Here is a 57,671-nt window from a genome sequence, read left to right as displayed (position 1 = left end):
TTGAAGCCCACCTCAAACAGGTCGGCCGCCGATGCATAACTGGCGATATGGCCGCCCAGCTCGCCGTGAGCCTGGTTGGCGCGCACGACCATGGCCAGCGCGTTCCACCGGTTGATGCGGGCAATGCGCTCTTCCACCGCCAGGTTGCCGGGAAAAGGCGGTTCCTGGTCGGCGGGTATCGTGTTCAGATAGGCAGTGCGAGTCTGGCTATTGGCGCGCAGGCCCAGCGACGCGGCATGCCCCAGCAGATTGTCCAGCACATATCCTGCGCGGCCCGCGCCTTCGCTTACTACCAGCGACTGCAGGGCGTCGCGCCATTCGGCGGTTTCAGCGGGATCGGCGTCATGCCGGAGGTCTTGCCCATCGGTCGGGGGGCTGGCGTCACACATAATGAATTTGTCTCCTGTTATCGCTCCATGCTAGACCTGTGCGGATGGCATGAGTAATCAAATTCCGGGGGCGATAAGCCTGGTTTCAGCATAATCTTTTGAGAATTTTTGGGTTGGCAGCAGCTTCTGCTGCCCAGCGGCGCTTACGCGTGGTGACCACCCTGTGGACGGTGTCGCGCTAGAATTCGCCGTTTCTTCAAAATCACAACGGGAGACTTCAATGACTCAACCCGTCAGCGTCCCTGCCAATGTCACGTTGCCGGAACTTACGTTCCGCGGCGTTTTGTTGGGCGCTCTGATCACGGTCATCTTCACGGCCTCCAACGTTTTCCTGGGGCTGAAGGTCGGCCTGACGTTCTCATCGGCGATTCCCGCAGCGGTGATTTCAATGTCGGTGCTGCGTCTGTTCAAGGACGCCAATATTCTTGAAAACAACATGGTGCAGACGCAGGCCTCGGCGGCCGGCACGCTGTCATCCATCATCTTCATCCTGCCGGCACTGGTCATGATGGGCCACTGGCAGGGCTTTCCGTTCTGGCAGACGCTGGGCATTTGCGCGGCGGGCGGCATGCTGGGCGTGATGTTCACGATTCCGCTGCGCCATGTGATGGTGGTGCAAAGCGATCTGCCTTATCCGGAAGGCGTGGCGGCGGCGGAAATTCTGCGCGTGGGCAGTGCAGAGCGCGCGCAAGACGCGGCTGAGGATGCAGGGGCAGCGGGCGCCAAGCCGGCAGCCAAACCCGCTGCGACCGGCATGGGCGATATCGTGACTGGCGGCGTTGCAGCCGCCGTCGTCAGCTTTGCCGCCAGCGGTCTGCGCGTGCTGGGTGATGGCGTCAGCGGCTGGTTCGCCTTGGGCGGGGCGGTGTTTCGCCTGCCGATGGGTTTTTCGCTGGCGCTGTTGGGCGCCGGCTACCTGATTGGCATTGTGGCAGGCCTTGCGATGCTGACAGGCCTGATCATTTCGTGGGGCATCGCGGTGCCCATCTTGACCGCCATGGGAGACATGCCGGCGGGCCAGACTCTTGCTCAATACGCCTCGGGTTTGTGGTCCTCGCAGGTGCGCTTCATCGGCGCGGGCGTGATTGGCGTGGGCGCTATCTGGACGCTGGCCACTTTGTTCATGCCGATGGCGCGCGGGGTCAAGGCGTCGTTTTCGGCATTGACGAAGGCGGGGGCGGCGCGGGCCGGCCAAGCGCCGCGTACGGAACGCGACTTGTCGGCGGGCTGGATTTCGGTGGTCACGCTGGTGCTGGTGGCGATTTTGGTGGTGACGTTCCAGGTGTTTCTGGCGGGCGCGCCATTGTCGGCCGGCGCCATCTGGAAGCTGGTCGCCTATGCCGTGTTGTTCGCCTTTGTATTCGGCTTTCTGGTCGCTGCGGCCTGCGGCTACATGGCGGGTCTGGTGGGATCGTCGACCAGCCCGATTTCCGGGGTGGGCATTGTGGCCATTGTGCTGGTGTCTTTACTGATGCTGGCCTTGGGCGGCGAATTGCTCGCGGCGCAAAATGGCGTGCAGATGGCGATTGCGCTGGCGATCTTCAGCACGTCCGCCGTGGTTGCGGTTGCGTCGATTTCCAATGACAACTTGCAAGATCTGAAGACCGGCTGGCTGGTCGGCGCTACGCCGTGGCGCCAGCAGGTAGCGCTTTTGATCGGCTGCGTGGTGGGCGCTGCGGTGATTTCGCCGGTGTTGGACCTGCTCTACAACGCTTATGGTTTTGCCGATGCGATGCCGCGCCAGGGCATGGACCCGGCGCAAGCGTTGTCGGCCCCGCAAGCGACGTTGATGCTGGCGATTGCGCGCGGCATCTTCACCCATCAGTTGAACTGGACCATGATCCTGATCGGCATGGGCGTGGGGGTGTGCCTGATCGTGCTGGACGAGATCTTGAAGCGCACCTGCCGTGTGGCCCGCATGCCGGTTTTGGCGGTGGGCATAGGCATCTATCTGCCGCCCACGGTTGCCGCGCCTATCGTGGCGGGCGCGGTGCTGGCATGGCTGCTTGAACTCGCATTGCGCCGCCGCGCCGCTGCCGCAGGCAAGCCCTATGAACAGTTTGCCGATGCGCCCAACCGGCGCGGCGTGCTGATTGCATCAGGGTTGATCGTGGGTGAAAGCCTGGTTGGCGTGCTGATGGCCGCCGTGATCGGCGCCAGCAGCTCGGACGCCCCGCTAGCCATCGCAGGCGAGAGCTTTGCGCCGATCGCGTCCTACTTGGGGCTTGCCGTCTTTGTGCTGGTGGCGGTGCTGTTCTGGCGCCGGGTGATGCGGCTGGCTTGAGCCGCCAAATGCAATGGCAGGCCTGCAATGCACAGGCCTGCCATCAAGTGCGATTCAAACTTGCCTGTCAGACCGGTTTGAGCAGATCGGACAGTGTGCGTGCGATCACCTTGGTTGCGCGCCGCAGGTCTTCCAGCACCACGCGTTCGTCGCTGCGTTTGGCATGCGATTCCAGCACCGTGCGGGGGCCGGCGCCGTAGATGACGCCGGGGATACCGGCTTCGGCATACAGACGGACATCGGTATAGAGCGGTGTGCCCATGGCGGGTATCGGTTCGCCAAAGAGTTCCTCGCCGTGCTTCTGTATGGCGCTGACCAGCGGCTGGTTGCCGGGCAGGGGGCGCATGGAATTGGCCAGCAACAAACGCTTGATCTCGACCGTGATGCCGGGCGTGGCGGCTGAGGCGTCCTGGATGATCTGACGGATATTCGCTTCGACCTCGACGGCGTTTTCTTCGGGGATCATGCGGCGGTCCAGCTTGAAGCTGACCTTGCCCGGCACTACGTTGGTGTTGGTGCCGCCTTCGATGCGTCCGACATTCAGGTAGGGGTGGGTGATACCCGGCACGTCCGAGGTCACTTGCTGGTAAAGCGTGTTCTGCGCGTACAGCGCGTTCAGGATTTTGACTGCGCCTTGCAAGGCGTCCACGCCGCTTGCCGGAATGGCGGCGTGCGCCATCTTGCCGTGCACGGTCACTTCCATTTGCAGGCAGCCGTTGTGCGCCGTTACCACTTCATAGCTGAAGCCGGCGGCGATCAGCAGATCGGGCTTGGTCAGGCCTTGTGCAAGCAGCCAGCCTGGCCCCAGCAGTCCGCCGAATTCTTCGTCGTAGGTGAAGTGCAACTCGACTGCGCCGTGGCTGGGCTTGGCTACGGCTTCCAGCGCACGCACCGCAAACGTGAAGCTGGCGAAGTCGCTCTTGCTGACGGCCGAGGCGCGGCCGTACAGGCTGCCGTTGTCGATCTCGCCGCCGTAAGGGTCGTGCTGCCAGCCGTCGCCCGGAGGCACGACGTCGCCGTGCGCGTTGAGCGCAATGCGGCGGCCGGGGCCGTACTCGCGCCGAACGATCAGATTGGTGATGGATTCCAGGCCGTAGTCTTTGACCGCTTGCGCAGGCACGGCGTGCGCTTCGGCATCAAAACCAAAGTCTTGCAGCAGTTCTGCGGTGCGGACGGCATGGGGCGCGTTATTGCCGGGCGGCGTGTCAGTGGGGACGCGCACAAGCGATTGCAGGAAGCGAACTTCCTCGTCAAAGTGGGCGTCAACCCAAGCATCCAGGCGGGCGTAGTCAGTCATGGTTCAGTGTGTGCTGTCGTGGGCAAGATCGTCCAGCAGGCGCTGCATGGCAAACGCAGCAAGCTGGATATCGTCGCTGGTGGTGGATTCACGGGGGTTGTGGCTGATGCCGGAATTCTGGCCGCGCACAAAAAGCATGGCTTGCGGCATGACTTCGTGCAGCTTCATGGCGTCGTGGCCTGCGCCGCTGGGCATGCGGTACAGGGGGACTCCAAGCGCGTCGACGGCGCGTTCCCAGCGTAGTTGCCATGCGGGATCGCTCGGCGCGGCGGCGGCGCGCATGGTTTCTTCAAGCGTGTAGCGCAAACCACGGCGCTGGCAGATGGCGGCCAGCTCGGCCAGCACATCGTTGACCAGCGCATCGCGCTGCGGGTCGCTGGGTGCGCGCAGGTCAAGGCTGAAGCGGCATTCGCCGGGCACGACGTTGATGGAACCGTTGGGTACTTCAAGCATGCCTATGGTGCCGACCGAGTCGCCGTCCTGGGCCGCGCGCTGTTCAACATACAGGGCAAGTTCAGCCGTGGCGGTGGCGGCGTCGCGGCGCCGGTTCATCGGCGTGGTGCCGGCATGGCAGGCCATGCCGAAAATCTGCGCCATGTAGCGCACGCTGCCGTTGATGGACGTGACGATGCCCAGCGGCAAACCCATTTCGAACAGGACCGGGCCTTGTTCAATATGCACTTCGATAAATCCCAGATAGCGGGCGGCATCGCGGCGCAACTTGGGGATGTCGTCGATGCACAAGCCGGCATGCTGCATGGCGTCGCGCATGGTGATGCCCTGGGCGTCTTTCTGGTCCAGCCATTCCTGTTTGAAATCGCCGATCAGTGCGCCCGAACCCAGGAAGGTGGCGCGGTAGCGCTGGCCTTCTTCTTCGGCAAAGCCGATCACTTCCAGGTGGTAAGGCAGGCGGCGGCCCTGACGGTGCAGCTCGCGCACGCAGGCCATGGGCACGAAGATGCCCAGCCGGCCGTCGTACTTGCCGCCATTGCGCACCGTGTCGTAATGGCTGCCCGTCATCAGAGTAGGGGCGTCGGCGAGGTCCGCGTGATAGCGGCCGACGACGTTGCCCACCGCATCGATCTCGACCTCGTCAAAGCCGCAGTCGCGCATCCAGTGCGAGATGCGTTGCGCGCAGGCACGATGGGCGTCGGTCAGGTACGTGACGGTAAGCTGGCCTTTTTCTGCGTAGCCGGGGTCGCTGTGGGCACTGAGTTTTTCCTGCCAGTCCCAGATATCGTTGCCTGTAGTCAGGTCAATCGCGAAATCGCCGCCCAGCCGCAGTTCGGCCATTCGGTGAATGTTGCGCAGCGCCTCTTGGTGTTCGACATCCGGCGGGTTGTCCAGACGGCGCGTCAACTCATCGATGATTTGCGCGGGCGTCAGGATCGTGCCGCGCGGGTCGCGTCCGGCCAGGACGAACGGAAAACCGAATTGCGCGCTGTAATCTGCACGCAGATGTTGCAGGCGTTCCAGCTCATCAGGCGTGAAATCGGTTACGTCAGCCAGTTCTGGCTGGGCGCGAATCAGCGCCAGCCGGGTTTCGGTATCGGCAGCATCCACGGCATGCCTCAGTTGGTGCTGCAACTGCGCCAGTGACCGGAAGGGGCGGGCGCGCAGCGCCTTGCGGCCGATCCACGGCGACTGGGCGTACAGACCGTCCAGCATCGCCTCGGCGTCGTCGGGCGTGGCGGCGTTCAGTTGTTCCAGGGTAGAGACCATCGTCGGCGCCCTTAGCAGTTCGAAAGATAGGGATGCGTGGCCTTCCAGTGCCGGGCAATGTCCAGACGGCGGCACACCCACACGCGGTCATGGCTGGCAATGTGATCCAGAAAGCGTTGCAGCGCGGTAATGCGGCCTGGACGCCCGAGCAGCCGGCAGTGCATGCCGATACTGAGCATCTTGGGCGACTCGTCACCTTCAGCGTAGAGCACGTCGAAACTGTCCTTCAGGTATTGAAAGAACGGATCGGCGTGGGAATAGCCCTGGGGCAACGCGAAGCGCATGTCGTTGCAGTCCAGCGTATATGGCACGATCAGTTGCGGCACCACGCTGCCATCGGTCTTTTGCACCTGCATCCAGAACGGCAGGTCGTCGCCGTAATAGTCGCTGTCGTACTCAAAGCCGCCGTCATCGGCCACCAGGCGGCGGGTGCGCGGGCTGTCGCGCCCGGTGTACCAGCCCAGAGGGCGGGTGCCCGTCAACTGCGTGATGGCGTCCATGCCCAGACGCATGTGTTCGCGTTCGGTGGCTTCGTCCACGTTCTGATAGTGGATCCAGCGCCAACCGTGGCACGCGATCTCGTGGCCCAGCTCAACAAATGCGGCGGTCAGGTCGGGATGGCGTTGCAAGGCCATGCCTACGCCAAAGACCGTCAAGGGCAGTTGCCGTTTTTCGAATTCACGCAGAATGCGCCAGACGCCTGCACGCGACCCGTATTCATAAATGCCTTCCATGCTGAGATGGCGGTCGGGGTAGCTGGCGGGGTTGAACATTTCGGACAGGAATTGCTCAGACCCCGCGTCGCCATGCAGCACGCTGTTCTCGCCGCCTTCTTCGTAATTCAGGACGAACTGCACGGCGATGCGGGCGCGGTTCGGCCATTGCGCGTGCGGAGGATTCCGGCCATAGCCGATCAGGTCACGGGGGTAGGCACGGGTGGAATCGTAGGTGGTCATAAAAGGCGGGCAGGGGCCGGATGTGACGAGCGGGCGCCAAATGGCGGACGGGTCATGTTCGGCTAAACCATAGCGGTAAAGCAAGTTCCTGTATACAATTTATGTACATAACTGAGGAAAACGATAATGCCGGCACCCGCAAACACGGACGCCGGCATTCCTTAGCGCAAGTCGCCTGCGGGCCAGCCCATGGCCCCAAAGCCGGCGTCAGCCGTTGCGGTACAAAAAGCTATAGGCGTTGATCGCCGGCACCCCTCCCAGGTGCGCATACAGAACCCGTGAGCCTGCGGGGATTTCGCCGCGGCGGACGATGTCCATCATGCCCTGCATGGATTTTCCTTCGTATACCGGATCGGTCATCATGCCTTCCAGCCGCGCGCAGGTCCGGATGGCGTCATTGGTTTCGGCCGATGGCAGGCCGTAAGCCGGGTAGGCATAACGCGTGTCCAGCACGACGTCGCTGTCCTTGATGCCTTTTTCCAGGCCCACCATATCGGCGGTGCGCCGTGCAATGCGCAGGATCTGCGCGCGAGTCTGGTCTGGCGTGGCAGAGGCATCGATGCCGATGACGCGGTCGGCCCGGCCATCGTCCGCAAATCCCACCACCATGCCTGCCTGCGTGCTGCCCGTGACGGCGCACACGACGATGTAGTCGAATTTGAATCCCAGGTCTGCTTCTTGCCTGCGCACTTCTTCTGCAAAGCCGACATAACCCAGCCCGCCCAGTTCATGGTCGGAGGCGCCAGCAGGAATGGCGTAGGGCTTGCCGCCGCGTTTGCGCACGTCTTCAAGCGCCTCTTCCCAACTGCGCCGGAAACCAATATCGAAACCCTGGTCTACCAGCCGCACGTCGGCGCCCATCAGCCGGCTCATCATGATGTTGCCCACGCGGTCGTAGACGGCGTCGGAATAGTCCACCCAGTTTTCCTGCACCAGCACGCAAGCCAGTCCCAGCTTTGCAGCCACTGCCGCCACCATGCGCGTGTGGTTGGACTGAATGCCGCCGATCGTCACCAGCGTATCGCAGCCTTGTTCCAAAGCCTGCGGAATGAGGTACTCCAGCTTGCGCAGCTTATTGCCGCCGAACGCCAGGCCGCTGTTGCAGTCTTCACGCTTGGCGTAGATCTCGACCTTGCCGCCCAAGTGCGCGGACAGGCGGTCAAGCTTTTCGATAGGGGTGTCGCCGAAGGTCAGGCGATGTCGGGGAAATCGTTGCAGATCCATGCGGGCTCCTGATGGGCTTAGTCCGGTCCGGCCAGAGCGGCGCGGATGGAAAAATCATAGGAATTGCACCGATTCGAGGTCAATTGCGTATTTTTTTGAATAATGGGATTTAAAAGTTCTAAAACTGCCTTTCTTGTATTTATTAATTCGAATATAAAAACCAATACCGAATTAAATTTTTAGGGACGCATGGAATGTCCGACACGTTCAGCCTGGATCGCATCGACCGCCACATCCTGCGTGTCCTGCAAGACGACGCTCAGATCACCAATCTGGACCTGAGCGCTCGCGTGCATCTGAGTCCTGCGGCCTGCCTGCGCCGGGTCGAGAAATTGAAAAGCGAAGGGATCATCAAGAAGACCGTCGCGCTGCTTGAACCGTCCGATGTGGATATGGCCACGCTCGTCATTGTGGGGGTGGTGCTGGACCGCTCCACGCCCGATTCCTTCACGGACTTTGAAGCGGCGGCGCGCGGCATCAGCGGTTGTCTGGAGTGCCACTTGGTGGCAGGAGAATTCGACTACTTTTTGATGTTGCGCATACGCGACCTGGAACGGTTCAACAAGCTGCATGCGGGCGAGATCATCAAGCTGCCCGGCGTACGCCAGATTCGTACTTTTTTTGTGCTGAAAGAGATCCTCTCGACCACCGCATTGCCCGTATGACGATGCGTGCGCGCAACACTCGCATTTGAGGCTTCAAGAATTGCCGCACTGCGGCATTTTCGATTGACGGAAATTGATGGCGCGAAGACGGCGAAATGTCAGTGGTTGGCCGGACATTCCAATGCTGCATGACAGCATTCCGATTAGGCTTTTGCGTCACAGAAACGCAAGAAGACGGCCCTAAACTCAAAGGGTTATACTCTTATCCCATACGGCTTTTAAGGCTTGTACGCGCCTTCTGCCCCTGCTATCCGCTTAACGGGAAGCCCGTGCTGCGGAAGGTTTTCCTGCATCGTGTCGAGTGAAGCACTCGTAAAGGTGAAGCGATATGTCTTCGGAAATAGAATCTCTATCCACGTCTTATCTCTTTGGGGGTAACGCCCCTTATGTTGAGGAGCTTTACGAAGCCTACCTCGACAATCCCGGTTCGGTTCCTGATAACTGGCGCGAATATTTCGACCAGTTGCAGCACGCTCCCGCTACCGACGGCCAGGAATCCACTCGCGACCAGGCCCACGCTCCCATCGTTGAATCGTTTGCGCAACGCGCCAAGGCCAATGCCTTTGTGCAACGCTCGGCCGAACCCGATCTGAGCGTCGCCAGCAAGCAAGTGTCGGTGCAATCGCTGATTGCCGCCTACCGTTCGCTGGGTTCGCGCTGGGCTGATCTGGACCCGCTCAAGCGCCAGGAACGTCCCCCGATTCCCGAACTCGATCCGGCCTTCTATGGCCTGAGCGAAGCCGATCTGGATCAAACCTACTCGGCCACCAACACCTACTTCACGACCGCCAGCACCATGACGCTGCGCGACATCCTGAAGGCGCTGCGCGACACGTATTGCCGCAGCATCGGTGCTGAATTCACGCACATCTCCGACCCCGCCGCCAAGCGCTGGATCCAGGAACGTCTGGAAACCACCCTGGGCGCGCCCGCCTATTCGGTCGAAGAAAAGCGCCACATCCTGCAGCAGCTGACCGAGTCCGAAGGGCTCGAGCGTTTCCTGCACACCAAGTACGTCGGCCAGAAGCGCTTCTCGCTGGAAGGCGGCGAAAGCTTCATCGCCTCGATGGACGAAGTGGTGAACCACGCCGGTGAAAACGGCGTCCAGGAAATCGTGGTCGGCATGGCCCACCGCGGCCGCCTGAACCTGCTCGTGAACATCATGGGCAAGATGCCCGGCGACCTGTTCGCTGAGTTCGAAGGCAAGCACGCTGAAGGCCTGACCGACGGCGACGTGAAGTACCACAACGGCTTCTCCAGCGACCTGGCCACCCGTGGCGGTCCGGTCCACCTGTCGTTGGCGTTCAACCCGTCCCACCTGGAAATCGTCAACCCCGTGGTCGAAGGCAGCGTGCGCGCTCGCCAAGAACGCCGCGGCGATGCCGAAGGCAAGCAAGTGTTGCCGGTGCTGGTGCACGGCGACGCGGCCTTTGCCGGCCAAGGCGTCGTGATGGAAACCCTGAACCTGGCCCAAACGCGCGGCTACGGCACGGGCGGCACGCTGCACATCGTCATCAACAACCAAATCGGTTTCACCACGTCTGATCCGCGCGACTCGCGTTCGACGCTGTATTGCACCGACGTGGTCAAGATGATCGAAGCCCCGGTGTTCCACGTGAATGGCGATGATCCCGAAGCTGTGGTGTTCGTCACCAAGCTGGCTCTGGACTACCGTCTGCAATTCCGTCATGACATCGTCGTGGACATCGTTTGCTTCCGCAAGCTGGGCCACAACGAGCAAGACACCCCGTCGCTGACGCAGCCCCTGATGTACAAGCGCATTGGCCATCACCCCGGCACGCGCAAGCTGTACGCAGACAAGCTGACCACGCAAGGCGTGCTGGCCGAAGGCGAAGCCGATCAACTGGTCAAGGACTACCGTCAACTGATGGAAGACGGCCAGCGCACCATTGAACCGGTGCTGACCGACTACAAGAGCAAGTACGCGATCGACTGGTCGGCGTTCTTGGGCGCCAAGTGGACTGACCAGGCTGACACCGCAGTGCCGCTGGCCGAACTGAAGCGCATTGGTGAGCGCATCACGACGGTTCCGGAAGGCTTCACGGTGCACCCGCTGGTTGCCAAGCTGCTGAATGACCGCCGCACGATGGCCAAGGGCGACCTGAACCTGGATTGGGGCATGGGCGAACACCTTGCCTTCGCAACCCTGGTTTCGTCGGGCTATGCCATCCGTATCACCGGTCAGGATTCGGGCCGTGGCACGTTCACGCACCGCCACGCCGTGCTGCACGACCAGAACCGCGAACGCTGGAACGACGGCACCTACATCCCGCTGCAAAACGTGTCGGAAGGCCAGGCGCCTTTCACCGTGATCGACTCCGTGCTGTCCGAAGAGGCTGTGCTGGCGTTTGAATACGGTTACTCCAGCGCCGAGCCCAACACGCTGACCATCTGGGAAGGCCAGTTCGGCGACTTCGTGAACGGTGCTCAGGTCGTGATCGACCAGTTCATCAGCTCCGGCGAAGCCAAGTGGGGCCGCCAGTCGGGTCTGACCCTGATGCTGCCGCACGGCTACGAAGGCCAAGGCCCCGAGCACTCGTCGGGCCGCATCGAGCGCTTCCTGCAACTGTGCGCCGACAACAACATGCAAGTGGTTCAGCCGACCTCGGCTTCGCAGATCTTCCACGTTCTGCGCCGCCAGATGATCCGCCCGTTCCGCAAGCCGCTGGTGCTGTTCACGCCGAAGTCGCTGCTGCGTAACAAGGACGCGGGTTCGCCCCTGACCGATCTGGCCGGCGGCAGCTTCCGCCCGGTGATCGGCGAGGTCGACGAGGCCATCGACGCCAGCAAGGTCAAGCGCGTGCTGGCTTGCTCGGGCAAGGTGTATTACGACCTGGTCAACGCCCGCCGTGAGCGTGGCGCCGACAACGTCGCCATCGTCCGTGTCGAGCAGCTGTACCCGTTTGCGCACAAGTCGTTCGAAACGGAACTGCGCAAGTACCCGAAGGCAACCGAGGTGATCTGGGTTCAGGACGAACCGCAGAACCAAGGCGCCTGGTTCTACGTTCAGCATCACGTGTACGAGAACATGGTCGAAGGCCAGAAACTGGGCTACTCCGGTCGCGCCGCGTCGGCATCGCCGGCCGTGGGCTACCTGGCCAAGCACCAGGAGCAGCAGAAGGCCCTGATCGAAGCGGCTTTCGCGCCCAAGTTCAAGGTCATGTTGACGAAGTAACCCTTACTTGATGCACGCGCCGCGCGCGGCAAGCGTTTTGGAACCCCGTTTCGAACCTTGCCGCGCCGCGTGACCAGAACACACTCTTACGGAATAAATAAAATGGCTATTACCGACGTCGTCGTCCCCCAACTATCCGAATCCGTCTCCGAAGCGACCCTGCTGACCTGGAAAAAGCAGCCTGGCGCCGCCGTTGAAGCGGACGAAATCCTGATCGAAGTCGAAACCGACAAGGTCGTGCTGGAAGTGCCGGCTCCCGCCTCGGGCGTGCTGGCTGAAATCGTCAAGGGCGATGGCAGCACCGTGACCTCCGGCGAAGTGCTGGCCCGTATCGACACCGCCGCCAAGGCCGCTGCTGCTGCCACCGCGCCTGCCGCTGCCGCCCCGGCCGCTGCCCAAGCTGCCGCCGCTCCGGCTGCCGCTGCACCGGCTTCGTCCGCCGCTGCTGGCGTGGCATCGCCCGCCGCCGCCAAGATCCTGGCCGAGAAGGGCGTTGAAGCCGCTTCCGTGGCCGGTTCGGGCCGTGATGGCCGCGTGACCAAGGGCGACGCTCTGGCCGCCAGCGCCCCGGCTGCCAAGGCTGCTCCTGCCAAGGCCCCGGCTGCTCCGGCCCCGACCACGCTGTCCCTGGACGGCCGTCCGGAACAGCGCGTGCCGATGAGCCGCCTGCGTGCCCGTATCGCCGAACGTCTGCTGCAATCGCAACAAGAAAACGCGATTCTGACCACGTTCAACGAAGTGAACATGCAAGCAGTGATCGAACTGCGCGGCAAGTACAAGGACAAGTTCGAAAAGGAACACGGCATCAAGCTGGGTTTCATGTCGTTCTTCGTCAAGGCCGCTGTGGCCGCACTGAAGAAGTACCCGCTGATCAACGCGTCGATCGACGGCAAGGACATCATCTATCACGGCTACTTCGACATCGGTATCGCTGTCGGCAGCCCGCGTGGCCTGGTGGTGCCGATCCTGCGCAACGCCGACCAGCTGTCCATCGCTGAAATCGAAAAAACCATTGCTGACTTCGGCCGCCGCGCCGCTGACGGCAAGCTGGGCATTGAAGAAATGACCGGCGGCACGTTCTCGATCTCCAACGGTGGCGTGTTCGGTTCGATGCTGTCGACCCCGATCATCAACCCGCCGCAATCGGCCATCCTGGGCGTGCACGCCACCAAGGATCGCGCTGTTGTCGAAAACGGCCAGATCGTGATTCGCCCGATGAACTACCTGGCTCTGTCCTACGACCACCGCATCATCGACGGCCGCGAAGCCGTGCTGGGTCTGGTCGCCATGAAGGATGCCCTGGAAGATCCGCAGCGTCTGTTGCTGGACCTGTAATCTCGACGCCCCGAGCGCGGCGCCGCGCAGGACCTCCGGGTCTGCGGCGCCCCGGCCGGCTTGCAGCCGGCCCCTCGCCACACAGCGCCGGGCGGGGCGTGTTTCACTTCATACCTCATTCGCGAGAACACTATGTCCAAACAATTTGACGTCGTCGTGATCGGCGCCGGCCCTGGCGGCTACATCGCTGCCATCCGCGCTGCGCAACTCGGCATGTCGGTCGCTTGCATCGACGCTTGGCAAAATGGCCAGGGCGGCCCGGCACCCGGCGGCACGTGCACCAACGTCGGTTGCATCCCGTCCAAGGCGCTGCTGCAATCGTCCGAGCACTTTGAACAAGTCAACCACCACTTCGCCGACCATGGCATCGAAGTCAAGGGCGTGAGCCTGAAGCTCGACACGCTGATCGGCCGCAAGAACACGGTGGTCAAGCAGAACAACGACGGCATCCTGTACCTGTTCAAGAAGAACAAGGTCACCTTCTTCCACGGCAAGGGCGCGTTCAGCGGCCAAGTGGAAGGCGGCTGGGCCATCAAGGTCACCGGCACCGCCGAAGAAGACCTGATCGCCAAGCACGTGGTTGTGGCAACCGGTTCGTCGGCGCGTGAACTGCCCGGCCTGCCGTTTGACGAAAAGGTTGTGCTGTCCAACGACGGCGCGCTGAACATCGGCGCCGTGCCGAAGTCGCTGGGCGTGATTGGCGCTGGCGTGATCGGCCTGGAAATGGGCAGCGTGTGGCGCCGCCTGGGTTCTGAAGTCACCATCCTGGAAGCGATGCCGGAATTCCTGGCCGCCGCTGACGGTCAAGTGGCCAAGGAAGCCTTGAAGGCGTTCACCAAGCAAGGCCTGAACATCCAGATGGGTGTGAAGATCGGCGAGATCAAGGCTACCGCCAAGTCGGTGACTGTGCCTTACGTTGACGCCAAGGGCGCCGAGCAGAAGTTGGTGGTGGACAAGCTGATCGTCTCGATCGGCCGCGTGCCCTACACCGGCGGCCTGAACGCCGACGCCGTGGGCCTGAAGCTGGACGAACGCGGCTTTGTGGCCGTCGACGGCGACTGCAAGACCAACCTGCCGAACGTCTGGGCAGTGGGCGATGTGGTGCGTGGTCCGATGCTGGCGCACAAGGCCGAGGAAGAAGGCGTGGCGGTTGCCGAACGCATCTCCGGCCAACATGGTCACGTCAACTTTGACACCGTGCCGTGGGTGATCTACACGTCGCCGGAAATCGCTTGGGTCGGCAAGACCGAACAGCAACTCAAGGCCGAAGGCCGCGAGTACAAGGCTGGCAGCTTCCCGTTCCTGGCCAATGGCCGCGCGCGTGCTCTGGGTGACACCACTGGTTTCGCCAAGGTGATCGCCGATGCCAAGACCGACGAAGTCCTGGGCGTGCACATTGTGGGCCCGATGGCCTCGGAGCTGATCTCGGAAGCCGTGACCATCATGGAATTCCGTGGTGCAGCCGAAGACATCGCACGCATCTGCCACGCTCACCCGACCCTGTCGGAAGCCGTGAAGGAAGCCGCTCTGGCCGTGGACAAGCGCGCGCTGAATTTCTAAGCCGCGCTTGCGCTGAAGCTTGACCAGGGGCGGGTGTAAAAACTCGCCCTTATCATTTTGGTTGATCACCTGACATGAACGTCCGCGAATACTACGAACATGCCCTGGCCGAGCGCGGCTATGCGCCTGATGCCGCCCAGAAATTGGCGATCGACCGCTTGCAGCGCTATTACGACGAGTGGGTCAAGTTCAAGTCGATGCGCTCGAACGCGCTGAAGAAATTGCTGAACCGGCCCGACGTGCCGCGCGGCGTGTATTTGTGGGGCGGTGTGGGCCGCGGCAAGAGCTTCCTGATGGATGCTTTCTATGCCACCGTGCCTGTCGTGCGCAAGACGCGTCTGCACTTTCATGAATTCATGCGCGGCGTGCATCGCGAGCTGGAAGAAGTGAGGGGCATGCAGGACCCGCTGGACGAAGTCGCCAAGCGTGTGGCCAAGCGCTACCGTCTGATCTGCTTCGATGAATTCCACGTGTCTGATGTGGCCGACGCGATGATCCTGCACCGGCTGCTGATGAAGCTGTTTGAATATGGCACATCGTTCGTAATGACGTCCAACTACGAGCCCTCCACGCTGTACACCGACGGTCTGCACCGCGACCGCGTGCTGCCCGCCATCGCGCTGATCCAGGCGCGCATGGATGTGATGAACGTAGATGCCGGCGTGGACTATCGCCGCCGTTCGCTGGAGCAGGTGCAGTGCTTCCACACGCCCTTGGACGAACATGCGCAACAGGCCCTGCAAAAGGCCTTCGACAGCCTGGCCGATACGCCGCCGCAAGAGCCCTTGCTGCATATCGAACATCGTGAAATCCGTGCGCTCGCGCTGGCGGGATCAGTGGTGTGGTTTGACTTCGCTACACTCTGTGGCGGCCCGCGTTCCCAGAATGACTATCTGGAATTGGCCAGCCGCTTCCATGCCGTGATTCTTTCCGGCGTGCCGAAAATGGGCCCGCGCCAGGCGTCCGAGGCCCGCCGTTTCACTTGGCTGATTGACGTGTTCTACGATCACCGCGTGAAGCTCATCATGTCTGCCGAATGCGAGCCAGAAGAGATCTACACGGAAGGCGCGTTGGCTAACGAATTCCACCGCACGGTGTCGCGCATTCTTGAAATGCAGTCACGTGAATACCTGGAATCGGAACGCCGGCTGACCGTAACGTTGTAGTAATGCCGCAACTGCCCCCCTTATGCGGGGGCAGTGCGTATAAGATTGGTAATGCAAGTCATTATCAATTAACCTTTTGAGACTTCAGGTCAAGCACCGCAGTCTCAATCGTGTCCTCCCCCTTGCTCTCCGCCGCCGCACCCTGCACTGACGCCTCGCTTGCGCCGGTGGATGGTTTGTATCGCGATCATCGTCCCTGGTTGTTTGGGTGGCTGCGACGCAAACTCGGTTGCGAACATCGTGCGGAAGACCTGGCGCAAGACGTCTTCGTGCGTGTGATTCAGGGCCGCAAGTCCGTGCGTGTGAATGAGGCCCGGGCGCTGCTGACCACGATCGCCAAAGGTCTGGTCGTGGACCATCAGCGTCATGCGGCGCTGGAATACGCCTATCTGGCCTATTTGGCCGCCATGCCGGAAACGTACGCGCCTTCACCGGAGACGCAAGCCGAGCAACTGCAGGCGCTGATGCAGCTGGATCGTTTGCTGGATGGCCTGCCGCCCAAGGCGCGTTCGGCCTTCCTGCTGTCGCAGCTGGATGGTCTGACCTATCCCGAAATTGCCGAACGTCTTGGCGTCTCTTTAAGTTCCGTTCAACAGTACATGGTGCGCGCGATGTCTGCGTGCTATGCGGCGTTCTATGAATAACGCCGCGAAAGGCATGCCGCCGGACCCGGTTGTGCGTCAGGCAATCGCCTGGTGGGCCAAGCTGCAATCCGGCTTGGCGGACGCGCACGACCGGGAATCCTGTAATGCCTGGCTTGCGCAAGACGCCGCGCACCGGCAGGCCTGGGAGCGTCTGCATACGATCGGCCGCGACGCCCGCAGGGTGCCTGCGGCGCTTGCGCATGCAGCGCTGAACGCGCCCGCGTCTCGCAGCCGCCGTAGCGCGCTGCTTGGCCTGTTGGCGGTGACAGGCGCTGGCCTGAGCGGATGGGCGGGTTACCGGCATACCCCATGGCAGCGACTCGTCGCGGATCTGAGCACTGGCGTGGGCGAGCGGCGCACGGTGACGTTGGCCGATGGCCTGAATATCACTTTGAACAGCGACAGCGCGGTGCGTTTGCATCTGGACGGCAACACACGCGGCATCGATTTGCTTCGCGGTGAAATGCTGGTGCAGACCGAGCCGCGCCCCGACATTGCGGCGTTGCGTGTCGATACCGGCTATGGAGAATTACGCGCCGAACGCGCGCGATTCGACTTGCGGCGCACAGACACGGGTTCGCGTGTGGGCGTCTATGAAGGCAGTGTGGCCCTGCTGCGCAACGGCGAGTTGACACATGCTGCCGCCGGCGAGCGCGTGGCATTTGCAGACCAGGGCGCCGTCCGCCGCAATGCCTCCGATCCGGACCGCCTGGCCTGGGTGGATGGCATGGTCGTGGCGAAGGATTGGCGCCTGGATTATTTCGCCGAGTATCTGGCCCGCCAGCGAGTCGGTGTGATTCGCGTTGATCCGAACGTGGCCGAGCTGCGATTGTCGGGCGTCTTTCCTCTGGACGACGCCGAGCGCGCGCTAAAGGCGTTGGAGCCAGCGTTGCCCATCGTCGTGACGCGCCATACGCAGTATTGGCTACAGGTCGGGCCACGCGAGGCGTGACCGTTACAACTTTTTTTGCCCGACGCATTGCAGGTTTTTGATTCCCGTACGGAAAGGCAGAGATAGATCACCGTACAGGGAGAGTTTTTGTGTCTGCTTCATCTCATATGCGCTTGCGCGCTTCACTGACCGCGGGCCGCATGGCCGTGCTGGCCGTCACATGCGCGGGCGCGTTCGCTGCGGGCATGCCCGCAGCCTGGGCACAATCCGCGCCTGCCGCCGTCAATGCGCAGCGCAGCTACCAGATTCCCGCAGGCCAGTTGGCGGATGCCTTGACGCAGTTCGCGCGCAGCGCTGGGGTGATTCTGTCATTTGATCCCGCGCTGGTGCGCGGCCGCCGTTCCGAAGGTTTGAACGGCGCGTATTCCGTTGGCGCCGGTTTCGCCCAGCTTCTGTCTGGCAGTGGCCTGCAAGCGCGCGCACAATCAGGCAACACCTGGACACTGGTGGCAGCGCCCGCATCGTCGGGCGACACCCATGTGCTGGCACCCGTGACCGTGTCCGGCGCCTCCGACAGCGCGCTGGCGCCCACGGTGGGTTATGTGGCGACTGCGAGCGTCAGCGCCACCAAAACGGATACTCCCCTGATTGAGACGCCGCAGTCGGTGTCCGTCATCACGCGTGAGCAGATCAAGGAGCAGGGCGCGCAAACGCTGAACCAGGTGTTGCGCTACACGGCTGGCGTGGCCACTGAATCGCGCGGTGCGACGGCGACACGTCTTGACCAATTCAGCGTGCGCGGATTCTCGGCATCGTCTTACCTGGACGGCCTGCGGGTATTTGGCGGACGTGACGCGTTGCCGCAAGTGGATGCCTACCGTCTGGAACGCGTGGATGTATTGAAGGGGCCGGCCTCCGTCATGTACGGCCAGGGCGGCCCGGGCGGCGTGGTCAATCAGGTCAGCAAGCGGCCATTGGAAGAAACGCTGCGTGAAGTGGAAGTGCAAGTGGGCAATTACGACTATCGCCGCGCCAATTTCGACTTTGGCGGACCAGTCGATGACGAGGGCAAGTACCTGTACCGCCTGGTGGGCTCGGGTTATATGTCCGATGGCCAGGTAGTGGATACGAAGGAACGCCGCTATTTTGTTTCGCCGGCCTTCACGTGGAAACCCAATGGCGATACGTCGCTGACCGTGTTGACCAACTTCCAGCGTGATCCCGACATGGGTTCCTATGGCAGCGTGTCGTCGATGCGTACGCTGTTGTCGGCGCCGGACGGTATCCGTCTGCCATCGAACTACTACGATGGCGACGCCAATTTCGAGAAGAGCGACCGCAAGAGTTATTCGCTGGGTTATGTGCTGGACCACCGCTTCAATGACACGATCAAGGCCACGCAAAGTCTGCGCTGGACGCGATCCGAGGCGCAATACCGCAGCATCTACGGCGCGATGACCAACAATTACGGCTACACCGACAAGACGTATCTGTATCAACAACGCGCGTCGATCGCGACGGATGTGGATGTGGGGGCGCTGACCATCGACAACAACTTGCAGGCGCGATTCAACACGGGCAGCTTCGGTCATACCGTGCTGCTGGGCTTTGACTACCAGCACGTCAAGACCGATACGCTGTCGGGTTTTGGAACCGCCCCTTCGTTATATGTGTTGAATCCGAACAATCATCAGAACATCCCGACGCCAGCGTTCTCGACGGATGCGACGTCCAGGCAGTATCAGTCCGGCCTGTACTTCCAGGATCAGATCAAGATTGATCGCCTGTCGGTGTTGCTGGGCGGACGCTACGATTGGTCGCGCACGGTTGGCGAAACCACCACCATCGCCAACGGGCGCAAGGCGCCGTCCTCTCTGAATGCCGAGGCGTTCACGGGCCGCTTGGGCGTGATCTACAACTTCGACAATGGCGTGGCGCCTTACTTCAGCTATTCGGAGTCGTTCGAGCCGCAGTCGGGTACTGGGTGGAATAACGCGCCATTCAAGCCGATCGAAGGGAATCAGTACGAGGTCGGTATCAAGTACCAGCCGCCGGGAAGCGCGACGATGCTGTCCGTTGCCGCGTATGACATCCGCCGCGAAAACATGACAACCACCGATCCGGACCCGACGCATATTTGCGGCACGGCTGGCGGCCGATGCTCGATTCAGGCGGGCGAGTTGCGCACGCAGGGGATCGAACTTGAAGCCAAGACCGAGCCCTTGCGCGGTCTGACGCTGGTGGCGGCATATTCGCTGATGAATAACGAATACTCCAAGGCTAATCCCAGCCTGACCGGGCTGAACCTGAAGGGCAAGACGCCGGTGGGCGTGCCTTCGCAACAGGCATCGGCTTGGGCACGCTACCAGCTGCAAGACGGTCCGCTGGCGGGCATGGGCGTGGGCGGTGGCGTGCGGTACATCGGGTCGTCTTATGTGAATGACGTCAACACGATGAAGGTGCCGTCGGTCACGCTGTTCGACCTGATGCTGGACTATGACCTGGGCCGCGTGTCGCCGTCGTTGAAGGGTATGCAAGTGGCGTTGAACGTGCAGAACCTGTTCGACAAGGAATACATCGCCTCTTGCTCGGGCGATTCGTGGTGCTGGTATGGCTACGAGCGTTCCGTGAAGGCCAGCTTGCGTTATCGCTGGTAAACCTCTGGCAAGCGTGTAACCAAGCGGCCCAGGGGTGATCCATGGGCCGCTTTGTTTTGCGCGGCGCTTGCAGCGTTGAATCCCGGGGGATTAGCTGCTGCGTGCCGCAGCCACGTGTGCGCGCCAGCGCGTCAGGAACGCATCGCGGTCGCTTGCGGCCTCGGTCTCATCGACCGGTACGATCTTGATGTCGGCCAGCGGCGGCATGTCCAAATGCTTGCTGACGTCGATGTCGTTGCGGCTGGGGCGGCGATACGCATTCTGAAGCAGCGCCAACTGCATGCCGCGCGACAGCAGCAGGTCGTACATGCGCCGGGCGGCGTCTTTGTTTGGCGCATTTTTCACCAGTGCCATATTGTCGGCCACGGTGAAGGTGCCGTCCTGCGGGTACATGATTCCAATCTCTTTCTGGCCGCCCGCCACATAGGGGTAGGCGGTGGATTCGAACGTGATGCCGACCGCGTATTCACCCTGGCCAACGCTGCGCACGACATGCGACGCCGAGCTGGACACAACAATGTTTTGCGCCAAGGCCTTCAGGCCGTCTGCGCCAAGCACGCGTTCGATTCCCCACAGAGCCGTGAAGGCGGTGGAGCTGTTGCCGGGATCACCGATGATGACTTTGCCTTTGAAGCGGCGGTCGGTCAGGTCGGCCCACGTGGCGGGCGCGGCGCCGGGCAGGTGCCGGGCATTGACCATTGCGACAACGATGTGGAGGTTGGCGGCCATCCAGAGATCGTCGGGGCCGTGCAACGCAGCGGGAATCGCGGCGGCTTCGGGCGAGCGGTAGGCTTCAAACAGGGTACGGTAGCCGTGCATCACGTTGGCGCTGGACGTCCAGAACACGTCGCCGCGAGGTTGGGCGGCTTCGGCTTCAATACGCTTGAGCAATTGGCTGCTGCCTCCGACCACCGCGCTGGGTTTGATATGGGGCAGCGCCTGACGAGCGACGTCGTTGGCGGTTTCAACGGATTGTGAATTCAGCGTCGTATACAGCACGACCTGTTCGGTGCGCTGCGCCAGCGCAACGGCTGGCAGCGCGCTGATGCTGCCGCTGGCGGCCAGCAGTTGGAGTATCCGGCGGCGATGGAGCGATGGGAGTTCAAGCATGGTGATTCCTTTGCGCTAGGGGTGAAAAAATGGGCTCAGGCAAAGAGCCGAATATTGAAGATCCGGGTCGCCAGCAATACCGGCGCCAGGATGACGGTGATCAGCACCAAACCATAAGCGGATGCCTGGGCCATCAATCCGCTGTCGATCAGCCGGAAGATCTGGATGGGCAGCGTCTCGTGTCCCGGTGAATACACGATGACGGAGGCGCTCAGTTCTGAAACCGTGGTGGTCCAGGTAAGTACTGCCGCGGCAATGATGGCTGGCGCCATCAATGGCAGCACCACTTTCACAAAGGATCGCAGCGGCGGTACGCCCAGGCTGATCGAGGCCTCTTCAATGGAGTCGGGCAGATTGAATAGCGTGGACGAAGCGTTGCGCACCCCAAAGGGCAGGCGCCGCACGATGTAGGCCAGCACGATCAGCGACGCAGTGCCCGAAAGATCGAAGGCGCCACGGCCGAAGGTCATGAGCAAGCCGATGCCAATGACAGTGCCCGACAGCGCCAGCGGGATCGAGCTAAGGTAGTCCAGCCAGGGCGTCAGCAGGTTGCGTTTCTTGACAATTAGATAGCTGGCCAAGGTGCTGAATGCAATGGCGATCAGTGTCGCGGCGCCCGCATACAGGATGGAATTGAACACCGGCCCGGGCGCATTGATCAGCACACGTTCCAGGTGGCTGGTCGTCCAATCGCCCCAGCGCATTACCGGCCCGTGCGCCCGTGTGAACGCGCCCACCGCCAAGGTGCCCAGCGGCAGCATCGACAGCACCATGACGACGGTTGCCGCGCCGGCCATCGCCAGCCCCCGCGGGCCACGGATGGCTGTTTCAGGAGCACTGCGTCCCTGTGTGATTTCATAGCGCCCGCGCGAGACAATCCAGCGCTGGACGAAAAGGGCCAGCATCACCAGAGCAATCGATGTGGTCGCCAGTGTGCTTTGCATGACAGGATCGCTACCGGTTTCGGACACCGAGGCCTGGTAGGTCAGCACCGACAGCAATTCGACACGGTGGCCCAGGATCATCGACGTGGCGAAGTTGCCGACCACCATCGTGAACACAAGCAAGGCGCTGGCCAGGATGGCGGGCATGACCACCGGCGCCATGACCTTGAGGCGCGAAATCGGGGGAGACGTGCCCAGGCTTTGGGCCGCTTCTTCGAGCTGCGAATCAAAGCCGCGTATGGCCGCCAGCGTGCCGATGTAGATGTATGCGTAATAGGTAAACGTCATGACGGTCAGCAGCCCAGGCCAGCCGTAGAACGATGGCGGGTCCATACCTAAGCCATCCCGTAACGCCCGCGTGAGTACCCCGTTGTTGCCCAGAATCATCAGCCAGGTTTGCGCGCCGATTACTTCAGGAATGATCAGCGTGATCAGCGGCAGAATGGCGACAAACCCTTTGCCCCGATAGTGATGGCGTGCTGTCAGATAGGCCAGGGGAACGCCGATGCTGGATGCCAGCAGCGTGACGCCCGCTCCCAGCAAAAGGGTGTTGCCGATGGCGCGCAGGTAGCGCGGGTCGGACATCAGGATGTGCCAGCCAGACTGGCCGTCTTCATTGCGGCTGAGTACGCTGGCGGACAGGATGTTGAGTACCGGCCAGACCAGAAATACCAGCAGCACGGCAAGCACCGTCACGGACAGCCATGTCCACGGAGATCGAAGTATTGCGATGAGCCGTTTCATGATGCGAGTACCAGCGTTTTTCGGGGATCGAACACCAGGTTGACTGGCATGCCGCAGTGCAGGGATGCGGCGGAGTCGCCATGCACGTCCACGTTCATCAGACGGCCGCTGGGAAGTTCGACGCCGTAGTTCATCTTGATGCCCAGATACTGTTGCGTCAGGATGCGCGCGGGCACACCCGACCCCGGCTCGGCGGACAGCTGAATGTCTTCAGGCCGCGCAACCAGGACTGCGGCGCCAGCCAGCGGCGCGGGCGCGTGAGCGCCGACGGCATGGCCGTCCACGTCCAGCTGTACCCGGCCCGGCGCCTGAGCGACGCACTGCACGGGCAACAGGTTGGCCGCGCCAACAAAGTCGGCCACATATCCGCTGGTGGGTTCGGCGTAGATGTCGCGCGGCGTGCCCAGCTGGGCGACGCGGCCCCGTTCCATCACCGCGATCTGGTCGGATAAGGCCAGCGCTTCTTCCTGGTCATGCGTGACGAAGACCGTGGTGATACCGGCCTCGCGTTGCAGTTCGGAAATGGTCTGACGGACCTGGATGCGCAGCTTGGCATCCAGATTGGACAGCGGTTCATCCATCAGCAGCACTTGGGGCTGAATGACCAGCGCACGCGCCAGGGCGACGCGCTGGCGTTGTCCGCCCGAAAGCTCGGCAGGCAGCCGCGACGCATATTGTGCGAGGCCCACGCGTTCCAGTGCGCGCTGCACTCTTTGCCCGATCGCGGCTTTGTCCACTTTGCGGGCGCGCAGGCCATAGGCGGCATTCTCGAACACGCTGCGGTTGGGAAACAGCGCATAGTCTTGAAACACCATGCCGATATTGCGCTGGTGGGCCGGTAAGCGGGTGACGTCCTGGCCTCCGAACAGCAGGCGGCCGGACTCGACGGCGATGAACCCGGCAATGGTGCGCAGCAATGTGGTTTTGCCGCAGCCGCTGGGACCCAGCAACGTGAAGAAGCTGCCAGGAGGAATCTCCAGGCTCAACCCGTCAATGACGCGTTGATTGGCATACGAGATGCGTAAATTTTCAATGCGAATATCCATGGCAGGACGCTCCTAGCCCAAGAGGAAACACATCAGTACAGCGAGATGGGGAAAGAGCCGCAGGCTGCGGCCCCGGGTGGCGAGGTCAGCCCACGGCGTGACGCACAAGGTCAAGCGCTTCGCGATGGCGGTCGGCGTCGCCAGCGGCTAGCACGCGTGAGCTGTTGTTATCGAGACTGAGTGCGCGGCCGTCCCAATCGGTAATGATGCCGCCCGCGCCCTGTATGACAGGGATGAAGGGGGCGTAGTCGTACAAGGCCAGACGTGCGTCGATTGCCACGTCCGTGCGGCCGGAGGCCAGTAAGCCATAGGCCAGGCAGCAGCCGCCATAGATGCGCCAACGCGTACGTTCGCGCAGCGCCTGGAAGGCGGGTAGTTCGGCAGCCGCGTAAAAGTCCGGGTTGCTGGTGGTGAGCATGGCATCGCCCAGATGGCCACACGAGCGGGTGTGGCATACCTGACCCTGATGCAGGGTGGGGCGGCCGGTGGCGCCGACCCACCTTTCGCCCGTGGCGGGAAAATCCATGACGCCGATGACGGGCACGCCACGATGCAGCAGCGCGATCAGGGTGCCGAACACCGGTACGCCCGCAAGAAAGGGAGCCGTGCCGTCGATGGGGTCCAGCACCCAGACAAATTCAGCGTCCAGTCTGACGTGGCCTTCTTCTTCGCCATAGATGCCGTGGCTGGGATAGGCGTGTTCGATTCGCGCCCGCAAGTGCGCTTCGATGGCGTGATCGAGCGCCGTGACGAGGCTGCGGTCCGCTTTGACGTCGGCGCGCGGGGCCGTGCCTAAATGCGGGGCAAACAGCTGGCGAGCTTCTTGGGCCAGCAGTTCGGCAAAGACGATGTAATCACTCAATTTGTCCGTCATGACAGACTCCCGTGGGTGGAACTACAGCCGGATGCCCCAGCCGAATGGATCATCAGGTTGAATCAGCAGTGTGGATTCAGCGCAAACGTGAGCCCGCCCGCGGATGGTTGGCAAAATCTGGCCTTCGGTTTGGGTGTAGCTGGCTTCGAACACGCTACCAATCACGCTGGCCTGGCGCCATATCTGCCCCGGGGCCAGTTTGCCGTCGGCAGCAAGGCAGGCCAGCTTGGCGCTGGTGCCCGTGCCGCAAGGCGAGCGGTCATACGCTTTACCGGGGCACAGCACAAAATTCCGGCTGTCGGCTTCAGGATCTGGGCCGAACAGCTCAATGTGGTCGATCTCGGCTCCGTCCGCCCCCGTGATGCCGGCTGCATGCAAGGCTTGACGGATGGCCCAGGCGTAGGCCGTCAGCGCATCCAGGTTGTCGGCCGCTATGCGTTGCGAGGGTTCGCCGACCAGGAAGAACCAATTGCCGCCCCAGGCCACATCGCCGACGACGTCCCCATGACCTGGCACGTGGAGCCGCAGGGCGTGGTGCAGCCGGTACGCCGGCACATTGCGCACGCTGACCGAGCCGTCGCCGTGCAGGATGGCGCGTATGGTCCCAACGGGGGTTTCAATACCAAATTCGCCTGCCTCGATGCGCTTCATGTAAGCCAGCGTAGCGACAAGCCCGATCGTGCCGTGACCGCACATGCCCAAATAGCCTGCGTTGTTGAAGAAAATGACGCCGGCTACATTGGCTGAGTCTTGCGGTTCGCAGAGCAAGGCGCCCACCAAAACGTCGCTGCCTCGGGGTTCCAGTACGGCCGCCGCGCGCCAGGAGTCATGCTGGCTGGCCAACCGTTGTTGCTGTTCGGCGATGGTGCCCGGGCCCAGGTCGGGAAAGCCCGAAATGATGAGCCGGGTGGGTTCGCCGCCGGTGTGAGAGTCGATGACACGGATCTGCTTCATTGACGCGCCTTATGTACGGGGTGTGGGAGGCCAGTATCGCCACTGTCTGGGGGATTCAGACATTGGCGGCAGTGGCGTCGCGGTAGTCAACCGCGACGCCATGGCGCTGGCGCATGACGCCAGCGGATGCGTCATTGCTGCAGGTCAGGGCACGGACTGATACTTTGCCGGCCGCGTGGCTAGCGCCTGCGCCACGACCCGTTCGATAAGGGCGCGTTCTTCGCCGATGACCGGAAGGCGGGGGCGGCGCATGTGCTCGGTGCCCACTCCGACCAGCGCGTCGATCAGCTTAAGGTTCTGCACCAGCTTGGTGGAGACGTCCAGGTGCAGAAGCGGGGTCATCCACTGATACAGCGCCAAGGCCTCGGCGTGTTTACCCGCTTTCATCAGGTCATACAGCGCCACTGTTTCACGCGGGAAGGTGCAGCCCACGCCGGCCAGCAGCCCGTCGCAGCCCAGCGCCAAGCCTTCGTAGGCCAGGTCATCCACACCCAGGAAAATTTGGTAGCGGTCGCCGACAGCGATGCGCAGGTCGGTGACGCGGCGCGTATCGCCTGAGCTGTCTTTGACGGCGGTGATCCATTTGCAGTCCGCCAGTTCGGCCATGTGTTCCGGTTTCAGGTCCACGCGGTAAGCCAGCGGGTTGTTGTAGACCATGATGGGCTGCTGGGCTGCTTCGGCCATGGCGCGCACGTTCTGCATGGCTTCACGCGGGTCTGCCACGTAGATCAGGGACGGCATGACCATGAAGCCCGCCACCCCCAGCTTGTTGGCGCCGTCGATGAACCGCAGCGCTTCGCGGGTGCTGGTCTCGGAGACGTTGGCCAGCACCGGTACGCGTCCGCCGGACGCATCCAGCGCAATCTTGGTGACCTCAAGCTTTTCTTCGAGTGTCAGCGTGCTGGCCTCGCCCAAAGAACCGCAGGTAACCATGCCATGGACGCCATTGCGGATCTGGAAATCGATATGGCGGGCGGTGCCTTCAGCGTCGATACGCTCGTCGGCGTGGAATTTGGTGGTGATGGCGGGAAAGATGCCGGTCCAGCGAGGGTGGTTCATGGTGAATCCTTGTTGAAGGGCGGTGAGTGAATCAGATATATGGCAAATATATTTAATGCAGGATTTAAAGGAATGAGGGTTAACCCATGGCGAAACCGCGGTCACGGCTGATATGAAGTCGCCAAAAAAGGGGAAAGCAAACGCCGCGGCTGGTTTTCCATAGGGAAACCAACCCGTCCCGATTATTTTTGTGCGCTTCCGTAGTGAGAATGGTTATAATTCAGACCCTGCCAAATCGGGCTGGCGCGGGGCTGGCCTGATCTGGTTATCGGACTAAAGGAAAACCCATAATGAAATTCGCAAGGACATTGGCCGCTATCGCCCTGTTGGGCAGCGCGGGCGCCGCGCAGGCGCACTTTGTTTGGCTGGAACGCAGTGCCGAGGGTCCGGCCAAGGCGTACTTTGGCGAGTGGGCTGATGACTTGCGCGAAAAGCGTGATGGTTTGTTGGGCAAGATCCTGGTTGCGCCGGTTGTGACCGCGGCCGATGGCAAGGCGGTCAAGGCGTCGGGCGAGGGCGCGGATTTCGTGGAATTCGCTACCGCAGGCAAGGGCGACGTGCGTTTGACTCAGCCCTATCAGTACAAAGACACCCTGGTGAAGTACGGCGCCAAGGCTGGCCGAGTTGACACGCAAGGCAAGCTGGATCTGGAACTGGTTCCGACCGCTGCTGACGCCAATACCTTTGTCCTGCATTTCCAGGGCAAGCCGCTGGCCAAGACCGAAGTCACCGTGTTCGGCCCGCCGAAGTGGGAAAAGCGCTTCTGGACCGACGAAAACGGCCGCATTGAAATCACTACCCCGTGGCCCGGCCAATACGTGCTGGAAGCCGCGCATGTCGAAGAAAAGGCGGGCGAGGCTGATGGCAAGTCCTACGCCAAGATCCGCTACGTTTCCACCCTGACCTTTAACGTGTCCAAGTGAAAGCTCCCGCAGCCGGCGCAGGCATGATGCGCTACCGTCTGGCCGTATTCTCCCGAGTGGCGGCCGCCATCCTGGGCGGATATGCCCTGGCCTCGGCGGCTGCGGCCTGCCTGGCCGTCTGGCTGCCCATGGGGCGGGCCGACGCTGTGACCACGGCGCAGATGCTGTCCTTTGTGATCTACGCCTGTGGCGTGATCTGGGTGTTCGCCACACGCAATGCGTGGCGGGCCTGGGCCGGCATCTTGCTGCCCTCTGTTGTACTGGGTGCTTTGTTCCTGGCTGGACGAAGCATGGGGGTGGCATGAAGGCTGGGAAAGTTAAGGCGCAAGGCGAAGAAGGCTTGCGCCAGTCCATGTCGTGGCTGCACACCTGGGCCGGATTGATTTTCGGCTGGGTGCTGTTCGCGATGTTCTTGACGGGTTCGCTGGCGTTCTTCCGGCCCGAGATCACGCGCTGGATGCAGCCCGAGATCCAAGTGCAGCCGACGCCCGCTGTGCAAGCTGCGCAGACTGCGCAGCGCTACTTGAGCGAACATGCGCCGGACGCGAAACGCTGGTTCATCACGCCGCCTTCGAACCGCGAACCGCTGATCCAGCTGCTGTATCAGGTGCCCAAGCCCAAGCCAGGCGAGCGCGGCTTTGTGCGGATAAAACTGGACCCCGTATCGGGCCAATCCGTCACCGGGCGCGAGACGCGCGGCGGCGAATTCTTCTACCGCTTTCACTTCGAGCTGGAAACCGCGTTCCCGTGGGGGCGCTGGCTGGCCAGCATCGCTGGCATGTTCATGCTCGTGGCGATCATCAGCGGCATCATCACGCACAAAAAGATATTTACCGACTTCTTTACCTTCCGTCCTAAAAAGGGCGGACAGCGCGCCTGGATGGACGGCCACAATGTATTGTCCGTGCTGGGGCTGCCATTCCATTTGATGATCACTTTCAGTGGTCTGGTGTTGTTCATGGTCATGCTGATGCCAGCGGGCATCCAGGCTGTGTACGAAAATCCTCGCCAGTACACGGACGAAGTCTTCAAATCGTTCAAGGTCACGCCGCCGCTCAACCAGCCCGCGCCGCTGACCCCGATCGCGCCGCTGGTGGAGCAAGCCCAGCAGCACTGGCAAGGCAATGTCGGCCGTGTGACCGTCAATAATCCTGGCGATGCGGGCGCCACCATCACTTTGGTTCGCGATGCGGCCGATGGCGTGTCATTTGGCCGTTTGGCGCCGTATATGCGCTTTAACGGCGTGACAGGCGCGTTGACGGAAAGCGAGGACGACCTGAGCGCCACCGTGAAGACCGCTGGCGTCGTTACCGGTTTGCACTTGGGCCTGTTCGCCGAACCCTTGTTGCGCTGGTTCTACTTTCTGGTCAGTTTGGCTGGCACTGGCATGGTGGGCACGGGCCTCGTGCTGTGGATCGCCAAGCGCCGTCAGAAGGCGCGTCCCGGCGATGTCCGGGAAGCCTTTTCGCTGCGTCTGGTTGACGGCTTGAACGCCGGCACTATCGCGGGCGTGGTCTTGGGCGTGGCTGCCTTTTTCCTGGCCAATCGTTTGCTGCCCGCCGATATGCCTGGCCGTCAGATCTGGGAAGTGCGCGCATTCTTCATCGCCTGGGGCGGATCACTGATCTATGCCTTTTTGTTCCAACGCCGAAAATGGCAGGATCTGCTGGGTATCGCCGCCGCCGCTCTGGCCTTGGTGCCGGTGGTCAATGTATTCACTACGTCGCGCCATCTGGGCGTGTCACTGCCCGCAGGCGATTGGGTCATGGCGGGTTTCGATCTGACCTGCCTTGCGAGCGCACTGCTGTTCGGCTGGATGGCCCGCAAGGCTGCGCGGACCCGTAAATCACCGGCCAAAGCGCCTGCCAAGACCCGTCCCGAGCGGGCGGCCGTTGCCAAGAACGCCGTCGCTGGCGGAGCTCCGGCCGCCACTATTGCGACATCTTCCCCAATCGCTCAGGCTCCCACGGCGCACATTGCGCCGAACCACGGCGCCTACGAACCGCGAGGTGATACGCCATGACGCTTGCTGCCTTCTGCCTGGCTTATGCGGGGTTTTCGGCCCTTTGCCTGGGCATGGACCGTCACTACGAAGACCTGTTTGACCGCGCTATGCCACGGCGCCACCGCGTGCCCTTGCGCGTGTTCGGCTGGATCTCGCTGGCCTTATCGTTGTGGGCTTCCGCGGCGGTATGGGGATGGAGCTACGGCACGGTCGAATGGATCGGCATTCTTAGCATCGCGGGCATGTTGCTGATTTGGTTCCTGACGTTCCGCCCGCGCGCGGCGCTGACCACCGGCGGCTTGTGCGCGCTGGCTGCCCCTGTGTTGGCTGTCATGTAATTGCGGCCCAGCGCCGCTGCTGCCGGCGCTCGGGGGCCTGGCCCCTGACGTCCGAAGGGGCCAGCGCTCCGGCACGTTACACTGCTCGTTTCCCCTCGCACACGCCTCTTCGCCCCATGAATACCCGCGTCCTTACTGGCATCACCACTTCTGGAACTCCCCACCTTGGCAACTATGCAGGCGCAATCCGGCCCGCAGTCCAGGCCAGTACGCAGCCCGGCGTAGACGCATTCTTCTTTCTTGCGGATTACCACGCGCTGATCAAGTGCGACGATCCGGCGCGTGTGGCGCGTTCCCGCTTGGAAATCGCCGCCACATGGCTGGCGGTTGGCCTGGACCACGAGCGCGTCACGTTCTACCGTCAGTCAGATATTCCTGAAATCCCCGAACTCAGCTGGCTGCTGACCTGCGTCACGGCCAAGGGCATGATGAACCGCGCGCACGCGTACAAGGCGTCCGTCGACCAGAACGTGGCCAAGGGCGTGGACCCGGATGACGGCGTCACCATGGGGCTGTTCTCGTATCCGGTGCTGATGGCCGCCGACATTGTCATGTTCAACGCGAACAAGGTGCCGGTCGGCCGTGACCAGATTCAGCATCTGGAAATGGCGCGGGATATCGCCCAGCGCTTCAATCATTTGTATGGCCGAGAGTATTTTTCGTTGCCGGAAGTAGCGATCGAGGAAGATGTTGCGACCTTGCCGGGCCTGGATGGCCGCAAGATGTCCAAGAGCTACAACAATACGATTCCTCTGTTCGAGGGCGGCGCCAGTGCACTGCGCGCGTCGGTGATGCGTATCGTGACCGATTCGCGTGCGCCTGGCGAAGCTAAAGACGCTGAAGGCTCGCATCTGTACACGATCTACCGTGCCTTCGCGACGCAGGCCGAATCGGCGGCGTTCCGCAAGCAGCTGGAAGACGGCCTGGGTTGGGGCGACGCCAAACAGGCGCTCTACGACCACCTGGAGGCGCTGCTGGCGCCGATGCGTGAAAAGTATTTCGAGCTGATGGCCAATCCCGGCCGCATCGAAGACATTCTGCAAGCAGGCGCTGCCAAGGCACGTAAGTTGTCCGCGCCGTTCATGCAGGAACTGCGCCAGGCCGTGGGCTTGCGTAATTTGAATGCCGCGGCAACTGCGGGCAAGGGCGCCCAAGGCAAGAAAGAAAAGAGCAAGGGCGCGCGTTTTGTCAGCTTCCGTGACGACGACGGCGGTTTCCGTTTCCGTCTGTTGGCCGCCGACGGTGAAGAACTGCTGCTGTCGCAGCGGTTTGATGATCCCAAAGCGGCGGGCGCGTTGATGCGCCGTCTGCAATCAGAACCGGCCGATAGCGTCCTGCAAGCTCAAGAGCAGGGCTATGCAGCCTTGATCGATGGCGTAGCTGTCGCGACCGCGCCGGCAAACGCAACGGGCGAACCCGGCGCGCAATTGGCGCGCGCACGCGAAGCATTGCTGTCGTTGTCTCAAGAGTAAGGTTGGCGTTGGCGGCGCCGCGCGCCGCCAACGCCAGCGCGGTCTGCAATCAGATCCTTGCGGCCTGGCATGACGCTTCAGGCCAGGCTAGCCCTTTCAGATCAAGCGAGCCGCTTCAGGCTTGCCGAGCGCCGCTCACGATGCGCCCGTCGCGCACCAAGAAGCGCTGGGCATTGCCCTGGCCCGCTATCTCCAGCATGTCGCCTTCCGAGTATCCCGTGACATTCGGGCAATCCAGCCATTCCGGATTGATGAACGGAAAATACTTCAGCGTGCCGCTACCCTGGCTGGCGAAGTCGAATGTGGTGTTGGCGACGACTTCAGGGTCCCACTGGCTGGCATCGAAGGTCAGCGCACAGCCGATACCGATGCGGTAGACGATGCTGGCGCCCATGCTGGCAAAGCCCAGCGCGCCCACATGCAGTTGCGCGCCATTGCGCAATTCGATGGTGCGCGAACCCAGGCGTTCCAGTGTGATGTGCTTGAAAGTGACGTCGATGCCATCGACGATCAGGTGCGAATACTGGCCAAGTGTGACTTCGTCGTAGGCCCCGCTATGAGCGGCCTCTTTTTCCGTGATCGTTGCCGTTTCGTTGGCGGCAAGCGTAATGGTGTTGCGCATGACGGGTAGCTCTCCGGGCTCTTTGAGTATGGCGCATGTTCTTTTTGCTTCTTGCCCCATAGGCGTTTCGCGCCGTCACTCGCCTGATCATGGGTTTTGTGTCGGCCGAGCTCCCCAAATACGCCGGCTTTTATTGTTTGGACACAATTAGATATTTTCTCTTATTTTTTGATGGGATGGCTTGAGGGATCGCAAAGGAAATACCAAACCAAGGGTAAGCCCGTATACAAGGCAAAACCCTCCGGCGCTCCCCCAAAAAAAAAGACCCGGCGCACCTAAGCGCCAGGCCTCTTCTCAAGCATCCCGCAGAAAACAATCAGCGTTTGAGCTTCGCGAATGCGTCCGCCATGGCGCTATTCGCCGCTCCTGCCGACCCTGCGTTGCCTCGTCCGCCATCGCCTTGCGAACGGCGGTTGGAGCGGTCATTGGTCTTGGGGGCGTCGCCGCTGCGGCGGGCCGGGGCGGCGGTGTCGTTCATGCGCATGGTCAGAGCGACGCGCTTGCGCGCGGCGTCCACTTCCAGCACTTTGACGCTGACCGTTTGGCCCACGCGCACCACATCGCGGGGGTCCTTCACGAACTTCTCGGCCAGCGCCGAAATATGGACCAAGCCGTCCTGGTGCACGCCAATGTCGACAAACGCGCCGAAGTTGGCGACGTTGGTCACGACACCTTCCAGCACCATGCCGGGATACAGGTCGTTCAGCGTTTCCACGCCTTCCTTGAACTGCGCCGTCTTGAACTCAGGACGCGGATCACGGCCGGGTTTTTCCAGTTCGGCGAAGATGTCGCGCACCGTGGGCAAACCGAAACGCTCGTCGGTGAAGTCAGAAGGCGAGACCCCTTTCAACGCTTCGCGCTGCCCGATGATCTGCTTTACTTCAGCCTTGATCTTGGCCACGATGCGTTCGACGACGGGATAGGCTTCGGGGTGAACCGAGGATGCGTCCAGCGGGTTGTCGCCATTGGGAATGCGCAGGAAGCCGGCAGCTTGCTCAAACGCCTTGTCGCCAAAGCGCGGAACCTTGCGCAGGATGTCGCGCGTGGGGAACGCGCCGTTCTCGTCGCGCCATGCCACGATGTTCTTGGCCAAGAGCGAATTCAGACCGGACACGCGGGCCAGCAGGGCGGCCGAGGCGGTGTTCACGTCTACGCCCACGGCGTTCACGCAATCCTCGACCACGGCATCCAGAGAACGCGCGAGTTCACGCTGGTTCACGTCGTGCTGATACTGGCCCACGCCAATCGCCTTGGGATCGATCTTGACCAATTCGGCCAGCGGATCTTGCAGGCGGCGGGCGATGGACACGGCACCGCGCAGCGTCACGTCCAGGTCGGGAAATTCCAATGCGGCGGTTTCCGATGCGGAATACACCGATGCGCCGGCTTCGGAGACGACCACGCGGGTCACCTTCAAATCGGGGAAGCGTTCCATCATGTCGCCCACCAGCTTCTCGCTTTCACGCGAAGCGGTGCCGTTGCCGATGGCGATCAGGTCCACCTTGTGGCGTGCGACCAGCGCCGCCAGGGTGTTGATCGTGCCATCGCGGTCGCGGCGCGGTTCAAACGGGTAGACGGTGGTGGTGTCCACAACCTTGCCGGTCTGATCGATCACAGCGATCTTGCAGCCGGTGCGGATGCCCGGGTCCAGGCCCAGCACGGCCTTGGGGCCGGCAGGAGCTGCCAGCAGCAAGTCTTTCAGGTTGGCGGCGAACACGCGGATAGCTTCGGCTTCACCGGCTTCACGCAGGCGGCCGACGAGTTCGCTTTCAAACGCCGTCAGCAGTTTGACGCGCCAGGTCCAGCGGCAGACTTCACCCAGCCAGCGCGCACGCGGCGTGGCGTCCAGCGCGAACAGGTTGTTGCCCAGCTTCAGGAAGTTGGCGATGCGCGCCACGCAAGGGTGCGGCAGTTGCGCTTCAAGGTCGGCTTCCAACCCCAGGCGCAATTCCAGCACGCCTTGTTGACGGCCGCGCAAGAGCGCCAGGATGCGGTGCGAGGGCAGGGTGCGCAACGGTTCGTTGAAGTCGAACCAGTCGCGGAAGTTCGCGCCTTCGGTTTCCTTGCCGTCGATCATCTTGGAGTAGATCAGGCCCGTGGACCACAGGTGCTCGCGCATGTCGGCCAGCAGATCCGCGTTTTCCGCGTAGCGCTCGGCCAGAATGTCGCGCGCGCCATCCAGCGCGGCCTTGGCGTCGTTGATGGACGCTTCCGGGTTCAGGTATTGCGCGGCCAGCACGGCGGGATCGCAGGCAGGGTCGGCCAAGATGCCGTCCGCCAGCGGTTCCAGACCGGCCTCGCGGGCGATCTGGGCACGGGTGCGGCGCTTGGGCTTGTACGGCGCGTACAAGTCTTCCAGGCGCTGCTTGGTGTCTGCGGTGGCAATTTCCTGCTGCAACTCGGGCGTGAGCTTGCCCTGCTGCGAGATGGATTCAAGAATGGAGCCGCGGCGCTCTTCGAGTTCGCGCAGATACCCCAGACGCACTTCCAGATTGCGCAGCACGGTATCGTCCAGGCCGCCAGTGGCTTCCTTGCGATAGCGGGCGATGAAGGGCACGGTGGCGCCGTCATCCAGCAGTTCAACCGCCGAAGCGATCTGGGAGGCGCGCGCGCCGAGTTCGGTTGCAAGCTGCGCGACGATGCGGGCGTTGTCGACGCCGGCGGCGACGTTCGTGATAGCGGAAGTTTCAGACATCTCGATACGACGAAAAAAGGGAAAACAAGGGGCGGATTGTGCCATAAGCCCCTGTTACAGAAAGTGCCAGGGTGGACTGATGCGTCCCTGGTCACACGCAATGCGAGTCACCCGCGGCCTAAACGACGGCGTGGCAACGGGTATCATTTGGTCCTTTCCCACATAAGTGTCTGGCGCCCGAACCGTAACCGGCACCGGTTCACCTTTGACGTCGACCGACACTAGGCTGCTGTGATGCTGGACCTGGATATTTCCGAATTCTTTGACGAGGACGGGCCCTTGGCTACCGCCATGCCCGGCTACAAGCCACGCCCTTCGCAGGTGGAGCTGTCGCAGGCTATCGGCCTGGCCATCAAGGACCGCGCCACGCTGGTGGCCGAAGCCGGTACGGGTATTGGCAAGACCTGGGCCTATCTTGTACCCGCCTTCATTCAAGGGGGCAAGGTGCTGATTTCTACCGGCACCCGCACCTTGCAAGACCAATTGTTCGCGCGCGATCTGCCACGTGTGCGAGCGGCCCTTGCCGCGCCCGTGACGGCCGCGCTGCTCAAGGGGCGTGGCAATTATGTCTGTCACTATCACCTGGAGCGTTTGCAGGGCGACGAGCGCGCCTTGAAGTCGCGCACCGAAATCCAGCAATTGCGCCAGATCCAGGTATTTGCGGGCATCTCCAAGACGGGCGACCGCGGTGATCTGGCTCAGGTGCCCGAAGACGCTGATATTTGGCAGCGCGTGACGTCCACGCGTGAAAACTGTCTGGGGCAGGAATGCCCTCGCATCCGTGACTGTTTCGTCGTCAAGGCTCGTCGCCAAGCCCAAGAGGCCGACGTGGTGGTGGTCAATCACGCGTTGTTCATGGCGGACTTGGTTCTGCGCGAAGAGGGCGTCACCGACCTGCTGCCTGAAGCCGATACGGTCATTTTCGACGAAGCGCATCAATTGCCTGACACGGCCACCCGGTTTCTGGGCAGCAGCGTGTCCACGCACCAACTGATGGACTTTGGCCGCGCGCTGGAAGTCGCGGGTTTGGCGTATGCGCGGGAAGCCGCTAAATGGAGCGACGTCAGCCGGCATCTGGAAACCGCCGCGCGCGAGTTGCGCCTGGTCTGTGCACCGCTGGACAAGATGCCAGGCCGCAAAGCGACCTTTGAAGCGATTCCCAATCCTGAAGAGTTCGACGAGGCCTTGATGGCCTTGCGCGAGGCCGTGGATGGGGCGACGAAAGCGTTGGGCGTCGTGTCGGAAAAGCATCCCGATTTGATGGCAGCTGCCCGCATCGGCGCCGAGATATCCGTCAGGCTCAAGCGTTGGGCCACGCCAGGACGGGGTGACACCGGTTTTGCCGACGAAGGCTGGGGCCGTGATGATCAGTCGCCCGAATCCGCACCCGAAGCCGCACCCGAATCCGCGTTGGGCGATGGCCTGTCCACGCCCGCAGCCATTCTTGAAGGCGCGGCGGCTGCGACCGAACAATGGACCGGTCCTGCGGTGCGCTGGGTCGAGCATGGCCTGCACCATGTGCGCCTGCATTCGGCGCCTTTGTCGGTGGCGCAGGCTTTCTCCAAGTACCGCAAACCGGGCCAAGCCTGGATCATGACGTCCGCGACGTTGTCCGTGAATGGCGAATTCAATCACTTCACGAGTCAGCTGGGACTGGAAAGCGCGCGAACGGGCAAGTGGGAGTCGCCCTTTGACTATCCCGAGCAGGCGTTGCTGTTCGTGCCGCGCGGCATGCCCGAACCGCAATCGCCCCAATTCATCGAGCGTTTCGTCCAGACATTATTGCCGCTGCTGGAAGCCAGCCCTGGTGGCACGCTAGTGCTGTGCACGACCCTGCGCGCCGTCGAAAAAGTGGCTCTGCTGCTGGCCGAAGCGTTCGAGGACGCCGGGCATGATTGGCCGCTGCTCAAACAAGGCGAGGGCACACGCCGCGATTTGCTGGACCGCTTCTGCAAGCTCAAACATCCGATATTGGTAGGCAGCGCCAGTTTCTGGGAAGGCATCGACCTGCCCGGCGATGTGCTTACCTTGGTGGCGATCGATAAACTGCCGTTCGCCCCGCCCGATGATCCCGTTATCGAAGCCCGGCTGCGAGCCTGCCGGGCGCAAGGCGGCAATCCGTTTTCGGAGTATCAGTTGCCCGAGGCCGCGATCTCACTCAAGCAGGGCGCCGGCCGTCTGATCCGTACAGAATCGGACTGGGGCGTGCTGATGGTGGGCGACGCGCGGCTGGTCGAGAAGCCCTATGGCAAGCGGTTGTGGCGCGGGCTGCCGCCGTTTGCCCGCACCCGCGAACTGGAAGAGGTATTGGCGTTCTACCGGCGCAAGCAGGAAGCACTAGACGTGTAGCTTGACCACTACTTCCGCGGGCCTTAAGCGCGCCAGCCAGATTCGACAGCTCAGAAAAAAACCCCTCGATCACTCGAGGGGTTTGTCTTTTCCCATGCCGGGCGGAATCAGTTGAAGGGATTCCACCAGCTCCGGTCGGCCTTCAGACCCTTGGTCCGAAAGTCGCTGTTGGGGAAGTTCTTGTCGAAGACGCGCTGCGAGTCGTTCTTCAGTTCGGTCATGCCCAGCTTATCGTAGGACTCGACCATCAGGTAGAGCGCCTCTTCGGTAGCGGGGGCGCCTTCGAAGTCGGTGATGACGGTCTGTGCACGGTTGGCGGCAGCTACGTAAGCGCCGCGCTCGAAGTAATAACGAGCAACGTGCACTTCGTTCATGGCGATGGTGTTGACCAGCCATGCAACGCGCTTTTCAGCGTCCACGGTGTACTTGCTTTCCGGGTAGCGCTTGATCAGTTCGTTGAACGCATCGTAAGACGCGCGCAGGCCCTTGGGATCGCGCTCAGCGGGGTCCTGGCCCGTGATGTTGGTCATGAAGGCGCTGGCGGGCGTGAAGTTGATCAGGCCTTTCAGGTAGAGCGCGTAGTCGGTGCCGGGGTGGTTGGGGTAGAGCTGCTGGAAGCGGTCGATGGCGGCCAGCGCTTGCTCGTTTTCGCCGTCTTTCCAGTTGACGTAAGCCAGTTCAAGCAGAGCTTGTTGGGCATAGACGCCGAAGGGGTAGCGGCTTTCAATGGCGGTCAGGCGCTCGCGGGCTTCTTTCCAGCCGCCCGAGGACATTTCCGCCTTGGCGTCGGCGTAAAGCTGTTCGGCGCTCCAGTTGGTGGTCTTGTCATATTTGCTGTTGGTCGACCCGCAACCGGCGATGACGATAACGGCAAATAGCGCGATAACCACGCGCAAAACCGGCCCGCTTCGGGATGCGGGGTTCGAGGGAGCTGCGGAGTGGTGAATCACGAGAATCGTATCCTTGGTGTTAGCATGGCAGGCTGATTATATGATTTGTCTCCATGTCTGATACAGCCCGCCGCGCAGATAGCGTTTCCGACGACGAACTTCCGGGTATTTCCGAGGAAAACCTGGACGAAAATTCGGACGAAAGTTCGGATGAAAGTTCGGACGAGACCCTGGAACAGAGCGCCGAAAGCCCCCCCCGCGGTGAACCGCAATTTGTAACCGTGCCGTCTACGCTGCGCGCAGACCGGCTGGATAAAGTGCTGGCTGGGCTTATGCCCGATCATTCGCGCAGCCGTTTGCAGGGGTGGATCGAGGCCGGCAATGTGCTTGTTAACGGTGCGCCTGGAAAAGTCCGCCAGACGGTCGGTCCGGGCGATGTGCTGACCGTTTGGGCGCAGCCCGCGCCCGATGCGCGCGCTTTTACCGCGGAACCCATTGAATTCACCGTCGTGGGCGAAAGCCCCGAATGGATCGTGGTCAACAAACCAGCGGGTCTGGTGACCCATCCTGGCGCAGGCAACTGGAGCGGCACGCTGCTCAACGGCCTGTTGTACCGCTATCCGGAATTGTTCAACGTCGCTCGGGCAGGCATTGTCCATCGTCTTGATAAAGACACCTCTGGCCTGATGGTTGTGGCGCGCAACGAGAAAGCGCAGACGCATCTGGTGCGCCAATTACAGGCGCGCAGCATGGGCCGCGAATATGTGGCGCTTGCGCATGGCTGGATTGCTGCCGCTGGCCGCGTCGACCGTTCAATTGGCCGTGACCCGCGCGTGCCTGTGCGCATGAGCGTCGAACGCCCCGTGGCCCCCAAGCCAGCCATTACCAACTACTCGCCGTTCCGGCGTGGTCTGGTGGACCCCGGTGGCCGCGTGACGGAAGTGGTGTGCCGCCTGGAAACCGGCCGCACCCACCAGATCCGGGTGCACATGGCCAGCCTGGGGCATCCGCTGCTGGCCGACACGATTTATGGCGGCAAGAACATTGCGGGTGCGCAGCGCCAGATGCTGCATGCCCGCGCACTGCATTTTGATGATCCTGGTGGTAGTGGCGAGGTCCAATTCGCCGCTGCCGTGCCCGCCGACATGATTCAAGTCCAGGAAAGCATCGGATGGAACGCGTAGTCGCAAACCTGCCTGTCGTCACCGGCCCCGAATGGGCCGGTGTGAATTATTTCTGCACGACCCGCGCGGGCGGGGTGGGCGTGGCGCCGCATGACACGCTGAACTTGGGGCGCCGTGCCGGCGACCAGCCTGATACCGTGACCGAGAACCGGCGCCGCGTGCGTGCCGCTGTGCCGGCAGACCCGCTGTGGTTGCGCCAGGTGCACGGCAGCGAAGTCGTGGATGCCGATCAGCCGGATCTGCAAGATGAGCCCGCGGTAGACGCCAGCGTCACGGCCGAGCCGGGCCGCGTACTGGCCATCATGGTGGCCGACTGCCTGCCCGTCGTCATCGCGGATGCCGGCGGCCGGGTGCTGGGCGCGGCGCATGCCGGCTGGCGCGGCTTGTCCGGCGGCGTGCTGGAACATACCCTGGCAGCCATGCGCGCCAAGGTGCCGGACGCTTATGCCTGGCGTGCGTGGGTCGGCCCGGGCATTGGCCCAGATGCGTTTGAGGTGGGGCAGGACGTGTTGGATGCCTTCGTGGCGGACGACCCGGCAACCGCGCGCTTCTTCACACCGCGCTCCGGCGTTGCCGGAAAATGGCTGGCTGATCTCGCCGGATTGGCTGATTTCCGTCTGCGCCGCGCTGGGGTACAAGAAGTTTCGCAGAGCGGGATGTGCACGGTAGCCGAGGCCGATTGCTTCTTTTCCTATCGGCGCGATGGTGAAACGGGGCGCATGGCTTTGCTGGCCTGGCTCGATCCGGTTTGATCTAGCGCAAGGTCTGGGTTTGCCTCGCGGGCGATCCCCCAGACCCCTCCTTGTATACCCGCATTGACAGGCATTAACCCGGAATGCAACATCAATCGAGCAGTCTCGATAACAAGGTGTCGAAGTGAATGCCAATCTCTCCGCCGCAGGGCCCATTCCGGTGAGCGTGGCACCGGAAGTCCTGGCCGATATTCAGGCCGAATTCTCTCGCGAATGGCAGCGCCTTTGCGACGACGCTCGGCGTGGCGCGCTTGCGCCCCTGACCGACCGCCGTTTTGCAAGCGATGCCTGGTCGGGCAATAGCTCGCATCTTTTACTGGCCCATACGTATTTGCTGTCGGCTCGCGCCATGTCGCGCATGGTCGATGCCGCCCAGGTCAGCGACCCCATGCGCGAGCGCTTGCGCTTTTCGATCATGCAATGGGTCGATGCGCTATCGCCGTCGAACTTCCTGGCATTGAATCCCGACGCGCAGCAATCCATCGTGGAAAGCGCCGGACGTGCCTTGAACGAGGGTCTGGCCAATTTGCTGGGCGACGTCAAAAAAGGCCGCATTACCCAAACCGACGAATCGCAATTCGAGATCGGCCGCAACGTGGCGGTCTCGCCCGGCGAAGTCGTGTTCGAAAACATGCTGTTCCAGCTGATTCAGTACGCGCCATCGACTGCTACCGTGCACGAGCGTCCGCTGGTGATTGTGCCGCCGAACATCAACAAGTTCTACATCCTGGACTTGCAGCCCGAGAATTCCTTCGTCCGCCATGCGGTCGAGCAGGGCTATACGGTGTTTTTGATTTCGTGGCGCAATCCGGTCGCCAGCGATACCGATGGCGTAGACCGCGCCACATGGTCCGACTATCTTGATGATGCCGTGCTGCAGGCGTTGCGCGTGGCAAGCGACATCACGAAGCAACCGCAAGTCAATGCGCTGGGTTTCTGCGTGGGCGGCACGATGCTGGCGTCCGCGCTGGCGCTGGCAGAGGCGCGCGGCGAACATCCCGTCGCATCGCTGACGCTGTTGACCTCGTTGCTGGACTTCCACGACACCGGCGTCCTGAACGTTTTCGTTGATGAGGCGCATGCGCTGCTGCGGGATCATCAATTAGGAAAAGGCGGGCTGATGCCGGGCCGAGATCTTGCCACCACGTTCTCGTTTCTGCGGCCGAACGAACTGGTCTGGAACTACGTCGTCGGCAACTATCTGAAGGGTCAGAAGCCCCCTCCATTTGATTTGCTGTTCTGGAATGGCGACAGCACTAATCTGCCTGGGCCGTTCTTCTCTTGGTACTTCCGCAATACCTACCTTGAGAACAATCTGAAAGTGCCGGGGCGCGCACAAGCGGCCGGCATGCCGCTGGATCTGACGCGGCTGACGATGCCTGCTTATATTTTTGGCTCCCGCGAAGATCACATTGTGCCCTGGGTTTCGGCCTACGCGTCCACGCAGGTGCTGCGCGGACCGCAGCGTTTCGTCCTCGGTGCGTCGGGCCATATCGCGGGTGTGGTGAATCCGCCCGCCAAAAAGCGCCGCAGCTATTGGGTGGCTGACAAACTGGGTCAAAAGGGTCACGACATGCCCGGCGATCCCAACGCTTGGTTCGCCCAGGCGGCCGAACAGCCCGGCAGCTGGTGGCCGGACTGGACGGATTGGCTGTCCGGTCATGCAGGTAAGCAAGTCAAGGCACGTACAAAATTAGGCAATGCCAAGCACCAGCCGATCGAGCCGGCGCCTGGCAGATACGTAAAGGTCCGGGCTGCCTGAAACCGCAATACGCGGTTGGCCCAGACCAATAAGAAAGTTAATCAACGAGGCGTCCGTCGCACACAGGAGGAAGTCCAATGAGCGGAAAACTGGCTTACGTCACAGGCGGGATGGGTGGTATCGGCACCTCTATTTGCCAACGCTTGGCCAAGGATGGCTTTCGCGTGGTGGCAGGTTGCGGCCCCAGCCGTAATTTCCAGCAATGGCTGGATGAGCAGGCAGCGCAGGGCTATTCGTTCTACGCATCCGTGGGCAACGTGTCCGATTGGGACTCCACGGTCGAAGCCTTCGAACGGGTCACGAGAGATCTGGGGCCGGTCGATGTGCTGGTGAATAACGCGGGTATTACCCGCGACGGTTTGTTCCGCAAAATGACCGCGGATGATTGGCGCGCCGTGATCGACACGAACTTGAACAGCCTCTTCAACGTGACCAAGCAGGTCATTGAAGGCATGGTCGAACGTCAGTGGGGCCGCATCGTCAACATCAGCTCGGTGAATGGACAGAAAGGCCAATTCGGCCAGACCAACTATTCCACAGCAAAGGCCGGTATCCACGGCTTTACGATGGCGCTGGCGCAAGAAGTGGCCAGCAAAGGCGTTACGGTCAATACGATTTCGCCGGGCTATATCGGTACCGACATGGTTCGCGCCATCCGGCCGGAAGTGCTGGAAAAGATTGTTGCCACCATCCCGGTGCGGCGTCTGGGCACTCCCGAGGAAATCGCATCCATGACGTCGTGGCTGGCTTCGGATGAGTCCGGTTTTTCGACGGGCGCCGACTTCTCGCTGAACGGCGGCCTGCACATGGGCTGATGCATCAAGGGCCGCTTTCGGCGGCCTGTTGGCGCCGGGGGCCTCGGGGAGAGGGCCGCCCGGTATTACACTCAACCTTATTCGAAGTCTAAGAGATCGCCCGATCCGGGGACACACATGACGCAAGCACAAACCGGCGCCAGCCTGCGCCTGATTAAAAAATACCCCAACCGTCGGCTATACGACACCCGGACCAGCACCTACATCACTCTGGCAGATGTCAAGCAACTGGTCCTGGCCAATGAAGAATTCCAGGTGGTCGACGCCAAGAGCGGCGAAGAGCTGACCCGCGCGATACTCTTGCAGATCATTCTGGAAGAAGAAAGCGGCGGTATGCCCATGTTCTCGTCGAACATGCTGTCGCAGATCATCCGTTTCTACGGGCATGCCATGCAAGGCATCATGGGTTCTTATCTTGAAAAGAACATTCAGGCCTTCATGGAAATCCAGACGCGCATGGCCGAGCAGTCCAAGGGACTGTATGGCAGCCAGTTTGGCCCCGAAGCCTGGACGCAATTCATGAATGTGCAGACTCCCATGCTGCAGAACATGATGAACAACTACATCGATCAGAGCAAAAATCTGTTCGTGCAGATGCAAGATCAAATGCAGGACCAGACACGCGCGATGTTCTCGACGTTTCCGTTTACGCCTGGCAGCACGCCGGGCGGCACCCCGGGCACGGGCCCGGGCACCGGACGCAAATAGCGGGCAGGGCAAGATCCGGGGCTGAAAGCGCCCTGGGCCACGCAGAAAGCCGGTACGGCAACCGCCTCACCGGCTTTTTTGTGGCTTGACCAAACGCAATAATCTGGCCCTTATCTGGCCCCTGAGTTCAGGGATATGTCAGTTTTTTTCGTTACATTAATGCAAACGGTTCTTGTTTATAGTTTCAGAACCGCCATTCATTTGTGTCTCAAGGATTATGCACATGATCAAGAAAGCCTTGGCGCTGGCCATCGTCGCTCTGAGCGTGTCTGCCGCGCACGCGGCCGAATACCCCATCGGCAAGCCGGTCGAGAAGGGCGGCATGGAAATTGGTGCGGTGTACCTGCAGCCGATCGAAATGGACCCGCCGGGCATGATGCGTGCCGCCAAGGATTCCGACGTGCACCTTGAGGCCGATATCCACGCCACCGCTGGCAACAAAACGGGCTTTCCCGAAGGCGAGTGGGTGCCTTATCTGGTCGTGAACTTTGAAATCCAGAAGGTTGGCAGCCAGAACGTGCAGAAGGGCACCTTCATGCCCATGGTCGCCAACGACGGTCCGCACTATGGCGACAACGTCAAACTGGAAGGCCCGGGCAAGTACAAGCTGAAGTACACGATCCTGCCGCCTTCCGAGAACAAGATGGCTCACTTTGGCCGCCACGTCGACAAGGAAACCGGCGTGGGTCCGTGGTTCGAGCCGTTTGAACTGGAATACGAGTTCGTCTATGCCGGTACCGGCAAGAAGGGCGGTTACTGATCGTGCGCCGTCTGCATCGCGTTATTGCCGCGGTACTGATCGGCTTGGCCGGACTGGTTGGCATGGCGCCTGCGCAGGCGGACGAGCTGCCGACGTTCACTTTGACGTTCAAGCCGGACGGCACGTTCGAGCCCGCCCGGCTGGAAGTGCCCGCCGGCCGTTTCAAGATTGAACTCATCAACGAGAGCAATGAGCCGGTGGAATTCGAGAGCATTCCGCTGCGCAAGGAAAAAGTATTGGGACCGGGGGTGAAATCCTTTGTGGTGATCACCATTTCCCGTCCTGGCGAGTATCCCTTTTTTGATGACTTTCACCAGAACGTGAAAGGCACTTTGGTCGTCAAGCCCAAGGAATAACGCGGTAGCAATACATGGAACAGGTCCTCTTTATCGTCTGGCGTGAAAGCGTCGAAGCCTTGCTGGTGGTGGGTATCTTGTACACCTGGCTGCGTTCTACGCCGGAAGGCGCGCGCGGCCTGAAATACCTGTGGGGCGGCGTTGCTGCTGGCTTGGCGCTTGCCGTGGCCCTGGCGCTAGTTTTGCTGGGTGTGTCGTCCTGGTTGAGTGACGAAGGGCAGGAATGGTTCCAGGCCATCATGTCGCTGGCAGCGTGCGCGCTGGTGGTGCAGATGGTCGTATGGATGAAGAAGCACGGCCGCACGCTGAAAGGCGAGCTTGAAAGCGGCGCGCGTTCGTCGGTTGCCAGCGACAACTGGTGGGGCCTGTTCGTGCTGGTGGCCATTGCCGTGGCTCGCGAAGGCAGTGAAACCGTGGTGTTCCTGTATGGCACCGTGTCTGCCGGCGAAGGCGGCGGCGACATGGCGAAGCTGGCACTGGCTGGTCTGGCGGGTTTTGCCGTGGCATTGCTGACGTTCTGGTTGTTGCAACTGGGCGGCAAGCTGATCACCTGGCGCCGTTTCTTCCGCGTGACCGAAATCCTGTTGCTGCTGTTGGCGGGCTCCCTGCTGGTTGGCGGCCTGGATCATCTGATTTCGCTGGATGTGTTGCCGACGATCATCGATCCCGTGTGGGATAGCTCGTGGCTCTTGAGCGACAGCACCGGAGTTGGCAAGATTCTGGCTGACTTTGCCGGGTACCGGGCCTTGCCCGCGCTGATCTCGGTATTGTTGTGGGTGGCTTATTGGATCGTGGTGTGGGCGCTGTTGCGCTGGGTGGGCAATAAAGCCGCCCGGGCGCCGCTTGCTGCCCGCAGCGCATCCTGATTCCGACAAGATGCCGGAATGAACATATGAAGGTTTGACCATGGCTGCTGTACTCGGGAGGGTGACTTCCCGGATCGCCGATTTTCTCCGTGACCATGCCCCTCTGTTGCGCAAGCTGCAGTGGGGCATTGTCGCGATATACGCGTTCCTTTTGATCGTGCCCGCTGTCCTGCCATTGCCGGACAATTCAGCATCGGTATTCAACAATCTGACGATCGTGGCGCAGTTCGCCTTCTGGGGCGTGTGGTGGCCGTTCGTGTTGATTTCCATGCCGATTCTGGGGCGCGCCTGGTGTGGATGGCTTTGTCCCGAAGGCATGTTGAGCGAATGGGCGAGCGAACGGGGGCAGGGCCGCGCGATTCCAAAATGGATGCGTTGGGGCGGCTGGCCCTTTGTCGCCTTTGCGTTGACGACGGTCTACGGCCAACTGGTCAGCGTGTACCAGTATCCGCTGGCCGTGCTGGCCGTGCTGGGCGGTTCTACCGTGGCTGCCATGATTGTGGGCTGGCGCTATGGCCGCAGCAAGCGTGTGTGGTGCAAGTACCTGTGCCCGGTCAATGGCGTGTTCAATTTGCTGGCCAAGCTGGCGCCCTGGCACTTCAAGGTCGACGAAGAAAAATGGCGTCACCCCGTCATTCGCATCGAGACCATCAACTGTGCGCCGCTGGTGCCCCTGCGCCATATGAAAGGCGCCGGCGACTGCCACGTCTGTGGCCGGTGCAGCGGCTACCGCGGCGCCATTGCACTGACGCCGCGTTCGCCCGAAGAAGAAATCGTGCATGTTGCGGACGGCGACGCCTGGCAGACCGCTTTGCTGTGCTTTGGTTTGATGGGCATTGCGATTGGCGCCTTCCTCTGGAGCGCCAGTCCCTGGTATGTGACCGCCAAGCAATGGGCAGCGACCTGGCTGGTGGAACACGACATCATGTGGCCGTTGATGGACAACGCGCCCTGGTTCATCCTGACCCACTATCCCGATGTGAACGACAGTTTTTCGTGGCTGGATGGCGCGGGCATTCTGATGTTCGTCGTGGGCGCCACGGTTGTGGTGGGCGGCGCCAGCTTCCTGTCGCTGTGGATTGCAGACCGTCTGGCTCCCGCAGCGCCCGCGCAGGATGCGCCGGCCACGCGCTGGATACGTCCTGGCGTGCACAAACTGGCGCAGGCGCTGATTCCGTCGGCCGGCATTGGCGTGTTCCTGGGCTTGTCCGCCACCACAGTCAACCTGCTCAAGCATGAAGGCGTACAAGCCGCCTGGGCAGGTCCCGTGCGCTTCACGCTGTTGACCCTGGCCGTGTTGTGGAGCCTGCGTTTGTTTGCGCGCTTGCTCAAGCAGCGCCCGGTGAGCGGTCTGCGCAAGGCCGCCGCATGGCTGGTGCTGACGGCGGGGCTTGCGCCGTTCTGTCTGGCCTGGGTGTTTTTCTTTGCGATCTGGTAAGGATTGTCTGATGGTCTGAGGCCTTGTGCTGCGATAAAGTGGAAAACTCCGCCGGGTTGGCCGGCGCCTTTTCAATTAACGCAACTCCATGACCTCTTACGCGTTTCGCCTGCTCAACGTCTTCGCGTCCTCAACCTTCAGCGGCAATCAGCTCTGCGTGTTTGAAGACGCGCGCGGCCTGGATGACGCCACCATGCTGAATTTGGCGGCGCAATTCAATCTGTCCGAAACCACCTTCATATTGCCGTCCGATAAGGCCGATGCGCGCGTGCGCATCTTTACGCCCGGCTACGAAATGAACTTCGCGGGCCATCCCACCATCGGCACGTCTCAAGTGGTGCGCGATCTGCTGCAAACGGGCGATGCGCTGACTCTGGAATTCAAGGCAGGCGTGGTTCCGGTCGAGGCTCGAGGCGACGCCTGGACGTTTACCGCGCCGTGCCCGGAGGGCGTGCGCACCGCGCCGCCCACATTGGATCGTGCCGAGATCGCAGGACTGGTCGGATTGGATGCCGGCGATCTGCTGGGCGACCCGATCTGGGTGGATACGGGCGCAGATCAATTGCTGGTGCCGCTGGCCAGCGTCGACGCGGTACGCCGTGCCGAGCCCGACTCGTCCAAACTGAACCGCTGGCAAGAAAGCAGCCTGGGCCGCAAGACGCTGTATGTCTTCGCCTTTGATGAAGGCAATGTGCAAGACGCCAGGCAGGTAGTGGTCGCCCGCTATTTCTTCGCTAAATCGGGCGGCGGCGTTGAAGAAGATGCTGGCACGGGTTCGGCTTGCGCCAACCTGGGCGGTTGGTTGCGCCATCAGAATTATTCTTTGCCGGCCAGCATTCTGGTGGAGCAGGGGGACCAGATGGGCCGGCCTTGCCGCTTGCTGCTGGATGTGCGGGCCGATGGCCGCATTCAGGTGGGCGGCCGCGCCTGGGAAATCGGCAGGGGTTCAGTCAGCATTTAAGACGGCGCGTTCGCAGACGAAAAAAAGCGGCGCCTGTGTCAGACACAGGCGCCGCTTTGCTCTCTAGGCATCAGTAGGAAACGTTGCTTCCTTACTTCTTGTTCTTGGCCGGATCAACCTTGATGTTGTTCATGACCTGCTTGACCCCTTCCACACCGCGGGCAACCGTGGCGGCGTGATCCGCTTGGGCAGCCGTGCCCACCGAACCCGTCAGGGTAGCAACACCGTTGTTCGTTTCAACGGCAATGTCCAGGGCGCTCAGTTGCTTGTCGGCCACGATGGCGGCCTTGACCTTTGTGGTCACGGTCGCGTCAGAGGCATATTCACCCACGGACTGCTTGGGCTTGCCATCGTCGGCGGCGAAAGCCATGGAAGTGAAAACAGCGCCCGTACCCAGTGCGGCGGCGGCGATCAGCTTACGAATTTCCATAGTGGTGCTCCTTATTCTATTGTCCGGTGCGCAGGTAACGCACCAGATGTTCAAAACGCTTGTGGGCTTCGCGATTTATCAACGTGTTCTATTTTTTCCGGAGGGCGCCGCTCAAGATGGACAAGAGCGCCAGCACCAGGAATACAAAGAACAGGACCTTGGCGATACCCGCGGCGCCGGCGGCAATGCCACCGAAGCCGAGAACCGCCGCGATGATCGCGATGACGAAGAAAACTACGGCGTAATGCAACATGTCAGCTTCTCCTAGTAGTTCGACGGATCAAGGCGGTGGAGGGATTCAGGGATTCTTATCGAAGAAGTCCCGGACTTCGCGCTGCGCTTGGTCTTTGGTCTTGCCGTAACGCTCCTGGATCAATCCAGCGAGGCGTTCCGCATTGCCTTCCGTACGGGTCAACTCGTCGTCGGTGAGTTCACCCCAGGCCGCTTTGGCCTTGCCGGTCAGTTGCTTCCACTTGCCGGCGATGATGTCGTTATTCATGGTGACCTCTCTCTGTCTGCTTGCGCTGCCTGGCTTATGGCCGATAAGCCTTGCATCGCGGTGTTGAGTTGGACACTGATCAGCTAGCCCCTACCGTACGAGTCGGCCCCGAGGGCTGTCAAACCCGGCTGTGGGAAAATGTAACGGCCAAAAGTGAAATATCTGCGCTGATTTGCGACGAGAAAAGCCCGCCTGCGTATCCAGGTGGGGAGTTACATTCCCGCAATGTTTTGTCCCCTTTTGAGCGGGGCTAGTAACGGGAATTACCCGTTTTAGAGGCGAATCGGGAGCGTAGCTTGCTGGCCGACGGGCACGCGCGCCGGTATAGTCGTGACCGGACCGCCGCGGTTCGTTAATTGGAAAGGGAGATTCGGACGCATGACGCAACGACTTTGCAGCGCTATTTTGTTGACGCTGGCCGCCATGGCGGCGGTGGGATGCACGCACGTGACAGACAGATATCAGGCCCTGGCGCCTGTCGTGACGCCCACCAGTTGAGCGGCAGCGCACACAGCGGACAATAAAAAACGGGGCGCCTGAGCGCCCCTTTTGCATGACGGCAAGCGGATCAGGCTTCCGAGATGCGGCGGGCGATGTGGTCCAGGGCCTCTTCCACCTGATCCACCAGGATCAGGCACAGGTCGCCGGCCTTCAAACGCGCCAGCGCGGTGTCGATAGCCACGAATTCGCCATGGATTTCTTCAATGTGCTTCGTGCGCGGGGCGCCAACCAGGCCTTCCTGCAATAGCGCCAGCACCTCGCCATCCGCACGGCCGCGTTGGCATTGGTCCTGGTAGAGCAACACGTCGTCGAAAGCCGCGCCCAGGATTTCGGTCTGCATGCGGATGTCTTCATCGCGCCGGTCGCCCGCACCGCTGATGACGACCGAGCGGCGCTTGGCGGGCATGGCATCGACCGCGCGCACCAAGGCCAGAATCGCGTCCGGATTGTGGCCGTAGTCCGCGATCACCGTGGCGCCGCGGTAATCGAACACATTGAAGCGTCCGGGCGCCGTTTGCGCGTCGTTGACGAAGGTGCCCAAACCCTGGCGGATGACATCCCAGCTCAGATTCAGCGCCCAAGCGGCTGCAATCGAGGCCATGGCGTTTTCCACCTGGAACGAGATCGTGCCGTTGCGCGTGAGCGGAATGTCCGTGAGTGCAAAGCGGATTTCGTCGGGACCTTGCGCCGCGACGATGGCGTCGCCATCGCGATACACCGAGCGCAGACCTTGCGCGCGATGCGTTGCGAGCACCGGGTGGTTGCGGTCTTCGGCGAAGTACGTGATCGACCCCGGGCAACTGGCGGCCATCTCGGCCACGATGGGGTCAGCGGCGTTCAGGACGGCCGTGCCCGTCGGGTGCACGTGCTGAACAATGACGCGCTTGACCACGGCCAGGTCTTCCACGGTGCTGATGTATCCCAGCCCCAGGTGGTCGCCCATGCCGATGTTGGTGACGATGGCGACGTTGCAACGGTCAAAGGCCAGCCCTTCGCGCAGAATGCCGCCGCGCGCCGTCTCGAACACGGCTGCGTCCACATCGGGGTGCATCAGCACGCTGCGGGCGCTGCGCGGGCCGCTGCAATCGCCGGTATCGATACGCAGGTTGTCTACGTAAACGCCATCGGAATTCGTCATGCCCACGCGGTTGCCGGCCGTACCCAAAATATGGGCGGTCAGGCGCACGGTGGTGGTTTTGCCGTTGGTGCCGGCAACGGCCACGACCGGAATGCGGCCGTCGTCGCCGTCCGCATACATATTCGAAATAATGGCTTCACCCACGGCTCGGCCTTTGCCGAACGAGGGGTTCAGGTGCATGCGCAGTCCGGGTGCAGCGTTTACCTCGACCACGCCGCCATGCTGATCTTCCAGCGGGTAGTGCACGCTTTCCGCCACCACGTCCACGCCGCAGATGTCCAAGCCGATCATGCGGGCCGCGGACACCGCGCGCGCCGCCATTTCAGGGTGGACTTCGTCGGTAACGTCGGTAGCCGAGCCGCCGGTGCTCAGGTTCGCGTTGTTGCGCAGAAAAATCAGGGTGCCGGAAGGCGGTACGGAATCCGCGTCAAAACCCTGTTTTTTCAGCGTGGCCAGCGCAATGTCATCAAAACGGATCTTGGTAAGCGACGTGGCATGGCCATCGCCGCGCAATGGGTCCGAGTTGACCTGGTCTACCAATTGGCGGATGGTTTGCTGCCCATCGCCCGTCACTTGGGGCGGATCGCGGCGCGAGGCCGCGACCAGTGCGCCGCCCACCACCAGCAGGCGGAAGTCGTGGCCGGGAATGTAGCGTTCAACGATGACTTCCGAACTGATCTCTTCAGCCACTTCAAAAGCTTGGATCACGCGTTCACGCGTTTCGATATTCACCGCAACACCGCGTCCCTGGCTGCCATCGCGAGGCTTGACCACCACGGGGCCGCCCAGCTCTTGGGCAGCTTCCCAGGCGGCTTCGGCCGAGGTTACGGAGCGGCCCATCGGCACCGGCACGCCAGCCGCGTCCAACAGCATCTTGGTCAGGTCTTTGTCCTGCGCAATCGATTCCGAAATAGCGCTGGTGCGGTCGGTTTCCGCGGCCTGGATACGGCGTTGTTTGCTGCCCCAGCCGAACTGCACCATGCTGCCTTGCGTCAGGCGGCGGTACGGAATGTTGCGGACGACGGCGGCGTTAACGATGGAACCGGTGCTGGGTCCCAGGCGGACGTCTTCGTCCAGGTCACGCAGGCGCTTGAGCGCGTCGGTGATGTCGAATGGCGTGTCATCCAGCGCGGAGCGCACCAGCGCTTGAGCCAGTTCCATCGCCAGCAGGCCGACTTCTTCTTCGCTGTACTCAACCACTACCTGGAAGACGCCAGGTTCGATGGTGGTTGAGGTGCGGCCGAAGGTGACGGGGCAACCGGCGTGAGCCTGCATCGTCAGCGCAACGATTTGCAGGACATGCGCAATCGACACCGAATCCTGGTGGCCTTCCGGGCGCAGCAGACCGGTTTGCGGCAGCCGCGCGCGCAGGCGGGCTTCGAACTCGGGCAGGTTGTCGATGGAGCATTCGCTGTCGGCGCACGAAACAATGGCCTCGATCGCGGTGTTCTTGCTCCACAGATTGGGGCCGCGCAGGGCTCGGATACGGGAAACTTCCATGGCAGGTATTCCTGTCTAACTCACGCGCGCCCCGCAGCAAGCGGGGCGCGCACAGATATTGTCAGTATTGTTGAATCCAGCGGCGGACCAGATCGATGGTGGGACCGGAGAACGCTTCATCGGATTGCAGCAGGGCGAAGTCGCCCGCCGCAATACCGTTCAACACGCTCTCGATGGCCTTGCCATGATCGGGCTCATCCTGGATGTCCTTGACGCGGCTGCCTTGCGTCAGACCCTGGCGTAGCAGAGCACGCGCCTGGCCTTCGGGGCGCTTGCTATTCACCGTTTTGTCGTCATAGAGCACGACGCGGTCGAAGGCATCGCCCAGCAGCCGGCCTTGTTCGATCAGATCTGCATCGCGGCGGTCGGCGCCTGCCGAATACACGGCAGCGCGTGTCGTCGACGGGAACTGGTCAATGGCGGCGATAAGCGGGCGCAGCGCCGAAGCGTTGTGCACATCGTCCACGACCACGGTACCGCCATTGCGTTCAAACAACGTGAACTGCCACGGAGCGTCAGCCTGGTCGATATCGAAAGTCTCGATACCGGCACGGATCAGCTCAATGGGCACATCCAGAGCCCACGCCGTACCGACGGCGGCAAGCACGTTCTCAACCTGGAAGGCCACGCGTCCGCCGTGGGTCAGCGGAATGGCGGCCACGTCGGCAAGCTGTTCTTCGCGAGCGCCTTGCGCCAGAACGATGCGGCCGTCGCGCACGAACACCGCGCGGCCGTCCTGCTGTAAATGAGCGGTAATGGCGGGCAGGGCGGGGTCAATGCCGAAGAAAATCACGGCGCCATCGCACAGCTCGGCCATTTCCACCACGCGCGGATCGCGTGCGTTCAGCACCGCGGCGCCGGTGGGCAGAACCACATCCACTTGGGTGCGGAACACATTGAACATGCGTTCCGTTTCGTTGATGTCGAAGTCACCCAGGTGATCGGCGTCGTCGATGTTGGTGACCACGCCGACCTGGCAGCGGTCATAGGCCAGGCCCTGGCCCAGGATCACGCCGCTATCGTTTTCGATAACAGCGGCATCCACGTTGCGGTTCATCAGCAGGCGGGTGCCGGATGCGAAGTCTGCACGGTCGCCTTTTTGCACCAGGCGGCGGTCCAGGTAGAGTCCTTCACTGCACGCCAGGCCGGTGCGCTTGCCCGACAAATGCAGCAGGCGGGCAACCAGGCGCGCGACAACCGTCTTGCCGTTGGTGCCGGTAACACCCACGATGGGGATGCGGCCAGCATCGCCTTCGGGGAACAGGTGGTCGACGATGGCGCGGCCTACGGGACGCGGGGTGCCGTCAGCCGGCTTCAAGTGCATCAGCAGGCCGGGGCCGGCGTTGACTTCCACAATCGCGCCACGCTGTTCAGCCAGGGGGCGCGAGATATCTTCCGCCACCAGATCGACGCCAGCAATGTCCAGGCCCACCACGCGGGCGGCCAAGGTCACGGTCGCGGCAATGCTGGGGTGGACGCGGTCGGTCACGTCAAAGGCGACGTTTCCGCTGCGTTGCACCAAAACGCGCAGGCCGTCGGCCGGCACGCTGTCTTCGGACTGACCCTGGCGCGCGATTTCCAGCCGGGCGGCGGAATCCAGGCGTACCGGGTTCAGCGGATGGTTTTCCGTACGGCCGCGGCGCGGGTCGGTATTGATCTGGCTTTCGATCAGCTCGGAGATCGTCGACTTGCCGTCGCCCGTTACCCAGGCCAGTTCGCCTGCGGCGGCAGCAACCATGCGGTTGCCGACAACCAGCAAGCGGTGTTCATTGCCCAGCACGAAACGCTCGACGATTACGCCGCTGCCCTCGTCCACCGCTACGCGGTAGGCGGAAACCACTTCTTCACGCGTGGTCAGGTTGGTGAACACGCCCCGGCCATGGTTGCCGTCATACGGCTTGACCACGACGGGCAGGCCGATGTCTTCGGCGGCGTCCCAGGCGTCGTCTTCGCTGCGGACCAGGCGGCCTTCCGGTACCGGTACGCCGCAGGTCGACAGCAGTTCCTTGGTCAGGTCCTTGTCGCGCGAAATGCCTTCGGCGATGGCGCTGGTGCGGTCCGTTTCGGCCGTCCAGATACGGCGCTGGGCCGAGCCGTAGCCAAACTGGACGAGGTTGCCCTCGAACAAGCGGATATAGGGAATATCACGGTCATCGGCCGCATCCACGATGCAGGCCGTGCTGGGTCCCAGGCAATGCTTGTCGACCAGGCTGCGCAGGCGCGAGATGGTGGCGGGCACATCGAAAGGGCGGTCTTCGATGGCGGCCATGACCAGATCACGGGCCTCGTTCAGGGCGGTGCGCGTCACTTGTTCCTGCCATGCGCGCACGACGACCTTGTAGACGCCGCGGGTGGAGGTTTCACGAGCCTTGCCGAAACCGCCTCGCAGGCCAGCCAGGTTCTGCAGTTCTAGCGTGACATGTTCAAGAATGTGGCCGGGCCACGTGCCTTCCTTCAGGCGGGACAGGAAACCGCCCCGCACGCCAGGACTGCAACGATGCTCGATCAGCGAGGGCAGCCAGCCCGACAGGCGCTCGTAGAATCCGGGAATGGTGTTGGACGGATAGTCCTCCAGTTCCCCAATGTCCACCCATGCTTCAAGGACCGGGCGATACGTCCAAATGTTCGGGCCGCGCAAAGCCACGACATCGAGAAATTCAATGTCTTTCTTTTTCATGTTTTAATTTACTTGAGAAGCAGGTTGGCACGCGCGGACGCCCCTATGTAAGACCGCGAATTTATGGGGTATGCGACTTAAGAATAATGCCAACGAGTGGGGGATCCCAGATATTCCTAATTAGAAAAATCGGCTGCTACTATACGACGCCTTCAAGGCGTGAACTCGTTGTGTTGTAAGGAAGGGACACGTTTGCCGCCCATGGGGGCAAACCGGTTGCCGCCTAGTAGGGCAGAGTCCTGGCCCGGTATGCGTTCCAATGAAAAAACCACACCTGCTTTCCGGCCTTGCCGATGCCTTTCCCGCCAAATGGCGAGATGAAATCCGCACTGAATTGGCGGATGGCGAAACCTTGCTGGCCTGGGTTGAAATAGACCTGGATCAGCGGCTGAAGTTCCAGCCTGGATTGGTCGCCGCCACTGACCGCCGACTGCTTGCCCGCAATCCTGCCGATAACGGCTGGGAATCTTGGGCCTATGGCTCTCAATTAACGCTAAGTCTCACCGATCATGCCGGCGCCGCCGTGCTTGAGCTGCACGACGATACCGCGCGTTTGGCGATATGGCGCTTCACGCTGGCGCACAATCCGGCTGCCTTGCGTCTGTTGGCGCAGTTTGAATCGCAGCAGGCTATCCGTTTGTCCGGCCAGCAGGAATCCGAGCCGGTAGAACGCAACTGCACGATCTGTAATAACGTTATTCCTGCCGGTGAGGACGAATGCCCCACCTGCAATCAGGAACAGGCGGCGCCGTCATCGACCTGGGCGCTGCTGCGCTTGTGGCGGTTTGCGCGGCCCTACCGTGGTCCCTTGCTGGCGGGCTTTCTCTTGACGCTGCTGGGTACGGCGGCGACGCTGGTGCCGCCCTACCTGACCATGCCGCTGATGGACGATGTGCTGATCCCGTTCCAGAACGGCGCGCCCATCGACTACAGCAAGGTCCGGCTTTACCTGAGCGGCCTGCTAGCCTCGGCCGTCTTGGCTTGGGGGCTGGGTTGGGCCCGGACTTACATCCTGGCCTGGGTCAGCGAACGCATTGGCGCTGACCTGCGCACCACCACGTACGAGCATCTGCAACAGCTGTCGCTGGAGTATTTTGGCGGCAAGCGCACGGGCGATCTGATCTCCCGCATCGGCAGCGAAACCGACCGCATCTGCGTCTTCCTGTCGCTGCACCTGCTGGATTTCGCCAACGACATCCTGATGATCGTCATGACGGCGGTGATCCTTGTCACGATCAATCCTTGGCTGGCGCTGGTGACCTTGGTGCCGCTGCCATTCATTATCTGGATGATCCACGCAGTGCGCGACCGCTTGCGCCATGGTTTTGAGAAGGTTGACCGCATCTGGTCCGAGATCACCAACGTGCTGGCCGACACCATTCCAGGCATTCGCGTGGTCAAGGCATTTGCTCAGGAAAAGCGCGAGGTCGCGCGGTTCCGCGAGGCCAATAATCGCAACCTGGAAGTGAACGACCGTGTAAATACCACCTGGTCGCTGTTCTCGCCTACCGTCACTTTGCTGACGGAAGTGGGGCTGCTGGTCGTGTGGATTTTTGGTATTTGGCAGGTGTCGCAGAAGCAGATCACGGTGGGGGTGCTGGCTGCGTTCCTGGCGTATATCGGCCGCTTCTATATGCGTCTGGATTCTATGAGCCGGATTGTGTCGGTTACGCAGAAAGCGGCTGCTGGCGCCAAGCGCATCTTCGATATTCTGGATCACGTGTCCAGCGTGCCAGAACCGCAGAACCCGGCCAAGCTGCCGCACATCAATGGCCGCATTGAACTGCGCGATGTGGGCTTTCGCTACGGCAATCGCCAAGTCATCCGCGGGCTGGATCTGACCATTGCCCCGGGCGAAATGATAGGCCTGGTTGGCCATAGCGGTTCGGGCAAGAGCACGCTGATCAATTTGATTTGCCGCTTCTATGACGTGTCTGAAGGCGCCGTGCTGGTGGATGGCGCGGATATCCGGTCGGTGCGCGTGGCGGACTACCGCCGCAATATCGGCCTGGTGCTGCAAGAGCCTTTCCTGTTTTTCGGCACCATTGCCGAGAATATCGCTTACGGCAAACCGGATGCAACACGCGACGAAATCGTGGCGGCGGCGCGTGCTGCCCACGCGCACGAGTTCATTCTGCGTCTGCCCCACGGATATGACTCACTGGTGGGCGAACGCGGTCAGGCGCTGTCCGGGGGCGAGCGGCAACGCATTTCGATCGCCCGCGCGCTGCTGATCGATCCGCGCATCCTGATTCTGGACGAAGCCACCTCGTCGGTGGATACGACCACTGAAAAGGAAATCCAGAAAGCGCTGGACAACCTGGTGCGTGGCCGTACGACGATCGCCATTGCTCACCGCCTCAGCACGTTACGCAAGGCGGATCGTCTGGTGGTGCTGGATCGCGGCCAGATTGTGGAGCAAGGGCCGCACGAAGAATTGATGGCCCGCGAGGGCGCGTACTATCGTCTCTACCAAGCGCAAGCGCGTCAGGCGGAAGCCGACGCGCAATCGTCGGGCAGCGAAGACATGGCCGCCGTGGCCTGACGCAGAATCAGGATTATTCATGACGTTGCCGACCTTTCAGTTGCGCCGCAATGCCTTTGGGCGTCTGGAATACCAATCCGATGACGGCGAAATGCACGAAGGGGTTATTCCTGTTCGGGCATTTCCCATCAGCGAGGCGGGCCGGGGCTTGTCGCTGGTTACCAGCGATGGCCACGAACTGCTCTGGATCGAACATCTGGCCGATGTACCCGCTGCGCAACGCGCGTTGATCGAAGAAGAGCTGGCCGGCCGCGAGTTCATGCCCGAGATCCGCAAACTGGTCAGTGTTTCCACTTACGCCACGCCCAGCACCTGGAAGGTGGAAACCGATCGCGGTCCGACCTCATTCGTCTTGCGCGGTGAAGAAGATATTCGGCGGCTCAGTCCGCAAACACTGCTGGTCGCGGATAGTCACGGCATCTTCTATCTGGTGCGCGACATCCAATCGCTGGACAAGCACAGCCGCAAGCTGCTGGACCGATTCTTGTAAAGCGGGTGCTGCCCGGATGAAGCGTCCGCATTTTGGAGGCATTCTCACCCGGGCGCTCCCAGCCAGGCGCTCCCAGCCAGGCGCCCCCAGCTAGGCGCCGCCTTTGAATGGCGTATGGGCTTCGAGTTCGTCCAGGTAACCCGTCACCGCAGCCGTTTCCTCGTCCAGGAAATTCTGGATCGCTTCTGCGAAACCGGGATGAGCAACCCAATGCGCGGACCAGGTCGGGGTGGGCAGCAGCCCGCGCGCCATTTTGTGTTCGCCTTGCGCGCCGCCT

General features: G+C 61.8%; 47 protein-coding genes (2 of these 47 running past the window's edge). 27 read left to right on the top strand and 20 right to left on the bottom strand.

Features of this window, described 5'->3' with window-relative positions; translation table 11 throughout:
* Positions 1–389 carry the 5' portion of an alpha-ketoglutarate dehydrogenase gene (gene mdeB, locus RAS12_RS14915; protein WP_306951222.1) on the bottom strand. It extends 2,293 nt beyond the left edge of the window, so only the first 389 of its 2,682 coding nucleotides appear in the window; the start codon lies at positions 387–389; its stop codon lies off the left edge, out of view.
* A gap of 220 nt (positions 390–609) precedes the next feature.
* On the opposite strand from mdeB, the gene RAS12_RS14910 reads away from it, so the two are divergent.
* Positions 610–2,673, top strand: coding sequence for an OPT family oligopeptide transporter (locus tag RAS12_RS14910; protein WP_306951219.1), 2,064 nt, complete (start codon positions 610–612; stop codon positions 2,671–2,673).
* Between the two features lie 67 nt (positions 2,674–2,740).
* On the opposite strand, the gene RAS12_RS14905 is transcribed toward RAS12_RS14910, so the two are convergent.
* The 4 genes from RAS12_RS14905 to RAS12_RS14890 form a co-directional block, all read right to left on the bottom strand.
* Complete coding sequence (locus tag RAS12_RS14905; RefSeq protein WP_306951217.1) at positions 2,741–3,970, bottom strand: M20 family metallopeptidase; 1,230 nt, start codon at positions 3,968–3,970, stop codon at positions 2,741–2,743.
* Between the two features lie 3 nt (positions 3,971–3,973).
* Positions 3,974–5,692, bottom strand: coding sequence for a hydantoinase/carbamoylase family amidase (locus RAS12_RS14900; protein ID WP_306951216.1), 1,719 nt, complete (start codon positions 5,690–5,692; stop codon positions 3,974–3,976).
* 11 nt (positions 5,693–5,703) lie between these two features.
* The gene (puuE, locus tag RAS12_RS14895; protein WP_306951214.1) at positions 5,704–6,648 is read right to left on the bottom strand and encodes an allantoinase PuuE; all 945 of its coding nucleotides are present in this window, start codon (positions 6,646–6,648) and stop codon (positions 5,704–5,706) included.
* Positions 6,649–6,855: 207 nt separating this feature from the next.
* Positions 6,856–7,872, bottom strand: coding sequence for a 1-aminocyclopropane-1-carboxylate deaminase (locus RAS12_RS14890; protein WP_306951212.1), 1,017 nt, complete (start codon positions 7,870–7,872; stop codon positions 6,856–6,858).
* 194 nt (positions 7,873–8,066) lie between these two features.
* On the opposite strand from RAS12_RS14890, the gene RAS12_RS14885 reads away from it, so the two are divergent.
* The 8 genes from RAS12_RS14885 to RAS12_RS14850 all read left to right on the top strand — a co-directional run bounded on the left by RAS12_RS14885 (position 8,067) and on the right by RAS12_RS14850 (position 19,987).
* Complete coding sequence (locus RAS12_RS14885; RefSeq protein ID WP_306951210.1) at positions 8,067–8,537, top strand: Lrp/AsnC family transcriptional regulator; 471 nt, start codon at positions 8,067–8,069, stop codon at positions 8,535–8,537.
* Between the two features lie 328 nt (positions 8,538–8,865).
* Positions 8,866–11,733, top strand: a complete 2,868-nt coding sequence (locus RAS12_RS14880) for a 2-oxoglutarate dehydrogenase E1 component (protein ID WP_306951209.1) — start codon at positions 8,866–8,868, stop codon at positions 11,731–11,733.
* Positions 11,734–11,835: 102 nt separating this feature from the next.
* Entirely contained in the window at positions 11,836–13,068 is a 1,233-nt protein-coding gene (gene odhB, locus RAS12_RS14875) for a 2-oxoglutarate dehydrogenase complex dihydrolipoyllysine-residue succinyltransferase (RefSeq protein ID WP_306951207.1), read from the top strand.
* Between the two features lie 132 nt (positions 13,069–13,200).
* Positions 13,201–14,628 (top strand): dihydrolipoyl dehydrogenase, encoded by a 1,428-nt coding sequence (gene lpdA, locus RAS12_RS14870; protein WP_306951205.1) that lies wholly within the window; start codon positions 13,201–13,203, stop codon positions 14,626–14,628.
* A 74-nt stretch (positions 14,629–14,702) separates the two neighbouring features.
* The gene (zapE, locus tag RAS12_RS14865; RefSeq protein ID WP_306951204.1) at positions 14,703–15,794 is read left to right on the top strand and encodes a cell division protein ZapE; all 1,092 of its coding nucleotides are present in this window, start codon (positions 14,703–14,705) and stop codon (positions 15,792–15,794) included.
* Between the two features lie 110 nt (positions 15,795–15,904).
* Positions 15,905–16,438 (top strand): sigma-70 family RNA polymerase sigma factor, encoded by a 534-nt coding sequence (locus RAS12_RS14860; RefSeq protein WP_306951202.1) that lies wholly within the window; start codon positions 15,905–15,907, stop codon positions 16,436–16,438.
* Positions 16,431–17,390, top strand: coding sequence for a FecR domain-containing protein (locus tag RAS12_RS14855; RefSeq protein ID WP_306951200.1), 960 nt, complete (start codon positions 16,431–16,433; stop codon positions 17,388–17,390). Before RAS12_RS14860 ends, RAS12_RS14855 begins: the two co-directional genes overlap by 8 nt.
* Positions 17,391–17,497: 107 nt before the next feature.
* On the top strand, positions 17,498–19,987 hold the full coding sequence (locus RAS12_RS14850) for a TonB-dependent siderophore receptor (RefSeq protein WP_371321301.1): 2,490 nt from the start codon (positions 17,498–17,500) through the stop codon (positions 19,985–19,987).
* A 90-nt stretch (positions 19,988–20,077) separates the two neighbouring features.
* On the opposite strand, the gene RAS12_RS14845 is transcribed toward RAS12_RS14850, so the two are convergent.
* From RAS12_RS14845 to RAS12_RS14820, 6 genes are all read right to left on the bottom strand, one after another.
* Entirely contained in the window at positions 20,078–21,097 is a 1,020-nt protein-coding gene (locus RAS12_RS14845) for an extracellular solute-binding protein (protein ID WP_306951198.1), read from the bottom strand.
* Positions 21,098–21,132: 35 nt separating this feature from the next.
* On the bottom strand, positions 21,133–22,785 hold the full coding sequence (locus RAS12_RS14840; protein WP_306951196.1) for an ABC transporter permease: 1,653 nt from the start codon (positions 22,783–22,785) through the stop codon (positions 21,133–21,135).
* The gene (locus RAS12_RS14835) at positions 22,782–23,831 is read right to left on the bottom strand and encodes an ABC transporter ATP-binding protein (RefSeq protein WP_306951194.1); all 1,050 of its coding nucleotides are present in this window, start codon (positions 23,829–23,831) and stop codon (positions 22,782–22,784) included. The genes RAS12_RS14840 and RAS12_RS14835 overlap by 4 nt, the downstream gene beginning before the upstream one ends.
* An 85-nt stretch (positions 23,832–23,916) precedes the next feature.
* Complete coding sequence (locus RAS12_RS14830) at positions 23,917–24,705, bottom strand: inositol monophosphatase family protein (RefSeq protein WP_306951192.1); 789 nt, start codon at positions 24,703–24,705, stop codon at positions 23,917–23,919.
* 21 nt (positions 24,706–24,726) lie between these two features.
* Positions 24,727–25,659, bottom strand: coding sequence for a 4-hydroxyproline epimerase (locus RAS12_RS14825; RefSeq protein ID WP_306951191.1), 933 nt, complete (start codon positions 25,657–25,659; stop codon positions 24,727–24,729).
* 144 nt (positions 25,660–25,803) lie between these two features.
* Entirely contained in the window at positions 25,804–26,718 is a 915-nt protein-coding gene (locus RAS12_RS14820; RefSeq protein WP_306951188.1) for a dihydrodipicolinate synthase family protein, read from the bottom strand.
* A 290-nt stretch (positions 26,719–27,008) separates the two neighbouring features.
* Here RAS12_RS14820 and RAS12_RS14815 point away from each other — a divergent pair, with 290 nt between their 5' ends.
* The 5 genes from RAS12_RS14815 to RAS12_RS14795 all read left to right on the top strand — a co-directional run bounded on the left by RAS12_RS14815 (position 27,009) and on the right by RAS12_RS14795 (position 31,456).
* Positions 27,009–27,641, top strand: coding sequence for a DUF4198 domain-containing protein (locus RAS12_RS14815; RefSeq protein ID WP_306951186.1), 633 nt, complete (start codon positions 27,009–27,011; stop codon positions 27,639–27,641).
* Between the two features lie 23 nt (positions 27,642–27,664).
* A complete protein-coding gene (locus tag RAS12_RS14810) occupies positions 27,665–27,946 on the top strand; it encodes a DUF3649 domain-containing protein (RefSeq protein WP_306951457.1) in 282 nt (93 codons plus the stop codon).
* Entirely contained in the window at positions 27,943–29,664 is a 1,722-nt protein-coding gene (locus RAS12_RS14805) for a PepSY-associated TM helix domain-containing protein (protein WP_306951184.1), read from the top strand. Before RAS12_RS14810 ends, RAS12_RS14805 begins: the two co-directional genes overlap by 4 nt.
* Positions 29,661–29,984, top strand: a complete 324-nt coding sequence (locus tag RAS12_RS14800; RefSeq protein ID WP_306951182.1) for a DUF3325 domain-containing protein — start codon at positions 29,661–29,663, stop codon at positions 29,982–29,984. Before RAS12_RS14805 ends, RAS12_RS14800 begins: the two co-directional genes overlap by 4 nt.
* A 116-nt stretch (positions 29,985–30,100) precedes the next feature.
* Entirely contained in the window at positions 30,101–31,456 is a 1,356-nt protein-coding gene (locus RAS12_RS14795; RefSeq protein WP_306951180.1) for a tryptophan--tRNA ligase, read from the top strand.
* 115 nt (positions 31,457–31,571) lie between these two features.
* Here the strand turns inward: RAS12_RS14795 and RAS12_RS14790 are convergent, their stop codons facing one another.
* On the bottom strand, positions 31,572–32,078 hold the full coding sequence (locus RAS12_RS14790) for a hypothetical protein (protein ID WP_306951178.1): 507 nt from the start codon (positions 32,076–32,078) through the stop codon (positions 31,572–31,574).
* A gap of 316 nt (positions 32,079–32,394) precedes the next feature.
* The gene (tex, locus tag RAS12_RS14785; protein WP_306951177.1) at positions 32,395–34,773 is read right to left on the bottom strand and encodes an RNA-binding transcriptional accessory protein Tex; all 2,379 of its coding nucleotides are present in this window, start codon (positions 34,771–34,773) and stop codon (positions 32,395–32,397) included.
* 234 nt (positions 34,774–35,007) lie between these two features.
* Between tex and yoaA the strand changes: the two genes are divergently transcribed.
* Positions 35,008–37,122 (top strand): DNA repair helicase YoaA, encoded by a 2,115-nt coding sequence (yoaA, locus tag RAS12_RS14780; RefSeq protein WP_306951175.1) that lies wholly within the window; start codon positions 35,008–35,010, stop codon positions 37,120–37,122.
* Positions 37,123–37,229: 107 nt separating this feature from the next.
* Here the strand turns inward: yoaA and RAS12_RS14775 are convergent, their stop codons facing one another.
* A complete protein-coding gene (locus RAS12_RS14775; protein WP_306951455.1) occupies positions 37,230–38,018 on the bottom strand; it encodes an outer membrane protein assembly factor BamD in 789 nt (262 codons plus the stop codon).
* Between the two features lie 107 nt (positions 38,019–38,125).
* Here RAS12_RS14775 and RAS12_RS14770 point away from each other — a divergent pair, with 107 nt between their 5' ends.
* The 10 genes from RAS12_RS14770 (at position 38,126) to RAS12_RS14725 (ending at position 47,614) form a co-directional block, all read left to right on the top strand.
* Positions 38,126–39,196: an RluA family pseudouridine synthase gene (locus RAS12_RS14770; RefSeq protein ID WP_306951173.1), complete on the top strand. Its 1,071-nt coding sequence runs from the start codon at positions 38,126–38,128 to the stop codon at positions 39,194–39,196.
* Positions 39,184–39,948, top strand: a complete 765-nt coding sequence (gene pgeF, locus RAS12_RS14765; protein WP_306951172.1) for a peptidoglycan editing factor PgeF — start codon at positions 39,184–39,186, stop codon at positions 39,946–39,948. The genes RAS12_RS14770 and pgeF overlap by 13 nt, the downstream gene beginning before the upstream one ends.
* 124 nt (positions 39,949–40,072) lie before the next feature.
* A complete protein-coding gene (gene phaC, locus RAS12_RS14760; RefSeq protein WP_306951171.1) occupies positions 40,073–41,710 on the top strand; it encodes a class I poly(R)-hydroxyalkanoic acid synthase in 1,638 nt (545 codons plus the stop codon).
* 77 nt (positions 41,711–41,787) lie between these two features.
* Positions 41,788–42,525: an acetoacetyl-CoA reductase gene (phbB, locus tag RAS12_RS14755; protein ID WP_306951168.1), complete on the top strand. Its 738-nt coding sequence runs from the start codon at positions 41,788–41,790 to the stop codon at positions 42,523–42,525.
* 117 nt (positions 42,526–42,642) lie between these two features.
* Positions 42,643–43,233 (top strand): polyhydroxyalkanoate synthesis repressor PhaR, encoded by a 591-nt coding sequence (gene phaR, locus RAS12_RS14750; protein ID WP_306951166.1) that lies wholly within the window; start codon positions 42,643–42,645, stop codon positions 43,231–43,233.
* A gap of 223 nt (positions 43,234–43,456) precedes the next feature.
* Entirely contained in the window at positions 43,457–43,993 is a 537-nt protein-coding gene (locus RAS12_RS14745; protein WP_306951164.1) for an iron transporter, read from the top strand.
* A gap of 2 nt (positions 43,994–43,995) precedes the next feature.
* Complete coding sequence (locus RAS12_RS14740; RefSeq protein ID WP_371321282.1) at positions 43,996–44,349, top strand: cupredoxin domain-containing protein; 354 nt, start codon at positions 43,996–43,998, stop codon at positions 44,347–44,349.
* 14 nt (positions 44,350–44,363) lie between these two features.
* Positions 44,364–45,215, top strand: a complete 852-nt coding sequence (locus RAS12_RS14735; RefSeq protein ID WP_306951162.1) for an FTR1 family iron permease — start codon at positions 44,364–44,366, stop codon at positions 45,213–45,215.
* Positions 45,216–45,255: 40 nt separating this feature from the next.
* Entirely contained in the window at positions 45,256–46,653 is a 1,398-nt protein-coding gene (locus RAS12_RS14730) for a 4Fe-4S binding protein (RefSeq protein ID WP_306951159.1), read from the top strand.
* Positions 46,654–46,741: 88 nt separating this feature from the next.
* Positions 46,742–47,614 carry a PhzF family phenazine biosynthesis protein gene (locus RAS12_RS14725; protein ID WP_306951157.1) on the top strand — a complete coding sequence of 291 codons (873 nt, stop codon included), beginning with the start codon at positions 46,742–46,744 and terminating at the stop codon, positions 47,612–47,614.
* A gap of 91 nt (positions 47,615–47,705) precedes the next feature.
* Here RAS12_RS14725 and RAS12_RS14720 read toward each other — a convergent pair whose 3' ends face one another.
* The 5 genes from RAS12_RS14720 to cphA (RAS12_RS14700) form a co-directional block, all read right to left on the bottom strand.
* Positions 47,706–48,044, bottom strand: coding sequence for a BON domain-containing protein (locus RAS12_RS14720; RefSeq protein ID WP_306951156.1), 339 nt, complete (start codon positions 48,042–48,044; stop codon positions 47,706–47,708).
* Positions 48,045–48,132: 88 nt separating this feature from the next.
* Positions 48,133–48,297 (bottom strand): DUF1328 domain-containing protein, encoded by a 165-nt coding sequence (locus RAS12_RS14715; protein WP_006222909.1) that lies wholly within the window; start codon positions 48,295–48,297, stop codon positions 48,133–48,135.
* 45 nt (positions 48,298–48,342) lie between these two features.
* Entirely contained in the window at positions 48,343–48,543 is a 201-nt protein-coding gene (locus RAS12_RS14710; RefSeq protein WP_306951152.1) for a CsbD family protein, read from the bottom strand.
* Positions 48,544–49,111: 568 nt separating this feature from the next.
* Positions 49,112–51,682, bottom strand: a complete 2,571-nt coding sequence (cphA, locus tag RAS12_RS14705; protein WP_306951150.1) for a cyanophycin synthetase — start codon at positions 51,680–51,682, stop codon at positions 49,112–49,114.
* Between the two features lie 61 nt (positions 51,683–51,743).
* Entirely contained in the window at positions 51,744–54,359 is a 2,616-nt protein-coding gene (cphA, locus tag RAS12_RS14700) for a cyanophycin synthetase (RefSeq protein ID WP_306951147.1), read from the bottom strand.
* A gap of 259 nt (positions 54,360–54,618) precedes the next feature.
* Between cphA (RAS12_RS14700) and RAS12_RS14695 the strand changes: the two genes are divergently transcribed.
* Both RAS12_RS14695 and RAS12_RS14690 read left to right on the top strand, forming a co-directional pair.
* Positions 54,619–56,904 carry a cyanophycin metabolism-associated ABC transporter gene (locus tag RAS12_RS14695; protein WP_306951145.1) on the top strand — a complete coding sequence of 762 codons (2,286 nt, stop codon included), beginning with the start codon at positions 54,619–54,621 and terminating at the stop codon, positions 56,902–56,904.
* Positions 56,905–56,923: 19 nt separating this feature from the next.
* Complete coding sequence (locus RAS12_RS14690) at positions 56,924–57,394, top strand: cyanophycin metabolism-associated DUF1854 family protein (protein ID WP_306951143.1); 471 nt, start codon at positions 56,924–56,926, stop codon at positions 57,392–57,394.
* Between the two features lie 90 nt (positions 57,395–57,484).
* On the opposite strand, the gene RAS12_RS14685 is transcribed toward RAS12_RS14690, so the two are convergent.
* A protein-coding gene (locus RAS12_RS14685; RefSeq protein WP_306951141.1) for a GNAT family N-acetyltransferase crosses the window boundary here: on the bottom strand, positions 57,485–57,671 show its end. The gene runs 944 nt beyond the window's last position; the window shows 187 of its 1,131 coding nt (coding positions 945–1,131); the start codon falls outside the window, past its right edge — the gene reads right to left on this strand; it ends in the stop codon at positions 57,485–57,487.

This window comes from Achromobacter seleniivolatilans, from assembly GCF_030864005.1.
Taxonomy (GTDB): Bacteria; Pseudomonadota; Gammaproteobacteria; order Burkholderiales; family Burkholderiaceae_B; genus Achromobacter; species Achromobacter seleniivolatilans.
Note: the sequence above shows the minus strand (reverse complement) of the source record. Positions and strands in the feature narration are given on the sequence as shown.

What these genes read in the sequence shown, in the direction of transcription:
- RAS12_RS14745 (WP_306951164.1), top strand. Translation starts at nt 43,457, where the DNA reads ATGATCAAGAAAGCCTTGGCGCTGGCCATCGTCGCTCTGAGCGTGTCT.
- RAS12_RS14835 (WP_306951194.1), bottom strand. Translation starts at nt 23,831, where the DNA reads ATGGATATTCGCATTGAAAATTTACGCATCTCGTATGCCAATCAACGC.
- RAS12_RS14690 (WP_306951143.1), top strand. Translation starts at nt 56,924, where the DNA reads ATGACGTTGCCGACCTTTCAGTTGCGCCGCAATGCCTTTGGGCGTCTG.
- RAS12_RS14815 (WP_306951186.1), top strand. Translation starts at nt 27,009, where the DNA reads ATGAAATTCGCAAGGACATTGGCCGCTATCGCCCTGTTGGGCAGCGCG.
- RAS12_RS14840 (WP_306951196.1), bottom strand. Translation starts at nt 22,785, where the DNA reads ATGAAACGGCTCATCGCAATACTTCGATCTCCGTGGACATGGCTGTCC.
- phbB (WP_306951168.1), top strand. Translation starts at nt 41,788, where the DNA reads ATGAGCGGAAAACTGGCTTACGTCACAGGCGGGATGGGTGGTATCGGC.
- RAS12_RS14810 (WP_306951457.1), top strand. Translation starts at nt 27,665, where the DNA reads ATGATGCGCTACCGTCTGGCCGTATTCTCCCGAGTGGCGGCCGCCATC.
- odhB (WP_306951207.1), top strand. Translation starts at nt 11,836, where the DNA reads ATGGCTATTACCGACGTCGTCGTCCCCCAACTATCCGAATCCGTCTCC.
- RAS12_RS14850 (WP_371321301.1), top strand. Translation starts at nt 17,498, where the DNA reads ATGCGCTTGCGCGCTTCACTGACCGCGGGCCGCATGGCCGTGCTGGCC.
- RAS12_RS14820 (WP_306951188.1), bottom strand. Translation starts at nt 26,718, where the DNA reads ATGAACCACCCTCGCTGGACCGGCATCTTTCCCGCCATCACCACCAAA.
- tex (WP_306951177.1), bottom strand. Translation starts at nt 34,773, where the DNA reads ATGTCTGAAACTTCCGCTATCACGAACGTCGCCGCCGGCGTCGACAAC.
- RAS12_RS14905 (WP_306951217.1), bottom strand. Translation starts at nt 3,970, where the DNA reads ATGACTGACTACGCCCGCCTGGATGCTTGGGTTGACGCCCACTTTGAC.
- RAS12_RS14695 (WP_306951145.1), top strand. Translation starts at nt 54,619, where the DNA reads ATGAAAAAACCACACCTGCTTTCCGGCCTTGCCGATGCCTTTCCCGCC.
- pgeF (WP_306951172.1), top strand. Translation starts at nt 39,184, where the DNA reads ATGGAACGCGTAGTCGCAAACCTGCCTGTCGTCACCGGCCCCGAATGG.
- RAS12_RS14880 (WP_306951209.1), top strand. Translation starts at nt 8,866, where the DNA reads ATGTCTTCGGAAATAGAATCTCTATCCACGTCTTATCTCTTTGGGGGT.
- RAS12_RS14795 (WP_306951180.1), top strand. Translation starts at nt 30,101, where the DNA reads ATGAATACCCGCGTCCTTACTGGCATCACCACTTCTGGAACTCCCCAC.
- RAS12_RS14855 (WP_306951200.1), top strand. Translation starts at nt 16,431, where the DNA reads ATGAATAACGCCGCGAAAGGCATGCCGCCGGACCCGGTTGTGCGTCAG.
- RAS12_RS14730 (WP_306951159.1), top strand. Translation starts at nt 45,256, where the DNA reads ATGGCTGCTGTACTCGGGAGGGTGACTTCCCGGATCGCCGATTTTCTC.
- RAS12_RS14720 (WP_306951156.1), bottom strand. Translation starts at nt 48,044, where the DNA reads ATGGAAATTCGTAAGCTGATCGCCGCCGCCGCACTGGGTACGGGCGCT.
- RAS12_RS14830 (WP_306951192.1), bottom strand. Translation starts at nt 24,705, where the DNA reads ATGACGGACAAATTGAGTGATTACATCGTCTTTGCCGAACTGCTGGCC.
- RAS12_RS14735 (WP_306951162.1), top strand. Translation starts at nt 44,364, where the DNA reads ATGGAACAGGTCCTCTTTATCGTCTGGCGTGAAAGCGTCGAAGCCTTG.
- cphA (WP_306951150.1), bottom strand. Translation starts at nt 51,682, where the DNA reads ATGGAAGTTTCCCGTATCCGAGCCCTGCGCGGCCCCAATCTGTGGAGC.
- RAS12_RS14710 (WP_306951152.1), bottom strand. Translation starts at nt 48,543, where the DNA reads ATGAATAACGACATCATCGCCGGCAAGTGGAAGCAACTGACCGGCAAG.
- RAS12_RS14790 (WP_306951178.1), bottom strand. Translation starts at nt 32,078, where the DNA reads ATGCGCAACACCATTACGCTTGCCGCCAACGAAACGGCAACGATCACG.
- RAS12_RS14770 (WP_306951173.1), top strand. Translation starts at nt 38,126, where the DNA reads ATGTCTGATACAGCCCGCCGCGCAGATAGCGTTTCCGACGACGAACTT.
- RAS12_RS14845 (WP_306951198.1), bottom strand. Translation starts at nt 21,097, where the DNA reads ATGCTTGAACTCCCATCGCTCCATCGCCGCCGGATACTCCAACTGCTG.
- lpdA (WP_306951205.1), top strand. Translation starts at nt 13,201, where the DNA reads ATGTCCAAACAATTTGACGTCGTCGTGATCGGCGCCGGCCCTGGCGGC.
- RAS12_RS14890 (WP_306951212.1), bottom strand. Translation starts at nt 7,872, where the DNA reads ATGGATCTGCAACGATTTCCCCGACATCGCCTGACCTTCGGCGACACC.
- RAS12_RS14825 (WP_306951191.1), bottom strand. Translation starts at nt 25,659, where the DNA reads ATGAAGCAGATCCGTGTCATCGACTCTCACACCGGCGGCGAACCCACC.
- RAS12_RS14715 (WP_006222909.1), bottom strand. Translation starts at nt 48,297, where the DNA reads ATGTTGCATTACGCCGTAGTTTTCTTCGTCATCGCGATCATCGCGGCG.
- RAS12_RS14725 (WP_306951157.1), top strand. Translation starts at nt 46,742, where the DNA reads ATGACCTCTTACGCGTTTCGCCTGCTCAACGTCTTCGCGTCCTCAACC.
- yoaA (WP_306951175.1), top strand. Translation starts at nt 35,008, where the DNA reads ATGCTGGACCTGGATATTTCCGAATTCTTTGACGAGGACGGGCCCTTG.
- cphA (WP_306951147.1), bottom strand. Translation starts at nt 54,359, where the DNA reads ATGAAAAAGAAAGACATTGAATTTCTCGATGTCGTGGCTTTGCGCGGC.
- phaR (WP_306951166.1), top strand. Translation starts at nt 42,643, where the DNA reads ATGACGCAAGCACAAACCGGCGCCAGCCTGCGCCTGATTAAAAAATAC.
- RAS12_RS14800 (WP_306951182.1), top strand. Translation starts at nt 29,661, where the DNA reads ATGACGCTTGCTGCCTTCTGCCTGGCTTATGCGGGGTTTTCGGCCCTT.
- RAS12_RS14910 (WP_306951219.1), top strand. Translation starts at nt 610, where the DNA reads ATGACTCAACCCGTCAGCGTCCCTGCCAATGTCACGTTGCCGGAACTT.
- puuE (WP_306951214.1), bottom strand. Translation starts at nt 6,648, where the DNA reads ATGACCACCTACGATTCCACCCGTGCCTACCCCCGTGACCTGATCGGC.
- RAS12_RS14885 (WP_306951210.1), top strand. Translation starts at nt 8,067, where the DNA reads ATGTCCGACACGTTCAGCCTGGATCGCATCGACCGCCACATCCTGCGT.
- zapE (WP_306951204.1), top strand. Translation starts at nt 14,703, where the DNA reads ATGAACGTCCGCGAATACTACGAACATGCCCTGGCCGAGCGCGGCTAT.
- RAS12_RS14900 (WP_306951216.1), bottom strand. Translation starts at nt 5,692, where the DNA reads ATGGTCTCTACCCTGGAACAACTGAACGCCGCCACGCCCGACGACGCC.
- RAS12_RS14805 (WP_306951184.1), top strand. Translation starts at nt 27,943, where the DNA reads ATGAAGGCTGGGAAAGTTAAGGCGCAAGGCGAAGAAGGCTTGCGCCAG.